Origin of the sequence: Conexibacter stalactiti, assembly GCF_033542075.1 — a bacterium.
In the GTDB taxonomy this organism is placed as follows: domain Bacteria; phylum Actinomycetota; class Thermoleophilia; order Solirubrobacterales; family Solirubrobacteraceae; genus Conexibacter; species Conexibacter stalactiti.
In genome coordinates this window covers 1-56098 of record NZ_JAWSTH010000027.1, presented here as the reverse complement: position 1 = coordinate 56098, position 56098 = coordinate 1, and the positions used below count along the sequence as shown (strand labels likewise).

Here is a 56098-nt window from a genome sequence, read left to right as displayed (position 1 = left end):
CGGTCTGCCCGCGAGGTAGACGTAGTTGTCGTTGCTGTCGGGCGCGAGGAAGCCGTCGAGCGTGCTGACGCCGGCGCCTCCGGGGACGCCGAACGTCTGCCACGCCGAGCCGGCGGGCGAGCCCGGCACGCCGACCCACGTCATCTGGCCGTCGATCAGCGGGTCCGGGGCGTAGAAGAGCGGGAACTGCGCGGAGCCGATCTCACCCGGCCCTTCGCCTCTGGCCGTGAGCCCCACGCCCGGGTGGCCGATCGCCGCCCAGCCGGGATCGGCCCAGGTGGTGATGATCGCGAGCTGCGCGTCGTCGTAGCCGCTCACCTGCTGGGCGAGCGTCGTCATCGAGGCGGTGTTCGCCGGGCCGCCCCAGGTCGCGACCGGCTGCAGCGTGCTGCGGTCGAGCACGACGAGCTGGAGCGCGTTGCCGTTGCGCGGGTAGAACGCCTGGCTCGGGCCGGAGGGCGCTCTGTTGCCGTTGAGCGCCGGGTGCTAGCCGATCGCGACGCCGCGTCTGCCGGCGACCGTCGCCGCCGTGTCGATCGGGACCAGCGGCGTGTCGAGCGTCGCCGTCACGGTGACGGTGTCGACGAGCGAGGCGGTGCTGCCCTCGACGACCTTCAGCGCGACCGTGTATCTGCCGGGCGTGTCGGTCAGGAGCGTCGGCGTCGCCGGCTGCAGCCTCAGCGGCTGCACCGTTGCCGGCTGCAGCGCCAGCGGGGCGAGCTTCAGCATCGCGCTGCTGCCCTTCGGCTTCGACACGAGGCTCCAGCGGAAGCCGAGACCGGCCGGCGTCCCCGGCTGCCCGCCGTTGCCGACGCCGCCGATGAAGGCGACCGCGCGACCCGGTGCGGCGGGCGGGGTCCGCGGGCGCGAGGCGGACCGTCGAGCTTGACCGCGCGCCCCGCGACGACGCGTCTGTCACGGCCGGCGCCGACGAGGGGGCGGGCGCGCGTGATGGTGAAGGCGGTGCGCGCGCGGCGCACGGACCCGGCTCTGCCGACGCGGACGGCGAGCACGTTGCGGCCGTAGCGGATGGCGTCGTTCGCGGAGGCGCGCAGCGTGCGCCGGCCGCGGCGGTCGGGCGCCGAGAAGCGGTCGGTGATCGCGACGCCGTTGAGCGTGACGCGCAGCGCGGCCGCGGAGGCCGGGGCTCTGATCGTCACCGTCAGCGGCGTGCGCGTCACTTCGGCGCCGGCGCGCGGCGTCACGACGAGGCGCGAGGTCGCTGCCGACGCCGTCGCGGCGAGGGCGCCGGAGGCGAGCAGGACGAGGGCGACGAGGGCGGCACGAAGCCGGCCCGAACTGCGCGGCGACCAGAGCATGCGCGGCATCGTACGCGGCGGTCGAACCGCGCGGTGAGCTACTACGACGGCGGCTGCGCGAGCGTCCGCATCGCGGGATCCTGCGCCGGCGTCGCGGCGACGGTGGCGGGGTACTCGTCACCGGTTGGGAGGTCGTCGTGATCGACCGTGATCGAATCGACCGAACTGCGCTGCATGTTCGACCTCCGCAGCGAGCACGACTTCACAGCCGACCCGGTCGCGCTCGCGATCGGCGGCCCGCAGAGCCTGCTCGCCGCACTCACCGCCGAGCGCGAGCAGCTCGACACGTAGGGAGTCCTCCCGGACGTGACCTACCCGGCCGGCGGGCCGAGCAGGTGGTCGGCGAGCGAGGTCAGCAGCTCGTCCGGCAGCCCGGGCCGGGCGATCACGGTGACGGGAAGGAGGAGGGGCGGGTCCAGCGGCAGGGCGGCGAGCGCGGCGGTGTCCGCTGGCTCGAGGCCGCGGGAGAGCACGACGGCGGCCGCGCCGTGGAGGCGCGCGGCGTGGATGAGGCCCGCGCGGATCGTGCCGATGCGGGGCGCGAGCAGATAGGGCAGGTCGGCGTCTCCATGCAGCAGCTCGACGGCCGCGCGGTGGTGGTCGACGCTCGCGACGTCGGTGACGACGACCGGCAGGTCGCGCAGTTCGCCGACTCGGACCGCCTGCTGGCCGGCGGCGGGATGCATGTCAGGGAAGACGACGACGGTCGGCTCGTGCCCGACGAGCACGCTGTGCGGTTCGTCCTCGCCGACGCCGACTATCACGACGACGTCCAGCCGCCCGGCACGGACGAGCCGCAGCGCGTCGTCGGGCATGCGACGCTCCAGCTCCGCCGCTTCGGCGCGCTCTCGGATCCACGCGTCGACGCGGACGTCCCAGTCGTTCATCAGGTCGGTGCTGATGCCGATCGACAGCCGTCCGCGGGCGACGGCGCGCTGCACGTGACGCACCGCGTCGTCCATCGCTTCGAGGACGGGACCGGCGCGCTCGCGCAGCTCGACGCCCGCCGGCGTCAGCTCGATGCGGCGGGTCGTGCGCGTGAACAGCGGCGCGGCGAGCTGCTCCTCCAGCAGCCTGATCCGCTTGGCGAGCGTCTGCCGCGACAAGCCCAGCCGTCTCGCTGCGGAACCGAGGTGCAGCTCATCGGCGAGGACGAGGAAGCTCGGCACGTGCTGCCACGACAGCGACGCGATCACCTGTGCTCGGCGACTCCGGAGGCCCAGCGCATTCGGCGGACGCTACGCCATCGAGTGTTGGCGCGTAGGCGGTTTCACCGTCTTAACACAACCTCTGACGACTTGCATCCGCGATGTTGCCAATCGGGTGAGAAGTTGAACAAATCAGTCACTGACTGGTGACAGGTCTGCCCCTCCCAAAGCTGACGATTCCTCAGTTCCCCGTTCCGAGCAAGGACCGTCACGTGTCACCACGCCCCGCCCGATTGCTTCCAGCGGTCGATCCGTATTCCTCCCGGCCGTTCCCTGCGGCGCCGTCCCGGAGGCTCATGCGCCACGGCCGCCGGCCGGCCGTGGCCGCGCTCTCGGCGCTCGGCCTGCTCGGCCTGACCAGCTCGGTGTCCGTCGCATCCACCGCCTACGTCGGCACGACCAGCTCTGGCCTCTACGCCGTGAACCTCGAGACGGGGCAGCCGGTCGCGCTGCCCGCGCTCAGCCCGACGAACACCAAGCGCATCGAGGTCACGGCGGATGACAGAACCGCCTACGTCCTGCACGGCGGTACGACCGGCGTCGTCACGCCGATCGACGTCGCGACGAACACGCTGGGAACGCCGGTCGCGTCCCCGGACCTGGCCCAGCCGGCGACGGCCCGGCTCGCGCCGGACGGCAGAACGCTCTACGTCGCCGCCGGCCCGCGCGTCGTGCCGATCGACGTCTCCGGCGCGACCCCGGTGGTCGGCACGCCGATCACGCTGACGGGAACCGTCACCACGCTGGCGTTCGCCCCCGACGGCCGGCTGTTCGTCGCGGTCAACCAGCGCGACGTCGCCGAGCTCGACCTCGCGACCGGGCTGCTGAAGCCGGGGCTGAGAATCGCCGAGGGCGCGAACCAGCTGCTCGTCAGCCCCGACGGCGCGACGCTCTACGCCAACACGCTCAACGGCTCCCGCTCCTTCGTGCAGGTCGTCGACCTCGCGACGATGACCGAGAAGCCGTCGATCCCGCTGCTCGTCAACACGATCGCGGGCACGTTCACCGTCAGCGGCGACGGCCGCGATCTGCTGGTGACGCACTACACGAGCGCCCACGACTCGTACGTGTCGCGGTTCGACCTCGCGACGCACGCCGAGCTCGAGCGCGTGAAGCTCGGGACGACCAACCAGGGCGGGCGCGCCGCGGCGCTCGGCCCGCGCGGCTCGCGGCTGTACGTCACGGGCTTCCTGACCCGGAAGGTGATCCCGGTCGGCCTCACCGGCGGCCCCCTCTCCGTCGTGCCGGATGCCGAGTTCACCCAGCTCCCCGGCAGCACCAGCAACTCGCCGAGCGCCATCGCCGTCGCCGAGACAGAGCCCGCCCCCGCGGACCTCGCCGCCCCGGCGATCACCGCCCCGTACGACCTCGAGCTGATCGAGGGCTTCACCGGGGTCGTCGGCGACCCGACGAACCCGACGCTGCCCGTCTCGGTGAAGCAGGAGTTCGTCGCCGGCGGCAGCGTCCCGGCCAACGAGCTGCGGATCACCGACGTCCAGAGCGACACCCCGGCGGTCGTCGCGAGTGACAAGGTCACGGTGACGGGCCACGGGGCCGACCGGCGCGTCGCGTTCGAGCCGGTCGGCCACGGCAAGGCGCGGATCACGCTGACGGTGACCGGGCTGGCCGGCAAGACCGGCACGTTGTCGTTCGACTACTGGGCGACGAAGCCGACGACGCCGACGAGCCGCGTGCTGCAGAGCACGTCGGACCTCTCGACGGCGCAGGACGTCGGTGACGGGCACCTGCTGGTCGCCGACGACGAGAAGAACGACATCCGCCTGTACGACTCGCGGATCTCGGGCCTGCCGGTCGCGTCGTTCCAGGTCGGTCCGCTCCAGAGCGGCGTCGAGAACGAGGTCGACTTCGAGTCGTCCGCGCGCGCCGGCGACACGATCTACTGGCTCGGCTCGCAGCTCAACGAGGACAACCGCTACGACATCTACAAGACCCGGCTCGTCGGCCGGGGGGCCGCCGCGCGGGTCGTTCCCGTCGGGACGCCCTACCAGGACCTGATGCCGGACCTGCAGCGCTGGGACGCCGCCCACGGCAGCCCGCTCGGCATGTCGGCCGCGTCGGCGGAGCTGAACACCGAGGGCGCCGAGTTCGCGCCCGGCTCGACCTCCACGCTGTACCTCGGCGTGCGAAACCAGCGCTCGGGGACGAGGGCCATCATCGTGCCGGTGACGAACTTCGACAAGCTCCACGGCGGCGACGGCGAGAGAGCGGAGTTCGACGAGCCGATCCTCCTGGACCTCGGGGGCGGGACGATCCGCGAGATCCGCAAGAACAAGAACGACCAGTACCTGATCATCGCCCAGGGCCCGATCGTGGGTGACAGCTCCTACGGGCTGTGGAGCTGGACGGGCGAGCGGGCGGACCAGCCGGTGCTCGTCCGGTCGCTGCCCGAGAGCGCCGAGTCCTGGGCCGACAACGAAGACGGGTGGGAGGCGATCGGCGCGATGCCCGACCTGCTGGTTCCCGGTGGCAAGGTCCAGACGGCGCTCGACCAGGGCGAGTCCCGGCAGTACACGCCGTACAACAGCAGCACGGTGAAGAACAAGCGCCTGCACGGGCGGCCGTTCAAGCAGAAGTCGCGCATCGACTGGTTCGCGCTCGACAACCCGAACATCGGCGCGGTCGCGCAGGCCACGGCGCCGACGTTCGCCGCACAGGCCGCCGGGACGACCGGGGCCGGCCAGTGGGTCACGGTCACGAACCCGGGCGCGCAGCTGCTGAAGGTCAGCGACGTGCGCTACAAGGGCGACGACGACGCGTCGGAGGGTGAGTTTCTGATCGCGGCCGACGAGTGCGAGGGCGAGACGATCCGGCCCGGCGGGAGCTGCCGCGTGCAGGTGCGCTTCGCTCCGGCGCGCGAGGGCGCCACGACGGCCGGGCAGCTCGTCATCAAGGCGAACGTCGCCGGCAGTCAGACGCTTGTCCCGCTGACGGGCACGAGCACCACGCTGCCCGCCGGGACGCCTGGTGAGGATGGCGCTCCGGGTGCCCCCGGCGCGCCGGGTGACAAGGGCGACGCCGGTTCGAACGGTGCCAACGGCGCGAACGGCAGGGACGGCCTGAACGGCGTCGGCCTCCTGGGCCCGATCGGTCCGCAGGGTCCGATCGGCCCGAAGGGCGATGCCGGCGCGGCCGGTCGCGACGGGACGTTCGCGTTCGCGGCGACCCGGTCGAAGGTCTCGGTCCGCCGCGGCCAGACGGCCCGCGTGTCGTTCCGGATCAGCAACCGCACGGCCACGACGCTGCGAAGCGCCTCGGCGACGACGAAGGCGCCGAAGGCGCTGCGCGTCTCGGGCCGCACGTCGCTGAAGATCGCCTCGTTGAAGGGCGGCCAGGCGCGCACGATCACGGTGCAACTCAAGGTCGGCCGCACCGCGAAGGTCGCGTCGCACGCCGTGCGGGTGTCGCTGAAGATCGGCAGCCAGACCGTGACCCGCACCGTCACGGTGCAGGTCCGGCGCTAGCGGCAGCTCGCCTCCAGCAGAGCAGACCGGGCCCCGGGCGCGTCACGCGCCCGGGGCCCGGCGCTCGCCGATCGGACAATGCACCACCGCTGCGTCAACCTTGCGCCGAACGAGCGCGTCATCGGCGCCTTTCGAATCCGAGGTCGTTGGCGACCTCCCGCGCTTCGGCGGGGATGTGGGGGAAGTCCTCGGCGAGGATCTCGTCCGGCTCGCCGGCGGCGATGCGCCGGACGACGATCGCCGGTTGCAGCCCCAGTTCGTCGGCACGACTCTCTGATCGACGAGCCACTTCGTCCGCCGAAAGGGTGCCTTCGTCAGCGTGTGATGGGCGTGAGTGCGGGGAGGGTCCAGGTGCCGTCGAAGAAGGCTGGGCGTGGGCGGTAGAAGCGCACGAGGTAGTTCCAGCCGGCGGGGACGGGGATGTCGTTGGGTCCGGTCGGGGCGCCGTGGACGAAGCGCACGGTGTGGGAGCCGTCCTCGTTCGGTGTGGCGGTCACGCTGTTGATCGTGTAGCGGTCGTACTCGTTCGGCTCGAAGAAGCCTTTGGCGTCGTAGACGGAGATCGACCAGAAGGCGTCGACCGGCACGTCTCGGAGCACGAGCTCTCCGTCTTGTTCCGGTGTCTGCGGTTCGACGCCGATGTACGCGGCTTCGGAGGTGGGGAGCCCGCCCCAGCCCGCGGCGCTGCCGATGAGGTGGCGGACCTGGGTGACCTCGTCAGCGCGGCCGAACATGCGATCGAAGCTGAGCATGCGCGTCGCGAGCGCGAGCAGCGCGTCGCGGGTGGCGTCGAGACTCTCGGTGTCGTACTCGGGGGAGACGAATTCCTCGCCGCCGTTCGCGTCGAGGAACATGCGGTCCTGCAATGCGACCACGGCGGCGACGTCCGCGGGGTTTGAGGGGTCGACGAGGGTCCGCACACCGACGAGCGCGTAACGCGTACCGACGCGCGTCTCGTCGAGCGCGTGCGTGCCTGAGTCGTGCAGGACTTCGCTTACGAAGTGGTCGTTGTTGACGATCATCGCCGACATGTACCGGCCGTCGGTCTCTGGGAGCGTGAGCGTCACGCCCGACTGGAGATCCACGATCGCGAAGCTGTAGAGGGTGTCGCGGTTCAGGCGGATCACCGTCTGCTCGTCGATCGGCGCGGGAGTCCGTTTGTGCTGGAAGGCGTTGACGCCCCCGGCCTCGCGTTGGATGTCGCGGAACATACGGTCGGTTTCCGCGCGCACGAAGTTGTCGACATTCACAAGGAGGCTCACCACCTCATTCTCCCCGATGACGAGTCGCCCCGACAAGGCCGCATCATGCAGTTCAACGGCGCACTTCTGCACGCATCACCGGCGCACGACAGGCCTGGCTGCTGACCCTCGCCGAGCTGCCGTAGGGCGGCGGTTGGCTAGTCCGCGCTCGGCTGCTCGCGCTCGCGCGCGGCGTCGGCTCGCGCGCGGGCAGCTACAGCGCGCCGCCGAGGTCGCCGGAGCCACTGACGGCCCGCAGCGTCTGGCGGACCTTCTCCAAACGGGATAGCGAGAGGCCGTCAGGCCCAGAACTCGTCGCTGTAGGCGGGCTCGGCCTCGACCATCCAGATCTCGGTAATGCGCGCGTCGGCGACGCGCGTGAGGAAGGCCGCGAAGTTCTGGAGCTCCCTGTCGTTGCGGTGGGCGCGCACGCGCACGGCGGTCAGAGCGAGGTCGTCAGCGACCTCGGCGACCTGCGTCACCTCGACCTTCCACTCGGCCGAGTCGAGGTCGGGGATCCGAGCGACGTACGCGTCCCGGCCGCGCAGCACATCGACGCCGCCGTCGGCCCCGGTGACGCGGCCCACGACGTCCGGGGCGAGGTGCGCCGCGAAGGCTGCCAGGTCGCCGTCGCTGAAGGCGGTGAAGCAGTCGCGCGCGACAGCGGCAGCGTCTCGAGACACGCCGCGAGGCTATCGCTCTGACAGCGGAGAGGCAATGCCGTCGTCTGCGAGCTGAGCGGGTGGTCGTGATCGTGCGGCAGTGCTCAGTCGCAGTCCAGGCGGACGACTCGCTTGCCCGATCGGTGGCCGACTGCCAGCTCGTCGTGTACCGGGCTGACGGCGGCGAGCCCGGGCAGCTCGCGTGGCTCGATCGCGATCCGGCCCGCGCTCAGGTCCCCGACCACTGGACAGTTCGCCTCCTCGATGGCGATCTCCCGACCGTACCCGCAACCCGAGGCCGAGCCCGGCACCCTACACCTCCAAAACGACGAAACCCCCGCATCCGCGAGGGTTTCGTTGGTATGGAGCTAGCCGGGCTCGAACCGGCGACCTCCTGGGTGCGATTCACCCGTGCTCACAGCCAAAAAGTCGCCTATTAGCAGGCTTTTCGGTCATACTACAGCGCCGCTGCGGGGATCGGATAGTGGCGGATATGCACCGATTCGGGGCGATCCTGCCACTCTCGGCCCCGGAGTGGCAGGAATCGCGGCGGCCGACGTCGCTTCTCAGCGGATGCGGATCGTCGCCCGGGTGGTGACGTGGCGGCGGCCGTCGCGGTAGTGGAGGGTGAGCCGATAGCGCCCGCTGGGGACCGTGCGGGTGGCGTGGAGGCGCAGGCCGCGGGTGCGGCTGGCGCTGCCGGTCGCGTAGACGCGGCCGTTGCGTGCGAGCGATGCGCGCGCGGTCGGCGCGGTCGTGAAGGTGGCGTTGCCGGCGATCGTTCTCGTGGTGCAGCGTCTGGTCGTTCTTCTGCCTCTCGCCGGCTTGCCGGTCGTACACGTGACGAGGCGGATCTGGCCGGCGCTGCCGGCGGGACCTTGCGGACCGGCCGGGCCGTCCGGGCCGGCGGGTCCCTGCGGGCCGGTGGCGCCGGCCGCACCGGTGCCGTCGGCGCCGCGCTCGCCGGTCGCCCCGGCCGCGCCCGGGGCGCCGGTGTCGCCTCTGGCGCCGTCCTGGCCGGCGACGCCCTGCGGGCCCTGGTCGCCCTCCTGCCCCTGGTCGCCCTGCGGCCCCTGCGGCTGCGGCCCGGCCGTCCCCGTCAACGCGATCGCCGTGTCGCCTTCGCGCGCGTCAGAGAGGACCATCAGCGTGCCGCTGCGCTCGCCCTGCGCCTGCGGCGCGAAGCGGACGCTGATCGTGCAGCTTGCACCCGGCGCGACCGGGCGGCGGCAGGTGTCGGTGCCGATGACGAAGTCGTCCGGGTTCGCACCGCCGAAGACGAATCCGCCGATCGACAGCGGCACGGCGCCGTTGTTGACGATCGCCGTCGTCTGCGACGGGCTCAGCGTCCCCTGCGGAACCGGCGCCGACTGCGATCCGAACGTCAGCGACGCCGGCGACGGATCGGCCGTCGGCGTGTTCAGCCAGAGCGCGGGCGTCCGGGAGACACCCTCGAGCAGCGCGAGGTCCGCGGCGCCGTCGCCGTCGAAGTCGCCGGCGACGGGCGTCCCCGGCATCATCGGGCTGGCGGGAATCTGACCGGATGCGAACGCGCCATCGCCGGGGTTGTCCAGCACCGCCATCGATCCGTCCAACGAGTTGACGACGACGAGATCCTGATCGCCGTCGCGATCGAAGTCCGCCGCGTCGAGCCAGTCCGGCCCGTCACCGAGGGAGGAGGTCGTGGCGGGCGGGCCGAACGTGCCGTCCCCGTTGCTGCGCAGCACCAGCACGGTGTCGCTGTCGGTGTCGGCCGCCGCGACGTCGGGGATCCCGTCGCCGTCGAAGTCACGCACGACGGCGTCGAGGACCCGCACGCCGGGCTGGTACGACGTGGGCTCCGCGAAGGTCCCGTCGCCGTTGCCGAGCGCGACGCGCAGCGTGCCGATTCCGTCGTTCGCGCGGGCGAGCAGGTCGAGGTCGCCGTCGTCGTCGAAGTCGGCGAGATCGAGCGCGATGGTGGCCCCGCCGATCGTGGCGGACTCGATCGCCGTGTCGAACCCGCCCGTGCCGTCGCCGAGCGAGACCAGGACCTTCTGGGAGCCGAGCGACGGGGCCGTCACGAGGTCGAGGTGACCGTCGCCGTCGACGTCGCCGATGGTGATCGCGCCCGGCGGCTCGTTGTCGGGGACCGCAGACGCCGCTGTGAAGGTCCCGTCGCCGTCGCTCATCAGCAGCGAGAGCGCGGTCGCCGTGTAGCTCCCGACGACGACGTCGTCGTTGCCGTCCTCGTCGAGGTCGCCGCTCGCCATCGTCCCCGGCGTGATGCCGAGCGGCGACGAGCTCGACGCCGCGAACGTCCCGTTGCCGTTGCCGAGCGCGACGGAGACGTCTCTTCGGCCGAAGTTGTTGCCGGCGAGGTCGAGCACGCCGTCGCCGTCGAAGTCGGCGGCGATGAGATCGTTCTCGCTCGGCAAGCCGGTTGCGGGCGCGGGCCCGAAGACGACGTCGGCAGCGGCGCCCGCGGGTGTCAGCGCGGCCAGCGCGCAGGTCGACGACAGGCACAACAGGGCACGGCGTGCGGTGATGCGCGGCATCTTCTGTTCGTCCCGGTTCGGAGGGTCGGCGAGCGGCGGCGGCCGTTCGCCGCGGGACCCTACCGTCCGGCCGCGAACCGCCTCAGGCGGGTTGTCGGACGGCAGGTGGCGCGCTTGAGCGGTCGTGGACGCCTTCGCCGTCCTCGAACTCAAACGATGAACACGGATAGCCGTGCGGCAGCAGCACCACCGGCGCGTCCGTCGGCCCACACTCGCCGCGGCGCGTGCCGCGACATCCGGCGCCAATCGCACGATCACGCCGGGCTGGGTCGCCCCGTCCAGCGCGGAGCCGAGCACTGCGGCAGCTCGCCGACTCGATGGTGCTGCTCGATCATCGCGTCAAGGTCCCGCATGTCGGCGAACTCGCTGCGGGCCTGCTCAAGGTCGTTGACCGCGTCGAGGAGCATGTCCAGCAGGGCGGCCTCGAAGATGGCGCGGTCGACCCGGACCGGCCGATCGGCGTCATCGACCAGCTCGCCGTCGCAGACGAGCTGGTCGAGCACATGCTCGATGATCGTCAACTCCTCGCGGTGGGCGGCGGTGGTGCCGGGCGTGGTCGGGTGCTTCGGCGGCGGCCGCAACCGCGCCGCCACGATCGCCGGATCGTCGTCGAGAGCGATGGACGACATCGCCTCGGTCCGGACGGAGTAGAGCGTCTGCAATGACGAGACCACGGCCGCCACCTCGGCGGCCGGGACGGTGATCGTCGCGTCAGTCATTGCCGCGCTCCAGCATCCGTCCCGTCTGAACGCAGCTGCTCCTCGAGGCGCCATACCCGCCACACGAGCCGGTGCAGCAGTGCGTCGAAGTGCTCGCGCACGAGCCGCTCGATCACGACGCCGGCAAGCTGCTCAACCGTCTCGATCCTGGCCGCCGCAACGATCTCCGACAACGGCAGCCCGAGCCCCGCCGCGACCGCAAGCAGCGTCTGAAACGTCGGGTTGATCTCGCCACGCTCGATCGCGCCGACATAGTTGCGATGCAACCCGCTGTGGAACCCCAGCCGCTCCTGCGAGAAGCCACGGCGCGCGCGGGTCTCACGAACCGCAGCCCGAGGATCACATGCTCCGGACCGCTCTTCGGCGCCGTCGCGGACTTGGACTTCGAGCGTTTGGACCTGGGGCGCTTGGATCTGGAGGTCGCCATCACTGACCCCCGCCCGCGGTCGTCCCGTCCGGCGGGTTCGAGACCGGGAGGAGGATGTCTTCCAGATCCACGAGGCTGGCTATCGCCTCGTCGCGCAACGCGTCGCGTTGCTCGCGGATGATCAGTGCACTGCATGTGCGTCGCCTCCTAGAAAGGATCGACGGCACCGTCAGCGAGGCGACTCAGAGCGGGCGAACGTGCGCGCGCCTCAACGGAGTGCGCGACAATCGACCTGTACCGAGGGCCTAGAACCTTCGGTGCCAGGCCCCGGCGTGTTCGTAGCACGGCCGGGGCCACCAGTTGACAGGGCGGTCACCATAGCTCGCGTCCACGGCAGCAGCCACCTTGAATCCGGCGAATCTAGCCCCATCGCAGGCAATCGGACGAATTTCTGCCACTAGTGGCAGAAAGTGGCGGCGATTCGGGCCGATTTCGGGCGATCCCCGAAACGACGAAACCCCCGCATCCGCGAGGGTTTCGTTGGTATGGAGAGAACCGGGCGGCGTACAAACCGCGTGGTGGTCTCTCCCAGCGCCGTTTCTGTGTGGTGACGCGCTGCGACGCTGGGCCGGTTCGGCCGGTGCGCCCGGCGCGGCGGGGGCGGCTGGCGTCGCCGGGCCGATCGGCCCGGCGAGTCTGGTCGGCCCAGTTGGCCCGATCGGACCTCGGGGCATGGAGGGGCCGCAGGGCGCGCCGGGCCCGCAGGGGTCTCAGGGCGTGCCGGGCGCGCGTGGCGCCGATGGCGCTCATTTCTGGCCTCTGGGCCTGGCGCGATCGTGATGAACGGCAACGGCGCACCGGGCATCGGGACGGCGCTGCCGCTCAGCGGCATCCCCGGAACGGCGCGTCAGCATCTGGGACGACGTCACCCAGAAGCACGGCCTCCACGGAAACGATCTGTTCACGGCACAGGTCGTCCCGACCACGACCGACATCCGACGAGATCAGCGACATCTATGCGTCGAGACACGCCGAAACTGGCTGCACCATTCCGACCGCGTTGAGAGGCGCCGTCGCCGAGGGCACGCTCCTCATCGGCGACTGTGTCATCGATGCGACGATCGATGCGGGCGACTTCGGAGCCACTTCGATCCTGGCGTCCTCGACCGGCACCTCGTACCCAAGATTGGAAATCGAGGCCTCGGTCGCCTCGGCTGACGGGGCTCGGGCCGCTCTATGGGGAGGCAGGCAGCCTGTGGACGTTGCGCGGGCTGACGACCTTTCTGATCGCCTCGCCGATCGCGGTGCTCGGAGCGACGCCTCCGCGCGCTATGTCGGTGTTGATCAGCGCCACGATCGTCGTTCTCGTCCGCGGGTGGTGCAGGGCGACCGTCTGGTAGCCGGGCAGCGAGCCGTTGTGGCCGATCCACCCGCCGACGGCGAACATGCCGAGCCCGTAGGTGCCCGTGTTGGGACCCGCGAGGGACCGCAGGCGGGCGCGCTGGGTCGCCGCCGACAGCAGCCCGCGGCCGGTGGCGAGGCGGGGCACCCAGATGCGCAGGTCGTGCAGCGTCGAGACCATCTGCCCGGCCGCCCACGTCCAGCTGGAGTTCCAGTCCGTCGCGTCGGCGACCGTCCTGTCCGGCGTCGCGTTGGCGTAGCCTCGAGCGTGGGGCGAGGGGAACGCGGTGCCGGTGGGGAAGCTCGTCTGCCGCATCCCGAGCGGCGCCGTGATGTGCCTCCTGATGTAGGCGCCGAGTCTCTCGCCCGAGACCTGCTCGACGACGAGGCCGAGCAGGATCGCGTTCGTGTTCGAGTAGGCGAACGAGGTCCCCGGCGCGAACAGCAGCGGCGCGCCGATCGCGTACGAAAGCAGCTGCTGCGGCCTCAGCGACTGGTACGGATCGTCCGTCATCGACCTGTCGAGCGCCGGGACGATCGAGTAGTCGACCAAGCCGCTGCGCATCGACGCGAGCTGCCGCAGCGTGATCGTGTCGCCGCTGACGACGCCCGGGACGTACTTGGAGATCGGGTCGTCGAGCGCGACCTTCCTCTGGTCGACGAGCTGCAGCAGGGCCGTCACCGTGAACGTCTTGGTGACGCTGCCGATGCGCATGAACAGGTCGCTGCGCATCGGCTGGCGCGTCGTCGTGTTCCGGACGCCGAAGCTGCGCACGTAGGCCCGCCTGCCCGGCTGCCAGACGCCGACGATCGCGCCCGGCGCGGCGGTGGTGGCGAGCGCCTGGCGGATCGACCGCGTCAGCGTGGCATCGCGTCTGCACGGCGCAGGGCACTGCGCCGTCCGCGCCGCGACCGCCGTGCCCAGCGGTTCCGCCGCACTTGCGCCGGCCGGCGCGGCGAACACGGCGGCGCCGGCAGCGGCCAGGGCCGCAGCGATCACCCGACTCCCGCGCCGCCCCGCCGTTCCTCTACATGCGTGCTGCATCTTCACCCTGTCCACGTTCGATTGGCCGGTTCAGCGTTGCGCATGGCAACCGGCGTCGAAAGGGACCTGGGTCCCTGGTGCAGGTCGTCCTCGCTCCTACAATCAGGGCGTGAGACCAGCAGTCACGCGCCGCACGGCGATCACGTACGGAGCGGGCGCGCTGGCGGCTGCGCTCGCCGCCCCCGAGCTGCTGCGTGCGGCGCGCGCGGGAGCGACCCCCGGGCCGGGGACGGCTCCCGCGGCTCGCGCCGCCCAGGCGCTCGGCCCCGAGCTGCGGCGCCCGCGGGTGCTGCGCAGCCGCCGCGGCAGGCTCGACGTCAAGCTCGTCTGCAAGCCCGCCGTCGTCGACATGGGCGCCCCGGCGCCGGTCCGGACCTGGACCTACGACGGACTGGTCCCCGGCAACACCTGGGAGCTGCGCGGCGGCGACGTGCTGCGGGTCGACCTGCGCAACCGCCTGCCGGAGCTCAGAGGCGAGGGCGACCACGACCACGCGACGATGGACCGCCCGCACGAGTGGACGACGACCAACCTCCACACCCACGGCCTCCACGTCTCGCCGCGCGGCAACTCCGACAACGTCTTCCTCGCGGTGCCGCCCGGCGAACGCCAGCGCTACGAGATCGAGTTGCCCGAGGACCACCCGGCGGGGCTCTTCTGGTACCACCCGCACCGCCACGGCGGCGTGTGCCAGCAGGTGCGCGCGGGCATGGCGGGGCTGCTGATCGTGCGCGGCGACCTCGACGACGTCCCCGAGGTGCGCGCCGCCAAGGAGCGGATCCTCGTCATGCAGGCGATCGAGGTCGGGCCCGACTACGCCCTGATGGACCCGATCCCGAACCCCACCAAGGAGCAGGCGTTCTTCCCGCGCACGAACCTGATGTACACGGTCAACGGCAGGATGAAGCCGACGATCACGATGTACCCGGGCGAGGTCCAGCGCTGGCGCCTGCTCAACGCCGCCGAGGGCAAGTTCATGTCGCTGGCGTTGGAGGGCCACGACCTCCACGTGCTCGGCTGGGACGGTCTGACGCTGGCCGAGCCCGAGGGCGAGGAGCTGCTGATGATGTCGGCCGGCAACCGCGTCGACGCGCTCGTGCAGGCCGGCAGACCGGGCGTCTATGAGCTGATGCTGACTCCCGGCTCCAGCCAGAGACCGAACATCCCGGGCATGCCGCGCTCGGCCGACCAGGACGAGGTCGCCGCGACGGCGTCGCGGCGCGCGCAGTCGCTGCTGTGCGACCTGTCGGCGAGCGCCGCGAGTCCGCGCGCCGGCGCGGCGCAGTCGCCCGACGCCCAGCCGCCCGAGCTGCAGCCGCGCTCGATCGCGACGGTCGTCGTGCGCGGCAGCGGGCCGCGCATGCGGCTGCCGCACGACCTGCCGGCGTTCCGCCCGCCAAGGCTGAAGGTCGTGCGCAGACGGCGCTTCGAATTCACCGTCGAGCGCGACCCCGACAACGAGTTCCTCTCGTTCGGCGTCGACGGTCGCCCGTTCGTGATGGGCAACAAGCCCTACCGGGCGCGACTCGGCACCGCCGAGGAGTGGACGCTGGTCAACGGCACCGACAACAAGCTCGCTGACCACGCCCACGTCTACCACGTGCACGTCAACCCGTTCAAGATCACGGCGATCAACGGGCGCAGGCTCTCACGGCCGCAGTGGCGCGACACGCAGGCGCTCACCGGGCGCACCGGCGACTCGCTCACCTTCGAGGTCGGGTTCACCGACTTCACCGGCAGATTCGTCGAGCACTGCCACGTCCTCTCCCACGAGGACCTCGGAATGATGAACGCGATCGAGGTGGTCAGAAGATGAGCCGGTTGACGCGACGCGACCTGCTGCGCTCCGGCGCCGCCGGCTCGCTCGGGCTGTTCCTGCCGTTCGCCGCCGAGGCGCGCTCGCCCGCCTGGCACGCGCGCGCCGCCAACGGCCGCGTCGACAGACGCGCTCTGGCGCAGCTGCGCCGGGCGCTGCGCGGCAGGCTGCTGCTTCCGGGCGATCCCACCTACGACGCCGCCATCACGCCCGCCAACGCCCGCTACGACGGGACCAAGCCCGTCGCGGTCGCGCAGTGCGCCGGCGAGCGCGACGTGCTCGCGTGCGTCGAGTGGTCCCAGGAGCACGGCGTCGACCCGGTCGCCCGCGGCGGCGGTCACAGCTACGCCGGCTTCTCGACGACGCGCGGCCTGCTGGTCGACGTCGGCGCGCTCACCCGCGTGCAGCTCGACAAGGCGACCGGCGTCGTGACGATGGGCGGCGCGGCGCGCAACCAGAACGTCTTCGACGCGACCGTCGGCGGCGACTGGATCCTGCCGGGCGGCACCTGCCTCGGCGTCGGCGTCGGCGGCCTCGTGCTCGGCGGCGGCATCGGCTACAACACCCACTGGGCGGGGCTGACCGCCGACCACCTCGTGAGCTCGCGGATCGTCACCGCCGAGCGCCGCGTGCGGCGGATCGACGCCGACACGAACCGTGACCTCTTCTGGGCCTGCCGCGGCGGCGCCGGGGGCAGCTTCGGCATCAACACGCAGTGGACGTTTCAGCTGCCGCGCGTGCCCCGCCGAGAGGTCGCGTTCTACCGCTTCGACTGGCGCGGCGCCGACGCCGCGACCGCCGTCCTGCGCGCCTTCGACCACCTGCTGACCAGAGCGCCCGCCGCGCTCAACGCGGTCGCCTCCGCGCAGGCGTCGCCCGTCGGCCCGGGCGGCCCGCGCGAGGCGATCGACGTCTTCTCGCGCGGCCAGTACATCGGGCCGCTGGAGGAGCTCAGAGAGCTGGTCAAGCCGCTGATCGATGCGGCCGGCACGCCGGTCAGGACGCAGCTGGTCACGATGCCCTACTGGGACATGCAGGCGACGTTCGCCAGCAGAGAGCTGGAGCGCCACGCCTTCGGCGACGTCTCGCGCTACGCCGCCAGGCCGCTGCCCGACGCCGTCTACGCGAAGGTCGTCGACCTGCTGGCCGAGTGCCCGTCGCGCACGGCCGAGGCGAACGGGTCGATGTGGTCGCTCGGCTGGGTCGGCGGTCCGATCGTCGGCAGGGTCGGGCGCCGCGACACCGCCTACGTCCACCGCGACGCGCTCACGCTGCTGCGCGCCACGCCGGTCTGGCCGATCGACGCGCCGCGCTCGGTGCGCGCGGGCCTGGTCGACTGGACCAACCGGATGATCGGCCTCGTCGAGCCGCACACGCCCGACGAGAGCTACCAGAACTTTCCCAACCGCGGGATCGCCGACTGGGAGAAGCAGTACTACGGCGAGAACTATCCGCGGCTGCAGCGGGTCAAGGCGAGATACGACCCGGGGAACCTCTTCCGCAACGCGCAGAGCATCAGACCCCGCCGCGCCCGGCGGGGCGTCTAGGCGAGCACGGCGCCGCCGCCGCGGCGCGGGTCGCCGGCGCCCAGCACGCGCCCGCTGACGGGATCGCGCTCGACCGCCTGCACGCCGCTGCCGGGTTCGGCGTAGACGATCCCGTCCCACTTCGAAGACACACTGAAGGCCGCGAGACCGGAGGAGACGAAGGCGCTCTTGCGCCTGCTGATCGAGGACCTCCAGGTCAACAGCCGGGCGGAGATCCTCCCCAAATACAAAGTCGCCGCGCAAATGGTTTGCGCGGCGACTTGTGAAGTGGAGCTAGCCGGGCTCGAACCGGCGACCTCCTGGGTGCGATCCAGGTATGAGCCGTATGGAACGCTCTGGTACGGGCGGTTCGATCTCGTGGGATAGCCGGTTCTAGAGCCGATATTGGCTAGTTCGGTACCCGCATTGGTACCCGCTCATTGGTTGGTACCCGCACTGGATCTACTGGTACCCTCGGCGTGTGGCCGCTACTCCGACACCCGCCGTCGTCATTCGCCTCGCGAAGGACGGGACGCCCTTCTTCGAGGCGAAGTGGCGCGCCGCCGGCGGCAGGCAGATCAAGCGCCGGCTTGGCCCGGCTTGGATCGAGTCGGATGGCGCCGGCGGCTGGACTCGCAGAAGAGGGCGGCCGAAGGACGGTTGGCTGGACGAGCGTTCCGCGCACGCCGCCGCGGCCGAGATGGTCGTCGCCGTCGAGCAGGAGCACCAGGCCGCCGCAGACGCTGCCGCGCGAGCCGGCATCCCGACCTTCCGCAGAGTCGCGCGCGAGTGGCTGGAGTGGAAGCGGGACGTGAAGGGCGGCGCGCCGTCGACGCTGGCCAACGACGCGCTGCTTCTGCGCGAGCCCGGCGAGCCGTACAAGCGCGGCAGAGGCAGAATCAAAGGCCGCGTGATGGCTCGCTTCGGCGATCGACACCACGACGAGATCACGCCACGCGAGGTCGCACAGTTCCTCCGCGACCTCGACACCGAGGGCCTGTCGGCGCGCAACGTCAACGAACACCGCTCGATCCTCCACGCCGTCTTCACGTACGCGATGAAGCCCGACACGTACTCGCTCGCCACCAATCCCGCCGCCGGCACGGACAAGCGCTACCAGCCGCCGCCACCGCCCCTTGACCACTACGAGGTCGAGGAGGTCGAGGCGCTCGCGCGAGTGTGCGAGCGCGGCGCCCACCGCACCGCCGCGCCGAACTACAAGGGCCGCCCCATGGCGCTCAGCGACGAAGAGCAGGCCGCTCGTCATGTCGAGGATCGCCAGGACGCCGACCTCTTCCGCGTGAAGTTCTACAGCGGCATGCGCCTCGGCGAGGTCATCGCGCTGAAATGGCGTCACGTCCAGTTCCTGCCAGATCTCTCAGGGGCCGTGCTTGATGTCGAGAGAGCGGTGAGCGCTGGCGTCGAGAAGCTGCCAAAGGGCAGACGCGGCCGACAGGTCCCGATCCCCCGCCAAGGTGCTGAGGCGCTCGCGCGCCTTGGCCAGCGTCCCGATTTCAGCGACCCCAACGACTACGTGTTCTGCAACCGCTTCGGCGAACGCCTCGACCCATCGGCGATCCGCCGTCGCTACAAGCGCGCGACCGCCGCCGCCGGCCTGCGCCCCATCAAGCTCCACGGCCTTCGTCACGCCGCCGGGTCGGTGCTCGCCCGCACCCTTCCCCTCGTGACCGTCCGCGACGTGCTCGGCCACGCTGAGCTGCGGACGACGAACCGCTACCTGCACAGCAAGATCGACCCAGCGGCGATCGTGGCGGTGAATGCGGCGTTCGATGCGGCTGCAACACGAAGTAGCGAAGACGAGGCGGAGGGCGCTGAGTCGGAGGTTCCTCCGTACTCTTAGGAGGCGTTGAGGGTGTGCAGTATGGTGTGCACTGTGGCTGATCTCGGTTTCGTCAAAAGACAACCCGTCCTCCGTGCCGCGCCCTTGGAGCTGGCCATCTGCCAGGTGCGTTTCCCAAGGCAGATCGGGCTTTCGGATTCCGATATTCGCCCGATCCAGCTCGCGCTCGCCAAGAGTTTTCCGCAGGTGCAAGTAGGACGCTCCGCGAACTTTGAGCTCGGGCCAGAAGGCGTGCGCGAGCAAGACTCACCGCAGGCTATCTACCAGTTCTTGTCGGTCGACCGGGCATGGACGGTCACGGTCACGGCCGAATCGTTTTCGCTTGAAACCACTGCGTATCACGATTTCAGCGATTTCCTTGCTCGGTGGATCGCAGCTTCCGGAGTAGTCGTTGACGCGATCGGGATTGCGAGCCAGACCAGGATCGGGTTGCGCTATGTCAACCGGTTGGCCTGTCCTGAAAGGCCGACTCCCGCCGACCTCGCGAAAATAGTGCGGCCAGAGCTTGTTGGTGTCGTGGGCGCGAATGAGCTGCTGTCGAGACTGCGTATGTCCATGCAGGAACTTCGGTTTGAGCAGGACCGAGGCACCTGCACGCTGCGACATGGGCTTGTGCCGGATTCCGATGCGGCAGACCGCTATATTCTGGACCTCGACTTCTACGACGATACGTCAGCGGTCTTCGACGTCGACGCCCAGAGCAGGTTGCTCGCAGACTTCAACCACTCCACCTTCGAGCTGTTCAAGTGGTGCGTACAGAAGGACCACTTCTTGACCTTCCGACCAGAGGAGCCCTCGGATGCCTGAGCTTTCAGTGTTGGCCCCGATGGGCAGTGGGGGTACCGCGTCGGCGAAGATTTCTCGAATCGGTCATTGGGGAAACCTGCCGCTGGAAGACCTGCAGAGCGCCTCACTTGTCATATCGGACGGCCCAACTGGTGCGAGCCGGTATTGGCCTGAGTGGTTTTCCTGCGTGCATCCGGACTTCGCGACGACGGATGTGGGCTACAACCGGGTTGACGAGGTGTGGATCCCTCGCGCCAGTATTCGCGTCTCGGTAGTTGTCCAGCCCTGGACATCTCCCCTGGAGCCTCTTTCGGATGTCCTCCGCGCCATGCGGGTGCACAGCGGCATGTCAGCTGCTGACGTGGCAGCGATGGTTGGCTTGAGACGGCGCCAGCTCTACAATCTGCTCGACGGTCTGCACGACAGCCCGCATCGAGAAGCGTGGATTCGTCGCGTCGCTGCGGCCGTCGTCACGCTTCATCATGCCGCAACGGGTAGCGCTCAACTGGTTCGTGCTGCGCTGTTGCACCCTGTCAGAGACGGGCAGAGCCCCTTCGACCTGGCCTGCGCTCAACGGGACGATGATTTCGCGGCAGCGTGTGATGTTCTTGCAGAGCAGTTGAAGGAAAACAGAATCTCTGCGCGGTTGCAGCGGCCGTCTCCATCCTTGCGGAGACGAGGAACGAGCAGAAGCGCAAGCGAGTTCCTCGCCGGTTACCGCGAACCGGACGAGGACGGTTGACCTGTCTTTGCCGGAACAATTCGATGCGATCCTTAGCGCTGAAGCCACGCAGGAGTTGGAGGTCCTTCACCAGATCCTCGAAGAAGGTATCGACCAAGGATGGTTCTTTCGGGCCAATGAGACCGAGCTTCTGATCCCGTCGCCCTCAATGCAAGAGGAGTTCTGCGGACTGATCGGGACGCGTGAGGCCGTCAAGCTGCAGAATGACGATCCATGGAGTGAGAACGATCCAGAGGTCATTCCGATTGAGGGCGAGCAGGCTGGTTGGTCGGTTCTGACCCAGCGCTGTGATCTGCTGCGTTCCTATTGCATCGAGCCTCTGGTAGAGGTAGCGCGTACCTACGTAGTGGAAGGGGACGCCGCTCGTGCGGCCAAAACAAACTCGCCTCGTCTCATCGCGCTTGCGGAGGCTGAGTCTGGGCTCTGGGTTGTAGATCTCCGTCAACGAGCTTGGCTGCCGAAACACAACCTGCTCACGCAGTCGGATCTCCGTCCGGCCATCTCTGGGAAGGCCAGAAAGCGCTTTCGGCTGCGCCTGGGACAGCGCTACTGGCGAGATCCGGTTCCTGACGATGTAGCCGCCAAGCTGCAAGGTCCGCTGAGGAACATTGTCAAAGCCTCAACCGCCCGTGTGAGAAAGCTGAGTTCCTTCTCGATGTGGCTCGGGCAGCGCGCGGACGACGGAAGAACCATCGTCATCGCAGTCGCAGAGGATGAGCGACTCGATGAGGCCGAAGAGGATTGGAACGGCATTGTCGCACTGCTCGGTGAACGGCAGCCTGACGCTCATGCAACTATTGAGCCTGAGCAGTCTGGAGTCTTTTCACCCGAGGATATTTCGTTGGGAATTGGCTGGAGTCGTTCAAGTTTGACTTTGACGAGATCACGTATAGCCGACGTGCAAGAGGGGATCATGCCGAGCCCACTGTCTAGCCCTTCCGGCGAAGACTGAATTCGATGTCCTCTCGCAAAAAGCGAACTGCGCGTCCGAGCCTTGAACACGGCAGCACATCCCGCCGAGCCAGCTCATAGACGGTCGAGACGGGCAGGCTGAGCATTTCGGCGACTTCTCTGGCCGTCATTACGTCGGCGCGGGTGAGGCGGCGGCGGGGTGGTTCGTTGGCGGTGCGGTTGGGCGACATCGGTTCCGTCCTCTGTGCGGGTTAGCGGTGGCGGCGGGCGTTGGTTTGGAGCCAGTTGGCGAAGGTGCGCAGTTCGTGTGAAAAGGCGAGTTCCATGCGTGGGTCGGCGTGGTTGCCGTTGTCGATTTGTTCGCGCCAGAGCGAGAGCGCGGCGGCTTGTTCGGCGATGTGCGTGTCGGCGAGTGGGTCGCCGCGGAGGTGTTTGAGTTCGTGCGGGTAGCGGTCGCGCAGCGCCTCGATCGCGACGGCCCGGCGGCTGGGCGGCAGCCACGCTGCGCCGCTGCCCGCGTCGGCTTCGGCGACGGCTGGCGGCGCGTTGCGTTGGCGTACGGCGGCATCGAGGGCGGCGCCGTGGTCGATGAGGGCGGCGCGCAGGAGCCGGGCGGCGGTGGTGGCCTCAGGTTCGCGGGCGCGGTGCGCGAGCGCTGCGAGCGCGTCTCTCTCGCTTGGCTTGAGCGTGATCGCGACGCGGCGGGGTCGTCTGCCGGCGGCGGTCATCGGTCCAGCTCCAGCCCGCGGTCGGCGCCACGGTCGAGGTCGGGTGCGGCGGCTGGCGAGTGCAGTCGCGCGACGTGGAGCGCCTGGTGCGGGTCGTCGGGGAGCCGGGCGGGGTCGTGCAGTTCGACGTTCAGGGACGGTTCTTGGGCGCGGCTGGCGCTCATGCGGTCGGCGAGTTGGTCGAGGCGGTCGGTGTCGTGGTGGCCGTCGAGGTCGTCTCGGGCGATGTGCCACTCGACGCCGTGGGTCGCGCGGGTGCTTTCGACGTAGGCGGTTTCGCGGGAGGTCTGCCAGCTGCCGGTCACCACGACCGAGCGTCTGACGGTTGCGCCCTGCTCGCGCACGACGTGCGTGGCGTAGCCGAGTCTGAGCGCGTCGAGGCGGTCGGCGTCGACTGTGACGGTGCGGTCGCCGCCGTCGAGCTGGACGGCGAGCCGGTCGCCGTCGAGCCTGGTGATCTCGCCGCGTTGGCCGTTTTCGACGCGGGCGCCGTCGCGGGTCGGCATCGGGCGGGTCCAGATGACGCGGTCGCCGGCATGGAAATGGTGGCCGTCGGGATGCGCGAGACGCTCGGGTGACAGCTCTTCGCGGGAGCGGCGCAGGGCTTGGATGCGGAGGTTGAGGTGGTCGATCTCGACGTTGCTGGCGTCGCTCATCAACGCGATCTGGCCGTGGCCGTGCTCGCTGGCGAGCTGGTCGTAGGAGTGGGCGGCGTGCTCGATCGCCTGATCGCGGGTGTCGCTGAGGTGGACGTGGCCGCGCTCTTGGTAGAACGCCAGCGCCGCACGTGCGTCTCCGGTGCGGAGTGCGTGCCAGGCGTCGCGCTCGGCGGGATCGCTGGCGCGGTGGACGGTCTGCAGCTCGGCGCTCGGCAGCTCGGCGGCGAGGCGGTCGAACATGCCGCCCGCGCCGATGGCCGAGAGCTGGCGGCCGTCGCCGATCGCCACCAGCGCGCCGCCGCGTTCGGCGACGAGTTCGGTCAGGCGGTGCAGGCGATCGGTGTCGCCCATGCCGGCTTCGTCGACGTAGACCGTCGTGCGGGTGTCGAGCGGGAGCCGGCCGTGCTCGACGGAGGCGATGAAGCCGTCGATCGTCTTCACCCGCCCTTCCAAGGATGGGGCGCTTTCGCCGAGACGCTGCGCGGTGCGGCCGGCGACGGCGACGCCGTAGACCTCGCGGCCGGCGGCCTGCTCGGCGTGCGCGGCGGCGTCGATCACTACGCCCTTGCCGGTCCCGGCCGGACCGATCAACACGGCGGCGCGGCCGGGCGCGGTGATGGTATCGATCGCCGCGCGCTGCTCTGCGGACAGCTCGGCACCGATCCGCTGCTCAACGGCGGCGATGGCGGCCGCGCGAGCGTGCGCGTCGATCGCGCGAGCGGAGTCGGCAGCCATCGCCTGCAAGCTGGTCGAGATCGTCGTCTCAGCCTCACGCACTGAGGCGGTCGTCATCCGCCCGTCCGCGAGATCGAGCACGCGGCCGGTGCCGCGCAGGTGGTCGGCGCCGGCGAGCGCGTCGGCGGGGGCGAGGCCGTGGCCGGCGGCTTGTTCGAGCGCGACCGTCCGCAGCTCCCTGGCGTCGAAGACAGCACGGCTCGCCGTCGCTTCGCGCTCGACCGCTTCGGCCCAGCGGTCGGCGACCGGCAACGTTGCCGGTCGGCCCGGTGCCCGCAGCTCGGCCGCCTGCGCCCGGTCGAAACCGTGCGGCGCGGCGGTCGCCTGCCAGCTCGCATCGAGTTCGGGGCGCGTGTGCGGGACCTTCTCGCTACGCGTCTGGATCGCAAGCGCGCGCAGCTCGCCGCGCTCGGGTGCGCGACCGTGCTCAGCGCGAAAAGCTCGAGCCGCCCGTTGGACCTCGACGGAACGCTTGGAGAACGCCGCTTCGAGATCGGGTGTGATCCCGTCGATGCGGAAGTAGCGGCCGTCCTCGCCGGCCGACTCGATCCCGTAGCCGCGCTGGCGCAGCTCGTGCGCGAGCTGCGCGCGGTAGAGGGCGCCGCCCTCGCGGGCGGAGCGGAGCACCGGCCGCGACCGCACCGCCGCGATGCGGCCGTCGGTGCGCTCGACGCTGGTGATCACGACATGGCTGTGAAGCTGCGGATCCGGCGCGCCGTCGCCGACGCCGCGCGCGGTCGTGTGGACGAACTCGGCCGCGTGCACGTGCGCGGCCGGCGCCGGCACCGAGGCGCCCTGCGCGGGATTCCAGCGAGTCGTCAGCTCGACCGTCCGACCGAGGTAGCCGACCGCCTGCTCGACGGCGGCGCGGTGCGCGGCTTCGATCTCGGCGCGCTGCGCCTGGTCGCCGAGCGCCCACGCGATGCTGACCGACTTCGGCGCCGAGAACGTCACGTCGATCCCGGCCGCACGCGACCCGTCCGGCCCGGCCGCCCGCAGGAACTCGTCGGGCTGGCCGGGGCGGTGTCCGGCCATCAGCGCGCGGAGGTCGTCGGCGTGGGCGGGACCGGGGGTGATGCCGACGCGCGTGAGCGCGTCGGCATTCCCGATCCAGCGTCCCGGCGCCTCGGCCGGGAGCCCGTCCCGGCCGAGGTAGTAGTCGCCCTGCTCCGGCACCATCGTCTTGCCGTCGAGGTAGCCGGCGTAGTCGCCGCCCGTGGCGGCAGGGATGCTGGCGGCCGTCATCACCGCTGCTCGCCCTCCTCCCAGTCGAGCGCGTCCTCCGGCGAGCGTGCGCCGGTCCACTCCCACCAAAACGGCAGCCGGACGATCGCGGGCACGTCACGGCCGTGGATCAGCACGGCTTCGCCCTCGCCCAGCCGGGCGAGGTCATCGGCGGAGAGCTTCGGTCGCTGCTCCTGCGCCTGGGTGATCGACCGGTCTCCGCCCCAGGCGCGCGTCGTGTGCGACGTGCGAGTGATCGGCTCGTCGCCGAGCAGCGCCATCAGCTCCTCCCGCGTCGCGCGATCGTGGATCGGCCCGAGGAGCAGCTTCGCTCCGGTGTTCGCCAGGATGGTGTCGGCCTGCACGCCGTACCGCGCGCGCAACTGTGCCAGCGACTGGTAGATCAGCATCCAGCGCACGCCCCAGCCGCGGCTGACGGCGAGGTACGTCGGCAGCTCAGCCAACGGAGCGAGGTGCGCGGCCTCGTCGGCGACGATCTTCACCAACGGCAGTCGCCGCATGTCGTGTGAGCGCGACGCGCGGTCCTCGCAGAACCGCACGACTTCGCCAAGGATCCCGCCAAGGAGCGGCGCCAGCTCGTCCTGCATGCTCTCCGGCGCGATCAGGAACAACGTCCCGCCCTTGGCGAGCAACTGCTCGACGTCGAAGCCGTCGCGGTCGATCGCCTGGACCTCCGGGAAGCGGTAGACGGCGACGAGCTGCGCGGCGGTCGCCAGCGAGTACGAGCGCGCACGCTCGTCCTGCTGCTGAATCCCCGCGACGATCAGCGCCGCGTGCTCGGCACCGTGCTCCTCAAGCAGTTCGCGCGGCTCATCCAGCGCGGCCAGGCCACCTTGCAGCCAACCGAGTACGTCGCTCATCGACCGACCCGCCAGCGCCGCCGCGTGCAGCAGCGGCGGCAGCACCTTGTTCTTCGCCTCGCTCGCGTAGAAGTGCGCGCCGTCGGAGCCGGCCGAGGACTTCGCCGCGTTCGGGTCCGCGTCGAACAGCGCGCGGCTCGTCCGCAACGCGGTGCCCCAATCCTCGCACCCGAACAGCGGCGTCCAGCAGCAGCCGTTCAAGCCGAGGCGGGTGAGGTCCGTCATCGGCGCGAAGATCCACACCGGCCCTCGCCGCGCGCACGCCGCGAGCGTGTGCAGCATCACGTCGGTCTTGTTCAGCAGCACGATCATCGGACCGAGGTGCTCCCGGATCGCGGTCGCGACCAGACGCATCGTCTTGCCCGCACCCGTCGGGGCCAGGCCGATCACGTTCACCTCGCGGCCAGACCGCAGCTCGGCGCCGTGGAGCCTGCCGAGGTTCCAGCTGTCGCCGCCGATCGGCGCCGGCGCCGATCTCACCCACAGCAGCACGCGCATCAACGCATTGGACGCGCGCCGGACGGCGCCCGAGCGCGAACCGACGAGTGGCTGGAGATGCAGCAGATCGCGCGGCTTGGCCCACACCCGCTTCTCGACCTTCCGCTTCGGGCTGCCGGAGATCGTCCCGAGCTGTGACCGGCTGCGCCAGCGGTCGACCCGGAACCACCCGCCGACCACCAGCAGCACGACCCCGGACAGCACCATCGCGTTGATCACGATCGCCACCCACAGCGGCGGCAGCTCGTCCGGCGACACGCCGAACGCCGCCGGCGGATCGAACGGTCTTCTCGTCGCGACCGCGACCAACAATTGGATCAAGCCCGCGATGACCGTCAACGGGTTGGCCAGGAACAGCTCGCCGCGCAGCAGCGCCCAGACACCCAACGGGATCTCGACCAGCACCAGCCCGACAGCCGCCATGACCGCGAGCCCGCCCACGACCGCCGTGACCATCTCCGGGTCAGGTCCGTCATGACTTCGATGTTGCGTAGACATTTCGTCTCCTTGACCAGACGCACGTCGCGCCTGTCCTCAACTCGCTCCCGCAGAGGTCCCGCGCGAGCCCGGTTCGCCTGAGTGCTCCGTCGCAAACGCTGCGAAATCCACCCCCGCGAGTTGCAGAGGCCGACCTACGAGCGCTGCGTCGCCGACACGTGGCGGGCCGCGAGCGAGTTGATCCGGGTCCATGTGGGGAGGTCGCGGAGATCGCGCTAGACACCCACCTCCCCAACGCGAGAAGGGCGGACCAAAGCTGCACAGATGGGTGCTCATGGACGGTCTCCCGTGCACCGGCCAGAAAGCCCCAAAGAAGTTTGCGGTGCTCCCGTGGCCGGCCCACGTATCGGGGCTGCCGGTCGTCACCGACGAGGCGCAGCTTCTCGGGAGCGGGGGAGTCGAGCGGGGGCTCACACTCCCTACAGCGGAATCTCGACGAAAAGTGGTCCTGGTGGCGATCGCAGGCGCCACCAGCACGCTGGCATCGACGTACCCGAATGCCCTCATGCCACGTTAAGCGGACGGCGCGACAACCACCCGCGCAGAACTTCAGCGCGAGCTTCGCTCGCAGCTCAACGACCCACGCCTACGGCGTCGAGTCGACCGCAGCGATAGCGCTCAGCGCGAGATGACGCGCATCACGAGATGGACGCCGAAGAGGACGGACAGACTAGATGCACGGTGTTCGATGGTCACCACGCGGGCGTCGCGTCGAGACGCCGCTTGCCCTAAGCCATCAGACCGCCCCGGGGTCTCGATTGGCGGCTCTGCGCTGCGCGCACCACAAGGAGACCGCGACCAACGCGGTCGACCCGAGCGGCCAGCTCGCCGAGCTGGCCGCTCGCCTCGGCGCGCACGATTTCGGCGCGTGCGGCGTCCCGGATGAACGCTGCGCGGGAGAGGCCGACGCGCTCGGCCTTGGCGCCGATCCGCGACCACGAGTCGGCGTCGAAGCGCACCGTCGTCTGTTGCAGCCTCGATGCGGGTCTACGACTCGTCACGGCTCGCAAGCGCCTCGCACACGGCGAGCAGTTCGGAGAGCGGGATTCCAAGGCCGTTGGCGAGCTTCATCAAGACGCGGAACGTCGGATTGATCTCGCCTCGCTCGATCGCGCCGACATAGTTGCGGTGCAGCCTGCCATTGAGGCCCACACGCTCCTGAGACAGCCCGAACTCGGCGCGCACGACGCGCACAGCCCGACCGAGCTGAACATGCTCGCGGCTCTGCTTCGTCTCCATCGCTCCCCCTCATATCTACTCGGATGTCATTGAGTTGGGCATAGGTCGAGGGAAGGCTGCCCGTTCGTGCCCACCGATCCCGCTCAGCTCGCACTCGGCCGTGCCGTCGCCGAGCGGCGTGCCGCCCTCGACCTCACCCAGGAGCAGCTCGCCCTGCGGGCGGGCCTCCATCAACGCTGGATCTCCAACGTCGAGAACGGCCACCGCAACCCGAGCTACTCCAGCCTCCGCCGCCTCGCCGCCGGGCTGGAACTGACGACCTCAGAGCTGGTTCGGCTCGCTGAGCGCAACGGCTCGACGTAGCGACCAGGCCCGTCGACCGACAGCCCTAGCGGCGGCCTGGCGCGCAGACCATGCGCCATGACTCTACGCAAATGTCATATCGATGTCTACTCGGATGTCATTGTGCTTGGGCGCCTTCGCGTGGAGGCTCAGGCGCGTGAACGCTGCGCTCACGCCTCAGCAAGCCCTCGGCCGCGCCGTGGCGGAACGCCGCAGAACGCTGGGCCTGACTCAGGAAGAACTGGCGCTCCGCGCTGAGCTGCACCAGCGGTGGATCTCGAACGTCGAGACCGGTCGTCGGAACCCGAGCTACTCCAGTCTTCGCCGGCTCGCTCGCGGCTTGACCATGAGGACCTCTGAGTTGGTCAGGCTGGCGGAGGAGTCGGATACCACGTCGGGCGACGGCTGATGGACGAGATCGGAGACGACCAGCCAACGGCCGACGATGGGCCGTTGACCCGCGTGGGGAATGAAGTTCAAGAGTTTGAGGCTGCTTTGCGCCTTCGCGATTGGGTCAAGGATCTGGTGGACGGGTCTGCTCGAACCGAGTGGACCATGACACCCGGGTCGCTGAACAACGTCTTCGTCGGGACGTTCGGTAAAGGGACGAAGACCTACCGAGCGGGACTCTTGCTGTGCGATCGGGGATACGGACCGCAGGCCGGCATGCTCGGGCGCTCGCTGTTCGAGCACATGGTCGTCGCCTGGTGGTTGCTGCTCTGCGTCACCGACGAATCAGCGCCGATGGAAGCCCTCCGGGCTCATCAGCAGCATTCGGCTGTACTTTTCGCCCGGGCGGGCGAGCACCATCCGGAGTTTCTCGGCGACGAGAAGATCCCTACGGTCAGCGACGCTGAGGCTGCGCAGCTCGATACTCGCTTCGGCAGATACGGGGCGCGCGCGTGGCACGGGAAGGATCTCGCCGGGTTGGTGCGCGAAGTCGAGGCCGTAGTTCGCGCTGAGTATCGGGGGCGCTTTTGGTCGCTGTTCCGCTTTGTCAACGCGCAGAACAACTACATCCTGCATCACAGCGCCATTGGGCTTCTCGACACCGTTCAGTGGACCGATAGCGAGAGCGCACCGGATGTCAGCGTCGGACCGAACCGCATCTGGCGCCGGGCGATGTTGTGGTCCCTGGTCCAGATATACGGTCTGTTGGTAACGGCATCCCTGGAGCGACTGTCTCCTGGACGGGTCTCGGACTTCGAGTTGTTCTATGACGAGATCCAAGTTGCCTTTTTCGTCGTCACCGAAGCGAGAGCCCGCGGTTTGGGCCGGAACGATCCGTGTCTCTGCGGTAGTGGCAGAAAGTTCAAGGTGTGCCACCTCTCCCGCGTCGAGAGAGCCGGCACGTTCTAGGGAACCTCGCCGCTCCGGGCGCCTGAGCGGACCTAAGCGCGCTTGGCGTCAAGTCGGTCCGCGGGGACCTGGATGGTGTCGATGGTCTTGCCGTCGGGGTCGGTGATCTCGACAAGCCCGGTGCTGCCGTAGGCGCGAATGACAGTGCCGACTGTGCCGGCCGGCCACGTGCCGATCGGCACGCGCAGCGTGACGACGTTGTGCTCGGCGACGACGGTTCGGGTCACGGTACGGGCCAGGCTCGATAGTGCTCTGCGAGGAGCCGCTCGATCTCAGGAGTGTCCAGGCCGATCTCGCGCATCAGACACGCCTGTAACAGCGCATGCAGTCGGCGGGTCGACTGAAACGTCTGGTCGCTGATCTCTTCCGCAGAGAAACGGTTTCCGACGTCCAGATGGGCGTGGTAGTTGCGAGCTGCGCCCATGAGGGCGAGCGCCTCAGGGGTGGCGCCCGTGAGTCTCGCCGCCACGCCTCCGCGGTCTGCCAGCGCTCTTAGGCTCCACCTGGCTCTGGGCGTCTTGGTGTTCTTCCAATAGCTCTCCGCCGCGGTGTAGAGCGTCAAGAACCGCGGGACTGAGTAGATCCTGCCCAGACGGATGGTTTCGCAGAGGAGTGCCAGCGACCGAGACGTCTTCCGCCAGAGTGCGAACCAGCTTTCGAGAGACGCGGTGACGTCCGTAAGATCGCCAGACCCGAACAGGAAATGCCCCGTCGTCGCGCGCCAGTCCGTCGCCAGCGAGACGTGCTCGGGGCGCAGAATGGTGATGCTGCGCCGATCGGCTCTGTCTGCGTAGACCTCGTGCGCGAGTTCGTCTGGCCGATCAGTCGCGAAGATCACGAATGCGAGCAACGGGTTGCGGAACCGGTGGCGGAACTCGTGAATCGTCAGGGGTTCTGTCGGCTCGGCCACGAACGACATCGACGTTTCGATACTCCAACTTGGCGAGTAGCTCCACGCGTAGCTCGCGCTTGGCACGAAGTCGACCTGTCCGTCTGGAAGGGTCACGGTTCGGTGCTCAGGGGCTCGCCACCGCAGAGTCGTGCCTCGCAGATCCTCATCAGAGTCGATGGAAAGACCTGTCTCGGGCATCCATTCATGAAGGCGCCCAGGCCAGAAGCGTGCATGAGACCATCGGTCGTCCGGGAGCACGTGCTGCCCCAAGGCGACGACCCCACTCGCGACATGGGAGACACGCATGAGGTCGGTCGTCCTTCGGACCTGGGCCTGCAGGAGCGTGAGCGCCTCGCCGTCGTGAGGCTGACCGTGAACGGTGAAGATGTCGCCGAAGTCGCTGGGCCACGGGTCCGATCGATCGGCGAGTTCGAGGTCAGCGCCGCGTTCTGCCGACCAACTCAGAACGCCCGGCGTCTCAAGCTCGGAGTCGGCGGGGCTGAATGTGCCCGTGATCTGGTCACCCGCGAGAAGTCGTCTATGCAGCGTCGTTTGGCGCACCTTGCGTTCGATCCTACGGGCCAGGCCACCCGCGACGACGCTCGTTCGGTACCCGCACCCGGTACCCGCAGCCCCAGCCCGAATCCAGCGCCAAGGTCCCTAAACGACGAAACCCCCGCTAGTGCGAGGGTTTCGTTGGTATGGAGCTAGCCGGGCTCGAACCGGCGACCTCCTGGGTGCGATCCAGGCGCTCTCCCAGCTGAGCTATAGCCCCATGTATGCGCGCCCAGCTGGGGTGCGGGCGCACTGGTCCGCGTAGTGTAGCCGGAAGGGGGCGGGGTGGCGTTGCGGGTTGGCGTCGCGCTGACGGCATCGGGCGGGTAGCCTCGCTCCAACGGGCGGTGCAAAGGGGTCGGATGAGCTTTCGGACGCGGCTGACGCTGTTCTTCATGCTGATCGTGGTCGTGCCGATGGTCGCGCTGGGCGTGGCGGTCTCGCGGCTGGTGACCGACAGCGAGGAGGGGAAGGCGAACGCGCGGGCGGGGGCGCACGTGACCTCGGCCATGCGGATCTTCGAGCGCTCGGCCGAGCGGGCCGCGCTGTCGGCCCGCGCGCTCGGCGGCGACCGGGCGCTGACAGCGGCGATCCGGGACGGCGATCGGGCCGCCGCGACCCGGCGGGCGCGGGCGCTCGCGGCGCAGAAGGGGCTCGAACGCGTCGTGATCACCACCCCGGGCCGCGCCACCCCCTTCGTCGACGTCGGCGACCCGGACGCGCTCGCGGCCGGCTCGGCGCGCGTGCGCGGCAACGGCAGCAACGACCAGCTCGCGACGGTCCAGGCATCCACCCTCGGCGCCGAGGCCTTCGTGCAGCTCGTCGCGTCGCCGGACGTCGAAGTCATCGTGCGTCGCGGCGACCGCATCCTCGCCAGCTCGCTCCCGCCCGCCGGCCGCGCCGGTGCCACCGGCACCGCCCGCGCCACCGGCACGGCCGGCGCCACCACCGGCGCAACCCCCCTCCCTGAGCGCGGCACGACCACCATCGGCGACGTCGACTACGTCGTCGCCGGCTTCCGCGCCGACGACTTCGACGGCGCGCAGGACGCGATCTCCGTCCTCACCGACTCCAGCAGCACCGCCACCGCCGTCGCGCGCAACCGGCGGCTCGCGCTCGGCCTGCTCGGCGCGTTCCTCGTGCTCGCCTTCGTCGGCGCGATCCTCGTCTCGCGCCAGCTGCAGGGGCAGATCGGCCGCTTCCTTTCCGCCGCCAAGCGGATCGGCGGCGGTGACTTCTCCACGGCGGTCCCGACCGAGGGCCGCGACGAGTTCGCCCAGCTCGGCGACGAGTTCAACAAGATGTCGCACGAGCTGGAGCGGCGGATCGGCGAGCTGGACCGCGAACGCGGCCGGCTGCGCGCCTCGATCCAGCGGGTCGGCGAGACCTTCGCCTCCAACCTCGATCGCCGCGCGCTGCTGGAGATCGGCACCGAGACGATCGCCGAGGCGGTCGAGGCGACCGCCGGCCGCGCCGGCGCGGGCACCGACGAGGTCCGGGTCGGCGAGATCGAGCCGTTCGGCGCCGTGCTCGACGCCGCCGAGCGCCGCGCCCGCGCGACCAACGCGCCCGCCGAGCACAGCGACGGCGACCTGCACGCGCTCGCCAGCCCGATACCTCGCGCGCGCGAGGACGCCGGCCCGCTCGGCTACGTCGTCGTCGCCCGCGCCGGCCGCCCGTTCGGCGACGAGGAGCATGCGCTGCTCGGCTCGCTGGCCGCGCAGACCGGGATCTCGCTGGAGAACGTCGACCTGCACGACCAGGTCGCCCGCCAGGCCGTCACCGACGAGCTGACCGGCCTCTTCAACCACCGCCGCTTCCAGGAGGTGATGACCGCGGAGGTCCTGACCGCCCAGCGGTTCGGGCAGCCGGTCGGTCTGCTGCTGCTCGACATCGACAACTTCAAGCGCGTCAACGACACCTACGGCCACCAGCAGGGCGACGTCGTCCTCAGAGAGGTCGCGCGGGTGCTGCGCGAGTCCTCGCGCGAGATCGACGAGCCGGCCCGCTACGGCGGCGAGGAGATGGCCGTCGCGCTCCCGCAGACCGACCTCGAGGGCGCCTTCACGATCGCCGAGCGGGTCCGCACCGCCGTCGAGGCGCTCGCGGTCGCCCGCCTCGACGGCGAGGGCCTGCTGCAGGTCACCGTCAGCATCGGCGTCGCCGCCTCCGCCACCGCGGAGAAGGACGAGCTCGTCGCCGCCGCCGACGCCGCCCTCTACACCGCCAAGCGCAGCGGGAAGAACCGCACCGTGCGCGCGCCGGCTGCGACCGTCGCGTCGGTCGAGGCCGAGTAGGCGTGCGCCTGCACCGGCCACGTCCGCCCGCTCCATGGGTAGGATGAAGTCCTCATGGGTCTGCTGGACGACGCGATCCGCGAGCATCTGGAGCTGAAGCGCCGACGTGGGGCCGATCCCACGGAGGTCGCCCGCGCCGAGCAGGAGGCGCTCGGCCCAGTGCGCCGCGAACCCGAGCCCGCGCCGGTGCAGGATTCCGTGCACGAGGAGCCGCACGACGCCCTCCCGCACGAGCCCGCCGAAGCGCCGTACGCCGACGTGTCGCACGCCGACGCGCCGCTGACCGCCGACCACGGCCTCGACGACGCCCACGAGCCGGCGCCGCCCGCGCACGAGCCCGCCGCCGCGCACGACGACGACGACCACGAGCTCGCACCGGAGGAGCAGACCCGCATCCTGCCTCCCGAGCAGCGCGCCGCCCCGGCCGAGCAGCCGGAGGCGCCCTTCGCCGACGAGCACGCCCAGCCCGAGCCGCCGCCGCACGCCGAGCCGGCCGTGCACGAGCAGCCGGCCGCCGAGACGGCGACCCCGCCGCACGGCGATCCGGCCCATGACGAGCCGGCGGTCGACCCGCGCCACAGCGACATCGTCCACCAGCCGACGACCGAGTGGCGGATCGAGGACGAGGACGAGCCGTTCGCCGACGAGCGCCCCGAAGGCGAAGCCGCCTCCGACGAGGACGTGCTGGAGGAGACGCCTGACTTCCTCCAGGAGACGCCCGAGCACGACCGTCTCTGGTTCGAGCAGAGACCGCCGCGCGACTTCGACTTCGACGACTGAGCGGCGGCCGCGCGCCGTGGCCGCCCGTCGCTACACGCTGCTCGACGTCTTCACCGCCACGCCGCTGGAGGGCAACGGACTCGCCGTCGTCCACGACGCCGACGGGCTCGACGACGCGACGATGCTCGCCTTCGCGCGCGAGACCCGGCTGTCGGAGACGACCTTCATCCAGACCCCGTCGGACGAGGCGGCGAGCGCCGGCGCCGACTACCGCAACCGCATCTGGACGGTCGCGCGCGAGCTGCCCTTCGCCGGCCACCCGTCGCTCGGCACCGCCGTCGCCGTCGCCCGCGCCGCCGGCGCCAGCGGCACCGTCCGCTACGTCCAGCAGACCGGCGCGGGCTTGCAGCCGGTCGAGGTCACGCTCGACCTCGACGGCGACCGCGCCTACGCCTCGATGCTGCAGGAGCCGGCCGACTTCGGCCCCGAGGTCGAGCGCGCCGCCGCGCTCGCCGCGATCGGCCTGACCGCCGCCGACGGCGACCCCGAGCTGCCGCCGCAGGTCGTCTCGACCGGCGTCCCGCAGCTGATCGTGCCGTTGCGCGACGGCGACGCCGCCGTCCGCGCGACGCCCGACTACGCGGCCCTCGCCGCGCTGCTGAACCCGCTTGGCGCCGTCACGCTCTACGCCGCCTCCTGCGCGCCGGATCCCGAGCACGGCCGCGTCCACGCGCGCTCATTCGCCTTCGACGCGGGAATCGGCGAGGACCCCGCGACCGGCTCCGCCGCCGGCCCGCTCTGCGCCTACCTGCACGCCCGCACCGGCACGCCGCGCGTGACGATCTCCCAAGGGGTCGAGATGGGTCGCCCGAGCCGGCTGGAGGCCGCCGTCGAGGGCGATCGCGTCCGCGTCGGCGGCGACGTCGTCGTGGTCGTCGACGGGACGCTGCGGCTCTAGAAGTTCCCGCGCAGCCGCGCCGCCTCGACGACGCGCTCGATCCCCAGCTCGAACGCCGCCACCCGCAGCGACCCGTCACCAGGGCGCTTGGCCGCCCGCGCCGCGACCTCGCGGTAGGCGCGCCGCATGATCGTGCCGAGCTTGTCGTTGACTTCGCGCTCGTCCCAGCGGAAGTGCTGCAGGTTCTGGACCCACTCGAAGTAGGAGACGACGACGCCGCCGGCGTTGGCCATCACGTCGGGGACGATGAAGACGCCCTTCTCACGCAGCAGCTCGTCGGCCTGCGGGGTCGTCGGCGCGTTCGCGCCCTCGACGACCATCCGGCAGCGCAGCAGGTCGGCATTGCCGGCGTGGATCGCGCCGCCGAGCGCCGCCGGCACGAAGACGTCGCAGTCGGTCGCGAGGAACTCCTCGCCGCTGACCGGCTCGACGCCGTCGGCGACGTAGTCGGCGACCCGTCCGCCGTCGCGCACGTGCGCGGCGAGCGCGTCGGTGTCGAGGCCGCGCTCGGCGCGGACCGCCCCGCTCTCGTCGGCGACCGCGACGACGCGCGCGCCGAGCCTGCTCAGCAGCCGCCCGGCCCACGAGCCGACGTTGCCGTAGCCCTGGATCGCGACCGTCGCCTCCTGCGGCACCAGGTTGACCGCCGGCGCCGCCTCCCTGAAGAGGTAGACGAGCCCGCGCGCGGTCGCCGCCTCACGCCCGAACGAGCCCTCCAGCGCGATCGGCTTGCCGGTCACGATCCCGGGCGTGTAGCCGTGGCCCTTGCCGTACTCGTCCATCATCCACGCCATCACCTGCGCGTTGGTGTTGACGTCGGGCGCCGGGATGTCGCGCGTCGGCCCGAGCACCTTGTCGATCCGCTGGGTGAAGGCGCGCGTCAGCTTCTCCAGCTCGTGCGGCTGCAGCAGCGACGGATCGCAGTCGACCCCGCCCTTCGCGCCGCCGAACGGCACGCCGACGATCGCCGTCTTCCACGTCATCAGCGCCGCCAGCGCGCGGAACTCGTCGAGGTCGACCTGGGGGTGGAAGCGGATCCCGCCCTTGAACGGCCCGCGCGCGCCGTTGTGCTGCACGCGGTAGCCGTGGAACGTCGTGATCCTGCCGTCGGAGAGCCTGACCGGGATCGCCACCTGCACCTCGCGGTACGCCGTCAGCAGCACCTCGCGCAGGTCGTCGGGCAGCGCCAGGCGATCGGCGGCGAGGTCGAAGTAGTGGCGGACGAGCTCGAAGCTCGAAAGCTCCGCCTTGGCGGTCGGCTGCAGCATCCTCTCGCGACAAGTATCCGCTTTCCGGGCGGCGGAATCGCGCCGTGGCGCGCACCGGCGCGCCGCGCCGCCGAAGCGGCGCTACGCCGCCGACGCGCGCGCGGCGAACGCTCGCAGCGCGGCGACGCTGTCGCCGTCGTACGCCGGCGCGGCGGGAGCCGGCCTCGGCGCCGCCGTCAGCAGCGCGTCGACACCGGCCGGCAGGCGCTCGCGCACCGCCGCGTCGATCGGGCCGAGCACCGCCATCACGTGGGCGCCGCCGCTGCCGTCGAGCCCGTGCTCGTGCACGAGCCGGCTCAGCTGCAGCTCCGCGGCGGCCGGCGTCAGCGTGCTGGCGTCGATCGCGAGCGTCGCGTCGGCGTGACCGTCGAAGTGGCGCACGTAGGCGCGCAGCAGGTCGCAGTCGCGCAGCAGCTCGTCGGCGAAGGCGAGCGTCACGAACCGCCGCGCGCCGGCGAGCGGGTCGGTCGCGGCGCGCCGCGGCCGTGCCGCGATCGCCTCGGCCAGCAGCCCGCGGGCCGGCTCGCACCACGGGTCGGTCGCGGCCGCGCGGACGGCGAGCGCTATCCCCGGACGCGTGTCGCCGCGCTCCAGCGCCTCGCGCGCGTCGGCGAGGATGCGGCGGGCGTCGGCGCGGTCGGCGTCGCTGACCGCGACCAGCTCGGCGAACGGGTCGTCGGCGGTCAGCAGCAGCTTGCGCGCGCCACCGGAGAAGGCGCGCCAGATCTCGGGCAGGTCGTCGACGAACGGCGACTCGGAGGTCGTGCGGCGCAGGAACCAGCGCTGGAAGGCGAGCTGCTCGCGCAGCCGCGCGACGCGGCAGGCGGGGCGGGGGACGCCGGCCGGCGTGCCGGGAGCGGCCGGGGCGGCCGGCGACTCCGGCAGCCACTCGACGTCGGTGACGGCGGCGGCACGCACGGTCAGCCACCAGCCTGGACGCGGCAGCTCGTGCGGGATCGGCGCCAGCTGGTCGCGCAGCGAGGCGCGCACCAGCAGCGACGACGGCGCGATCGACTCCTCGCGCAGCAGCCGCCCGGCGGGGCGCCCGCGCGGCGGGTCGATCTCCAGCTCGGCCGGCCACAGCGCCGGCGCGGTCGGATCCTCGCCGCCGCGCGGCAGCAGCTGCGAGTAGACGAGGCCGACCTCGGGACGGCGCTCCAGCAGCGCGACCTGGGCGCGCAGGCGGCCGCGCGGCCAGCGGTCGCCGGCGGCGAGCGGCGCGAGCAGCTCCCCGTGCGCCTCCGCCAGCGCGCGTTCGAGCGCGGCGGCCGGGCCGGCCTGCGACTGGCGCAGCACGCGCAGCCGCTGCGGGAAGCACTGGCGGTACTCCTCCAGCACCTCGGGAGTCTCGTCGCGCGAGCCGTCGTCGACGACGATCAGCTCGATCGCGTGCTGTGGGTAGTCCTGCGCGAGCACGTCGTCGAGCGTCGCGGCGAGCCGCGTGGCATCGTCGTGCGCGGTGACGAGGACGCTGACGAGTGGCAGGTTCATGCTCGCGATGATCGTCTCGCCGGGGAAGGACTTGAGCAGTTCGTCGCGACGGCGCGCACCGCAGGTCAGCGCAGCGGTACGCTCCCGAAGATGGAGCGCCATTCCCAGGCCGTGCGGGCCGAGCGGTTCCACGCCCTCCATCGCGAGCCGACCGTCCTGGCGCTGCTGAACGCGTGGGACGCCGGCAGCGCGCGCGTCTTCGAGCAGGCCGGCTGCATGGCGATCGGCACGACCAGCGCCGGGATCGCCTACGCGCTCGGCCGTCCCGACGGCGAACGGCTCACGCGCGCCGAGCTGGTCGAGGCGACCGCGCGGATGGCGGCGGCCGTCGACGTGCCGCTCAGCGCCGACGCCGAGGCCGGCTACGGCGCGACCCCCGCCGACGTCGCCGACACGGTCGCGGAGCTGCTGGCGGCCGGCGCCGTCGGCGTCAACCTCGAGGACGCGGCGCCCGAGGGCGGCGCGAGGCTGCGCGACGCCGTCGACCAGGCCGAGCGGCTGCGGGCGGCGCGCGCGGCCGGCGAGGAGGCCGGCCTGCGGCTGTTCCTCAACGCCCGCACCGACGTCTACTGGCTCGCGCTCGGGCCGCCGGAGGATCGCTTCGAGCTGGCGCTCAGTCGCGCGCTCGACTACGTCGAGGCCGGCGCTGACGGGATCTTCGTCCCCGGGGTCAGCGACGCGGAGGAGATCGCCGCGCTCGTGCGGGCGCTGCCGGTGCCGGTCAACGTGCTCGCCTCGCCGCAGACGCCGCCGCTCGACGCGCTCGAACGGATCGGCGTGAAGCGGCTCAGCGTCGGCTCGGGGCCGGTGCGCGCGGTGCTCGACCTCGCCGGGCGGATCGCGCTGGAGGTGCTGGAGACCGGCGGCTCGGAGCTGATGGTCGCCGGCACGCTCACCTATCGCGAGGCGAACGAGCTGTTCCGCTAGGCGCGCAGGACACGGCAGGAGGGAAGCGGCGCGCGGGGCATGCGAGACCGGTTAGGGTCGCACCGTCGTCCAGTGTGTTAGGAAGCGATGAGCGTCCTCCCCGCCAACATGACACCGCGCGCGATCGCGCCGCGCCTCCGCGAGCCGTTCGAGGAGGTTGGCGACCTCGTCATCCTCACCGGCAAGACGATCGTCGCGGCCGTCCGGCCGCCGTATCCGTACGGCGACGAGTTCGTCTCGCAGTTCATGTTCGCGCTGAAGGCGTGCTTCCTGCCGCTCGTCGTCACGATGGCCTGCGTCGCCTACGCGGTGCCGGGCCTGCAGGCCGCGAACTTCCTCACGCTCTTCGGCGCGCTCGACCGCATGGGCGGCCTCTTCATGCTCGCCGTCGTGCGCGAGTTCGCGCCGTTCATCTGCGCGATCGTCGTCGCCGGCGCGGCCGGCACCGCGATCACGGCCGACCTCGGCGCGCGCAAGATCCGCGAGGAGCTCGACGCGCTGCAGGTGCTCGGCGTCGACCCGGTCAAGAACCTCGTCGTCCCGCGCTTCCTCGCGCTGATCTCGATCACGGCGCTGTTCGACGTCTTCGCGATCGTCTTCGGCGTCACCGGCGGCATGGTCGCGACGTGGGTCAACGGCGCCCGCGTCGAGCCGTTCTTCGCGACCTTCTGGACCAGCTCGTCGACGACCGACCTGTGGGGATCGCTCGTCAAGTGCACGATCTTCGGCGGCGTGACGGCGATCATATGCTGCTACAAGGGCATGACCGTCAGCGGCGGCGCGGCCGGCGTCGGGCGCGCGGTCAACCAGGCGATCGTGATGGTCTTCCTCTCGATAGGCGTCGTCAACTACGTCTTCACGCAGACACTGCTGGCGACCCACCCCGAGATCAACCTGATCCGCTGAGCGCCGCGCTCAGATCGGGCCGGCGGGCACCGCCAGCACCGGCCGGTCGGCGAGGTGCAGCAGGCGGTGCGGGGTCGAGCCGACGAGCGCGCCCTTGAAGGGATGTTCGCGCGCGGAGCCGATGACGATCATGCGCGCGTCGCGGACGCGCGCCTGCGACAGCAGCGCGTCGACCGGCCGCTGCTCGACGAGCACGACCTCGGCCGGCACACGCTCGACCTCGGCACGCGCGAGCGCATGGCGCGTGACGCGCTCGCCCAGTTCGCGCGCGGCGGCGACGGCGGCGCCGTGCTCCTCGCCGGCACGGCCCGGCGGCTCGTAGCCGAAGACGATCACGAGCCGGTCGCCGAGCTCGCGCGCCAGCTCGATCGCGGCGTGCAGCGCGGCGCGGGCGCCGTCGGAGTCGTCGAAGCCGACGACGAGCGCGCGCGGCTCGCTCACGCCGTCCCCGCCCCCGCCGTGTCCTCCTCCAGCACGACCCGCCCGGCCGCCACGTCGGGATCGACCGCCTCGAAGCTCGGGCGGCCGAAGAAGTCGCGGTGGCCGCCGAGCCGCCACAGCGCCATGAAGACGACGCCGAGCAGCAGGAAGCCGATCCCGATCACCGTCGGCAGCCCGATCCCGAAGATCGCCGAGCCGGTGTAGGAGGTCTCCGGGTCGGCGTAGTCGATCGTCGCCTTCACCCACAGGTAGCCGAGCACGAGCGCGCCGATCGCCGGGGCGACGCCGATGAAGAGGAACGCTCTGACCGATCTCGTCAGCTCGCGGCGGTAGTGGATCACGCAGGCGATGCCGGTCAGCGCGTAGTAGAAGGCGATCATCAGCGCCAGCGCCGTCAGCGTGTCGAAGAGGAAGTTCTCCGAGAAGGCGCTGACGCCGACGTACCAGACGGTCGCGACGACGCCGATCACGATCGTCGAGACGTGCGGCGTCAGGTAGCGCGGGTGGATCCGGCCGAAGGCGGCCGGCATCGCGTCGGCGCGCGCCATCGACAGCGTCGTGCGCGACGCCGGCAGGATCGTCGTCTGCGTCGAGGCCAGCGCCGAGGTGAGGATCGCCAGCACGACCAGCTTGTCGAGCGGCGAGCCGAGCACGTCGGCGGCGAGCGTCGAGAAGATCCCCTCGTCGTCGGCGAACTCGGTCAGCAGTCTCGGGCCGGCGTAGGCGACGCAGGCGACCGTCGTGACGATGTAGGTGACGAGCAGGATCACCGTGCTCAGGACGCCGGCGAGGCCCGAGGCGGCGCCGTCGCCCCTCGTCTCCTCGGTCAGGTTGACGGCCGACTCCCAGCCCCAGTAGATGAAGACGCCGGTGAGCATGCCGACGGTCAGCACGCTGAGCGAGTCGACCGCGAACGGCGACAGCCACGACAGCTGCGGGTCGACCGAGGTCGCGGGCGCGCCGCCGAAGAAGACCTTGCCGAGCGCGACGACGGCGAACAGCAGCAGCCCCGCGACCTGGCCGAAGATCAGCACCCGCTGCAACGTCGCCGACGCCTCCGTGCCGATCACGCAGACCCACGTCATGATCGCTATGAGGCAGACGGCAAAGGCGATCACGGCCCACTTCGACTCGGCCGCGGCGTCCCAGCCGACGAGCAGGAAGGCGTAGCGCGCGGCGACGTCGGCGAGCGAGCCGACGACGAGCACGCCGGTCATCGTGATCGCCCAGCCGCCCATCCAGCCGACGTACGGCCCGAGCGTGCGCGTCACCCACGAGAAGGTCGTGCCGCAGTCGGGGTCGGCGCGGTCCATGTAGTAGAAGGCCGCGGCGATGAAGAACATCGGCACGAACGAGGCGATCAGCACCGCCGGCGCCTGCACGCCGGCGTCGAGCACGATCAGCCCGATCACGGCCGCCAGCGAGTAAGCCGGCGCGGTCGAGGCGAGCCCGATCACGAGCGCGTCGACGAAGCCGATCGCGTCCTTCTTCAGTCCCTTGGACTCCACCGTCCTCGGCGCCATGGGCGGCCAGCCTACCCGAGCGCGGCATGGCAGACTCTCGGGACCCCCGGCACTGATCCCAGCGACTGCAGCGAGGAGACCCATGAGCGAGCAGCAGCCTTACGTGCGACCCGAGACCGTCGCGCTTCACACGGGCCAGCAGCCGGATCCGACGACCAACGCGCGCGCCGTCCCGATCTACCAGACGACGTCGTACGTCTTCGACGACGCGCAGCACGCGCAGGACCTCTTCGCGCTGGCCGTGCCGGGCAACATCTACACGCGCATCATGAACCCGACCTGGTCGGTGCTGGAGGAGCGCGTCGCGGCGCTCGAGGGCGGCGTCGCGGCGCTGGCGCTCGCCTCCGGCCAGGCGGCGGTGACCTACTCGGTCCTCAACATCGCGCGCTCGGGCGACAACATCGTCGCGCTCTCGACGCTCTACGGCGGCACGTACAACCTCTTCGCGCACACGCTGCCGCAGTACGGCGTCGAGGTCCGCTTCGTCGATCCTGACCAGCCGGAGGCGCTCGCCGATCTCGTCGACGAGCGCACGCGGCTGGTCTTCGGCGAGACGGTCGGCAACCCGCGCCTGAACGTCGTCGACGTCAGAGCGTGGGCCGACGCCGCGCACGCGCAGGGGCTGCCGCTGATCATCGACAACACCGTCCCGACGCCGGTGCTGAGCCGCGTCTTCGACCACGGCGCCGACGTCGCGGTGCACTCGGCGACGAAGTTCATCGGCGGTCACGGCACGACGATCGGCGGCGTGATCGTCGACTCCGGCAGATTCGACTGGGTCGCGCACGGCGAGCGCTTCCCGGGCCTGACGCAGCCCGACCCGTCTTACCACGGCGTCGTCTGGTCCGACGCGCTCGGCCCGGCCGCCTACATCGGCCGCGTCCGCACCGTGCTGCTGCGCAACACCGGCGCGGCGCTGTCGCCGTTCAACGCCTTCCTGCTGCTGCAGGGGCTGGAGACGCTGCCGCTGCGGATCGAGCGCCACAGCGAGAACGCGCTCGCCGTCGCGAGGCACCTGCAGTCGCACGCCGGCGTCACCTGGGTCAACTACCCGGGGCTGGAGAGCAGCGACTACTACGAGGTCGGCCAGCGGATCCTGTCGGGCGGCTCCGGCGCGCTCGTGACGTTCGGGATCGAAGGCGGCCGCGAAGCCGGGCGCGACTTCATCGGCGCGCTGCAGCTGTTCTCGCACCTCGCCAACATCGGCGACGCGAAGTCGCTCGCGATCCACCCGGCGACGACGACGCACTCGCAGCTCGACGACGGCGAGCTCGACGCGGCCGGCGTGCCGCAGGACCTCGTCCGCCTGTCGGTCGGGATCGAGCACATCGACGACATCGTCGCCGACATCGACCAAGCTCTCGCGAAGGTTCGCGCGAGCGCGGCGGCGTAGCGCGGCGCACAGGTCTGGGGACCGTGTCCGACGGGATCGGACGGGTCGAGACGCAGCGGGCGGTCGTCTTCGACGACGACCGTCCGCTGGTGCTCGAATCCGGGGCGCGGCTGACGCACGTCGAGGTCGCCTACGAGACGTACGGCACGCTCGCTGAGGACGGCGGCAACGCGGTCTTCGTCTGCCATGCGCTGTCGGGCGACGCGCACGCGGCCGGCTACCACGACGGCGACCGCCGGCCCGGCTGGTGGGACAACATCGTCGGCCCCGGCCGTCCGCTCGACACCGACCGCTTCTTCGTCGTCTGCGCCAACGTGCTCGGCGGCTGCAAGGGCACGACCGGGCCGGGCTCGACCGACCTCGCGACCGGCAGACCGTACGGCCTGCGCTTCCCGCTGCTGGCGGTGCGCGATCTCGTCGAGACGCACCGCGCGCTGCTGCGGCAGCTCGGCGTCAGCAGGCTGCTGGCGGCGATCGGCGGCTCGCTCGGCGGGATGCAGGCGCTGCAGTGGTCGCTCGACCATCCCGGCGAGGTCGGCGGTGCGCTCGTGGTCGCCTCCTCAGCGCGGCTCTCAGCGCAGAACATCGCCTTCAGCGCGGTCGCGCGCGAGGCGATCATGCGCGATCCCGACTTCGCCGGCGGCGACTACTACGAGGCCGGCAGAGCGGGCCGGCCCGATCGCGGGCTCGCGCTGGCGCGGATGATCGGCCACATCACGTACCTCTCGGAGGAGTCGATGCGGCAGAAGTTCGGCCGCCGCATCCAGGACGCCGTCGAGCCCCGCTTCGGCTTCGACGTCGACTTCGAGGTCGAGTCGTACCTCGCCCACCAGGGGCAGTCGTTCGTCGAGCGCTTCGACGCGAACACCTACCTCTACATGACGCGCGTGATGGACTACTTCGACCCGTTCGCCGACCCCGCCTACGTCGGCCGGCAGGTCGCCGCCGGGCGCGCCGCGGAGGGCGGCGGCACGAGCTATCTGGTGCTGTCGTTCGACTCCGACTGGCGCTTCTCGACCGAGCACGCGCGCGAGATCGCCGACGTGCTGCGCGGCGCCGGCGCGCGCGTCACCTTCCGCGAGCTGAGCGCGCCGCACGGCCACGACTCGTTCCTCTTCCCGGTGCCCGAGTACCACCGCACGGTGGCGGGCTTCCTCGACCGGCTGGCGGCCGCTCGTGCGCGCTGACCTCGACGTCGTCGCGCGGCTCGTCGGCCGCGGCGTGCGGGTCGTCGACCTCGGCTGCGGCGACGGCGCGCTGCTGGAGGCGCTGATCACGCGGCAGCAGTGCGAGGGCGTCGGCGTCGAGCGCGACGACGAGCGCTTCCACGCCTGCGTCGCGCGCGGCGTCCCCGTCACCCACGGCGACCTCGAGGCGGAGCTGCCGCGGCTGGACTCCGGCGCCTTCGACTGCGCGGTGCTGTCGCTGACGCTGCAGGCGACGCGGCGGCCGATCGAGGTGCTGCGCGAAATGCGCCGCGTCGCGCCCCGGCGCGTCGTCTCGCTGCCGAACTTCGCGCACTGGCGGGTCCGCTTCGACCTCGCCCGCTCCGGCCGCATGCCGATCAGCCCGGCGCTGCCGTACCAGTGGCACGACACGCCGAACATCCACCTCTGCACGCTGCGCGACTTCGAGGCGACCGTCGCCGAGATCGGCATGCGCGTCGGTCGCCGCGTGCTGCTCGACGCCGCCGGCCGCCCGGCCGCGCGCGGCGCCCGCCTGGCGCCCAACGCGCTCGCGGTGCGGGCGGTCTACGTGCTGGAGGGCTGAGCGGCCGGCGTGATTGGCGCCCGCCTGATGCACCGATAAGCGATATTTCGCTCTGACCAGGGTGAAATGGACCGAGGTGCTGCGATGGGCATCAGGCGCAGACTGTCGGACGAGGAGCGCCACGCGCGCACGCCGACGAAGTCATGGCGCGAGGTGGCGCTGGCGCACATCGACGAGCTGCGCACGCTCGCCGCGTGGCTGGCCACGCGGCAGGGCCCGCCGGAGGCCTCCGCGGAGAGCACCCGCCTGCTGCTCGACGGCATCGGCAGACATCTCGACGAGGCCGAGTTGGCGGCGACGCGGGACGCGCGCCGGACCCGGCGCCAGCGCTGGATGGCCGGGATCGACGGGGTCGACGTCGAACGCGCCTACAACCACATCGAGGCGACTGAGACGCTGATCCTGCGGCTCGCGCCGCTCAGCTACGAGCAGGCGATCATGCCGACGCTGGTGGCGATCGTCCGCCGTCACCTGCCGGCCGGCGACGAGCGCCTGCAGCAGATGGAGGAGCTGGCGCGATCGAGAGCGCCGTTCACGCAGGCCGACGGCGACATGGTCGCGGCGGCCGTCCGTGACGCCGGCCGCCAGGCGCGGCGCGAGATCGCGCGCGTGCGCAGCTTCCGCAACGTGATCGGCGTGACGACGTTCGTGCTGACGGTGCTGGCGCTCGGCGTGATGGCCGTCGGCCTGAGCGCCGACGACGCGATACCGCTCTGCTTCGTGCCCGACGACATCGCGGTCGTCTGCCCGATCCGGGAGGTCACGATCCCGGGTGGCAGCTCGTCGACGGCGGCCGCTCAGGAGATCGTGCTGCGCAAGGCGACCAAGCCCGGCGACATCCCGCTCGTGCAGCTGATCGGCCTGATCGCGGCGGCGGTCGCGGCCGCTGTGTCGCTGCGCAGAATCGACGGCACCGCGACGCCGTTCGCGCTGCCCGTCGCGCTTGCGGTGCTGAAGCTGCCGACCGGGATGCTGACGGCGGTGCTGGGGATCCTGCTGCTGCGCGGCGGCTTCGTGCCCGGCCTCAGCGCGCTCGACTCACCGGCGCAGATCCTCGCGTGGGCGCTCGTCTTCGGCTATGCGCAGCAGCTCTTCACGCAGTTCGTCGACCAGCAGGCGAAGAGCGTGCTCGCGGACGTGCGCGGGGCGGCGGAGACGCCGCGGGCGTGAGCGGCGGGGCTCCGGTGCGCGGCGCGGGCGCCGGGCGGCGCGTCTCAGACCCGCGCGGCGCGGCCGACCGCGTCCTGCACGCTGCTCAGGCCGGCGGCGCGGACGCGCGCGGCGAGGCCGCGGTTGATCGCGCGCGGCCACAGCGGGCCGCCATAGATGAAGCCCGTGTACGCCTGCACGAGCGTCGCGCCGGCCTCGATCCGCGCCCACGCGTCGTCGGCGCTCTCGATCCCGCCGACGGAGATCAGCGTCAGCTCGTCGCCGGTGCGGGCGCGCAGGCGCCGCAGCACTTCCAGTGAGCGCTGTTTGAGCGGCGCGCCGGAGAGGCCGCCGAAGCCGATCTGCTCGACCTCGTGAGCGGGCGTGGCGAGGCCGTCGCGGCCGATCGTCGTGTTCGTCGCGATCAGGCCGTCGAGCTGACGCGCGAGCGCGAGGTCGGCGATCGCGTCGATGTCCTCGTCGGCGAGGTCGGGGGCGATCTTGACCAGGAGCGGCAGCCTGATCGCATGTGCGCTCAGCTCGTCCTGGACCGCCTCGATCAGCGTCTGGAGGCGCTCGGTCGACTGCAGGTCGCGCAGGCCGGGCGTGTTCGGCGAGCTGACGTTGAGGACGAGGAAGTCCGCCAGCGGTGCCAGTGCGCGCACCGAGGCGCGGTAGTCGGCGTCGATCTGCTCGTCGCCGATCGCTCTCGTCTTGCCGACGTTGATCGCGACGACGTCGCCGTCGCCGCGGCGGCGACGTTGCAGGCGCGGGCGGACGGCGGCGGCGCCGGGGTTCGGGAAGCCCATCCGGTTGACCATCGCGCGGTCGCGCGGGAGGCGGAAGATCCGCGGGCGCTCGTTGCCGGGCTGGCCCTGCGCGGTGACGGTGCCGACCTCGACGAAGCCGAAGCCGAGCGCGGCGAGCCCGTCGAAGGTGCGGCCGTCCTTGTCGAAGCCGGCGGCGACGCCGAGCGGGCTGGGGAAGGTGAGGCCGAGCGCATGCGTGCGCAGGGCGGGATCGGCCGGCCGCAGCAGTCGGCGCGTCAGCGCTCGCAGCGGGGCGATCGCGCTCAGCAGCACCAGCACGCGCGCGCCGAGGTGGTGGGCGCGCTCGGCGTCGAGCCGCGTCAGCAGGTGCTTGAAGAGGAGGCGGTACAGCACGCCGGCGGCAGGCTACCGGGGCGCGCGGCTGGTCGCCGCGCGCCCCGGTGTGTCGCCAGCCGGGCGCGCGGCGTGGCCGCGCGCCCGGATGCGTCAGCGCTTCAGTCGCGTCAGCGGATCGAGCCGCTGATCGGGTCGATGCCGAACGTCTGCGCCGAGCCGGCGCCGCGCGAGAAGGTCGCGTTGGCGGCGTTGAGGACCCACGGCCGCGGCAGCGCCTCCGCGTCGAGGAAGGCGTCGAACTGTCTCGTCGCGGCGGTGCAGCTCATCGCCGAGCCGACCGGCAGGGTGATCTCGTAGGTGCCCTTCGGCACGTAGAGGCTGCCGATGTGGTCGTTGTGCATCACTCTGAACGTGCCGCAGACGTAGGCCGAGCGCCCGCCGCCACCGGTGTTCGAGCTGTTCCGGGTCGCCGTGAAGGCGAAGCCGCCCATGTTGTCCTGGAAGCTGGCCTTGCCGGTCGAGCCGGTGATCGTCCACGGCGCCGGGACGCCGCGGGGCATGTCGAGGAACTGCGCGAACTGGGCCGACGCCTGCGCGCAGGTGAGGCCGCGCTGGATCGCGATCGTGTACTGGCCCCGCGGCAGCGAGACCGAACCGATGCGGTCGTTGTGCAGGACGCTGAAGCTGCCGCCGCAGGTCGTCGAGCCGCCGTTCGGCGGCGTCGGGGGCGCCGGCGGGGAGGGGGCGGCGAGCTTGACGGAGAAACTGCTGCTGCCGTTGGTGAAGCTCTTCGCCGAGGCGTTGAGGCGCCACGGGTAGGGCAGGTCGCCGTCGTAGTCCTGCAGGAAGTCGGCGAACAGGGTCGAGGCCTGCGCGCAGGTGAGCTTGTTGACCGTCACGTAGTAGGCGCCGGCCGGCAGCGACATCGCGCCGATCCGGTCGTTGTGCAGCACCTGGAAGGTGGCCGGACATCTGGTCGCCGCCGAGGCGGTCGCGGCGGGCAGCGCGAACACGGCCATCAGGCTCGCGACGAGCGCGACGCGAATGATTCCCTTCAACACGAGGCAGTTCCTCCAACCGGGGTTCGTTCGGTGGGCGTGGCCTGGTTGCCACCCCCTCCATGCGCATCGGTTGCGACGCGCGAAGCTTGAGGGTCCTGGTTCGCCGTCTGCCGCGCTGGTCCTGTGCGGCTGGTCAGGGTGCGCGGACGTCGAGGAGGTCGGCGATCACGGCGAAGTCACGCGTGTTGTGGGTCAGCAGCGGGACCTTGTGCACGTTCGCCGTCGCGGCGATCGCGAGGTCGATCGCGCGCCGTCGCGGCTGGGCGCCGCGGGCGACGACCGCTGCCGAGAGCCGCCCCCATTCGCGCGCGACCGCGGCATCGATCGGGAACGGGTCGAACGTCGCCTCGACGACGCCGAGGCGCTGGGCGCGACGGGCCCGCTCGTCTTCGTCGCGCGTGGCGAGCACGCCGAAGTGCAGCTCGGCGAGGGATGCGGCGCTGATCCCGCCCTCGAGTCCGTCCGGGCCGTTCGCGGCGATCAGCACTGAGGTATCGAAGAGGACGCGCATGACGTTGCGCTCAGGCGAACGGATCCGTCAGCTCGGCCGGGAACCGCTCCAGGTCCTCGGCCAGCGTCGTGGGAGCGGGGGTCTCCCAGATCTGCTGGAGCTGCGGCCCAGCGACCCAGCGCCGACGGGGAGCCGGGCCGAGCTGGGCGGCCGGCCGGCCGGCGACGGTGATCGTGAACTGCTCACCGGCCTCGGCCCGTCGCAGCACCTCGCCGATGCTGTTGCGCAGTTCTCTCTGCGGGATCGTCTCCATGGACAGAGCGTAGCGCTCAGGTAGCACTATTGCTACCACAACTATCGGTCGTTCTGCAGCGATTGATCTGGCAGGCCGCTCGCGCGGGCGCCTAGACTCGTCCCGTGGCCATCCACCGCAGCAGCGACGGCTCGGATCCGCTCCGCGCCGATCGCGTCGCGCACGTCGCCGGAGACGAGGAGAGACGGCTCGCCCGCTCCTCCCGCCTCGGCGAGGGCACGCTCGCCTGCCCTGAGTGCGACGCGCCGGTCGCCCTGCCCGGCGGGCGCTCGCTCGGCCCCGCCGACGCGCTCGCCTGCCCCTACTGCGCCCGCGCCGGCGCGGTGCGCGACTTCCTCTCGCTCGCCGCGCCCACCCGCCCCGCGCGCGTCGTCGTGCGGATCGTGCTGCGCGGCGCGCCGGCTACGGCGCCCTGACGACCAGCGGCGACTGGGTCGGGTGCAGCGTGGCGATCGCGTCGCGCAGCGCTTCGAAGTCGCGCACGTTGTCGGTCACCACGTCGCAGCCGTGGCGCCACGCACAGGCCGCGATCTGGATGTCGAGCAGCCAACCGGCGCGCTGCTCGGGCTTTGTGCCCGACCGTCTGCGCGCGGTGGCCGGCGGGGTGGGATGGAGTGCGCGCAGGCGCCCCGCCAGCAGCGCCGACTGACGATCGAGCGGAAGCGTCGTGAAGAGCCCGCTCGCGGCCATTCCGGCGAACCAGCGCAGCGCGGCGCGCCAGCGCTCGTCGCCGTCGCCTGTGCGCGATGCGAGCCCGCGCGTGACCTCCATGATCGTCGGTGCCGTGACCGCGATGTGGTCGTCGTCGCGCGCTCGCTCCAGCAAGGTCCGCTCCAACTCTCCGCCGGGGCGGACACGCGAGAGGCGCGTCGTGTCCCAGACGACGGTCATGCGGACTCGTCGCGGCGGCCGGCCAGCATTGCGTCGCGCAGGTCGTCGGGCGACGGGAAGGCGGCGGCGTCGCCGATGCCGCCGACCTCGTCGATCGCGGCGGCGCGCTCGGCGGCGATCTCGGCGATCCGCGCGCGGCGCTCGCGCGCGGCGGCGCCCTCGCCGGCGAGTCGGATCAACGCGTCGTTGGTCGTCGTGCCCAGCTCAGCTGCCAGCCGCTCAGCTTCGGTGTGGATCTCCGGCGGGACCGTCAACGTCGTGCGCCGGCCGGCTCGATGGGGTGCGCGGCGACGTTGGGCCATCGGCGCATCATAGGACATCAAACGCCTTCGCCGTGATGAAAGCCGCCCTCGCGCGTAGCTTGTGGGACAGCGTCATCCGCTACGGAAGGCAGGCACCCAGATGATCAGAGAGCGTCGTTTCCGACCCGCCGCCGTGGCCGGGCTGTGCGCTGCGTTCGTCGCGGCGGCCGTGGTCGCCATGTTCGCCGTCGCCCCCGCGACCGCGATCACGCCGGTCAGCCCCGGCCCGGCCGATCCGTCGATCAGAGATGGCAGCGCCCAGCGCAGGCTGGATGCGGCGCGTGAGCGATGGGCCGCCCTCGGCGCGCGCTCCTACAGCTTCCGCGTGCGCGTCAGCTGCTTCTGTCCCGACACGATTCGCAGACCGCGCACGATCGTCGTCCGCCGCGGCAAGCCGGTCGGCTCGATCCCGACGCACCTGCGCCGCTACGCGACCGTCCCGCGCCTCTTCACCCGCGTGCAGGACGCGATCGACGGCGACGTCGCGCGCCTCACCGCGACGTACGGCGCCAGGGGCGTGCCGAAGACGATCTACGTCGACCAGAGCTTCCAGATCGCCGACGAGGAGCAGGGCGTGACGGTCGACCGTGTGAGCGTGCCGGCACGGCGCTGAGCGCGCGAAGGCCGCGGCCGCGCCGTCCTCCGGCCGCGACACCCGCCGGCGCGCCGCTGGTCAAGCCTCGGCACCGCGAGGCCGATGACGGGAGCGATGCCCGCCACCTTCGCCGCCGTCCCCACGACCCGCCTCCGTCGCAGCGCCGCGCGTCGCCTCCCGCGCAGCGCCTGCGCGCTCGTCGCCGCCCTCGCCCTGCTTGCCGCGCTGCTCGTCGCGCCCGCTGCCCGCGCCGACGAGGCTGGCGCCGCACGGGCGCTGGAGCGCTTCCGCGACCAGCCCGCGCGCCTGGGGCCGTTCCTGCGCGCGCTGCCGAAGGGCGGCGATCTGCACATGCACCTCTCCGGCGCCGTCTACGCCGAGACGCTGCTGCGGCTCGGCGCCCGCGCCGGCGGCTGCGCCGACACCGTCACCTTCGTCGCCAGCCCCGCCCCGTGCCTGCCGGGCCAGCGGCCGCTGCTCGACGCGCTCGCCGACAACGGCTTCCAGAGCGACCTGATCGGCGCCTGGTCGATGAAGGGCTTCCCGGCCGGCGAGGACGGGCACGACCACTTCTTCGCGACCTTCGGCAAGTTCGGCGCGACGCTCGGTGACCGGGTCGGCGAGGCGCTGGCGACTGTCACCCGTCGCGCTCGCTCGCAGAACGTCCAGTACCTCGAGGTGCTGGTGACGCCGCGCTCCTCCGACACGCGCGCGCTGTCGCAGGCGGTCCCGTTCACGCGCGACTTCGCCGCGCTGCGCCAGTCGATGCTCGACGCCGGTCTGCGCGCGATCCTGCCGAGAGCGCGCACCGAGCTCGACCAGCTGGTCGTGCAGGAGCGCGCCGCCGACCCGTCCGCGGACCCGGCCGTGCGCTACTCGGTCCAGGTCTCGCGCGCGACGCCGCCGGCGCGCGTCTTCGCGCAACTGCTGCTCGCCTTCGAGCTGATGCGCGACGATCCGCGCTGGGTCAGCGTCAACCTCGTGCAGCCCGAGGACGACGTCGTCGCGCTGCGCGACTACCGCCTGCAGATGCGCATGCTCCAGTACCTGCGCGGCCTCTACCCACAGGGCCACGTCACGCTTCACGCCGGCGAGCTGGCGCCGGGGATCGCGCCGCCGGCCGACCTGCGCTTCCACATCCGCGCTGCGGTCGAGGTCGGGCAGGCCGAGCGGATCGGCCATGGCGTCGACATCCGCTGGGAGCGCGACCCGGTCGGACTCGCGCGCGAGCTGGCCAGACGCGACGTGCTGGTCGAGGTGCCGCTGACCTCCAACCGCCAGATCCTCGGCGTCTTCGGCCGCCGGCACCCGCTGCGCTTCTACCTCCGCCACGGCGTGCCGGTCGCGTTGGCGACCGACGACGAGGGCGTCTCGCGCACCGATCTGACCGAGCAGTACGAGCAGGCGGTGCTCGACCACGATCTCGGCTACCGGCAGCTGAAGCGGATCGCGATCGACTCGCTGCGCCATTCGTTCGCCGACGCGGGCACGAAGCGCCGGCTGCTGCGCGAGCAGGCACGGCGCTTCACGCGGTTCGAGGCGCGCTGGCCGGCGCGCTGATGCCGAACATGACCTCGGATACGCGAAGACCCCCTGGGCGGGGGCCTTCGGACGCGTCGATCTGATGCCGATGGAGGCGGGGGGAATCGAACCCCCAACTCCGCCTTGCAAAGGCGGCGTGTTCCCGTTAGCACTACGCCCCCGGGATCGCTGAATCCTAGCCCTGCGAGCGCGGTCGCGTGGCGTGGGGCGTCAGAGGATGCCGAAGGCGAGTGCCAGCGCGACCGCGAGCGTGGCCGTCACGGCGATCGCGCTCGTCCAGGTGGTGGCGTCGGCGGCGAGGCGCAGGTTGAGGCCGGTCTGATGGGCGACGAGAACCGTGTTGACGCCCGACGGCATCGCCGCCAGCAGCGGATAGGTCGCCGGCAGTCTCACGATGAAGAGCGAGACGGCCAGCACGATCAGCGGCATCAGCGCCATCCGCAGCGCGATCACGGCGGCGACGGCGCGCGTCAGCGGCGGCGGGACGCGCAGCGCACCCTCGTCGGCCTCGTTGGCGAGCGTTATGCCGACGACGATGAAGCCGAGCGGCAGCAGCAGGTAGACGGCCAGCTTCGAGGGGAAGACGAGCGCATCCGGCGCCCACGACTCCGGTACCGCCAGCGCGATCGCGAGCGCGTAGAGGACGGGGTTCTTCAGCAGCGTGGTGAGCGTGTGACGACCGAGGTGCTTGTCCTCGCCCGCCGTCCCGAGCAGCGCGCCGATCGTGTAGCTGCCGAACACGAACACGAACGCGGGGGCGGAGACGAGCACGTCGTAGGCGACCGCCTGCGAGAACTCGGCCTCCGAGAACAGCGCGGCGCACAGCGGCAGGCCGAAGAAGCCCGTGTTCGCCTGGATCGTGCAGACCATCGCGGCGCCGGTCGACGGCTTGTCGAGCCCGAGCGGGCCGCGCGCGAGCAGAAACATCAGCGCCGTCATCACGCACAGCAGCACGAGCGCCAGCGCGATCCCTATGCCGACGTTCGCCGTCAGGTGCAGCCGTGCGATCGAGACGTACGAGACGAACGGCATCAGCACGAACAGCATCAGCTGCACGATCCGCCCTCGCAGCCTCTGCGCCGACGCTCCGCCGAGCCGCCGCTCGATCACGACGCCCGCCGTGACGGCGAGCACGACGGTCACGACGACGAGGAGCACGGCGCCGATGCTGTCACGAACGGTTCGACGAGCGTCGTGCGGTCCGACCAATCCGGCGTACGCGAGGGCTACTCTCACGGCACCGTGCTGTCCCGGACCTCATCGCTGCTGCTGCGCGACAGTCGCCCGTCGGCTGCCACCGGCGTCGCCGCCGGGGCGTTCGCCGTCGTCGTCACGACGGCGCTGATCTTCCCGCTGCGGGAGATCGTCCCCGCCGTCTCGACCGGCGTCATCTACCTGCTCGCGGTGCTGCTCGTGGCGACCTGGTTCGGGCTCTGGGTCGGCCTCGGCACCGCCGTCGCCAGCGCGCTCGCGTTCAACTGGTTCCACATCCCGCCGACCGGCCGCTTCACCGTCAGCGACCCGCAGAACTGGGTCGCGCTGGCCGTCTTCCTCGTCGCCGCCGCGATCGCCTCGACGCTCGCCGAGGTCGCCCGCGCGCGCACCCGCGAGGCGGTCCTGCGCCGCCGCGAGGCCGACCTCGCGGCCGAGCTGGCACGGCTGCTGCTCGGCGGCAGCGATGTGCGCGCCGCGCTGCCCGCCGCCGCCGAGCGTCTGACGCGTGCGCTCGACCTCGCGCCGGGCGCGACGATCGAGTTGGAAGGTGCGGCGGCCGCGGCGAGCAGCGGAGAGTTTTCGTCGCTCAGCGACCAAAACTCTCCGCTCCTCCCGCTGCACGCCGCCGACGGCAGCCCGCTCGGCGCGCTGCGCCTCGCCGAGCCGCCCCCCGCCGACGCCGACGAGCGCCTGCGCGAGCGGGTCGTGCCGAGCCTCGAGACGCTGCTCGGCGTCGCGCTCGACCGCGAGGCGCTCCAGCATGAGGTCGTCGAGTCGCAGGCGCTGCGACGCGGCGACGACCTCAAGACTGCGCTGCTGCGCGCCGTCTCGCACGACCTGCGCTCGCCGCTGACCGCGATCGCGACGGCCGGCGAAGCGCTCTCCTCGCCATCGCTGACCGACGCCGAGCGGGACGAGCTGGCCGCCGCCGTCACCGGCGAGGCGCAGCGGCTCTCGCGCCTGGTCGACAAGCTGCTCGACCTCTCCCGCCTCCAGGGCGGCGCGGCCGCCCCGCGACCGGACTGGGTCTCGGTCGAGGAGGTGCTGCGCGTCGCGATCGACGAGACCCCGCACGCGGCCGGCTTCAACGTCGGAATCGACCGCGACCTGCCGCTCGTGCGCGCCGACGCCGCGCAGCTCGAACGGGCCTTCGCCAACCTGCTGGAGAACGCCGCCCGCTACGGCGGCGACCATCCGGTCGCGGTGCGCGCGCGGGCGGTCGGCCATCGCCTGCTGATCCGCATCGTCGATCGCGGCCCCGGGATCCACGGGCGCGAGCTGGAGCGGGTCTTCGAGCCGTTCTACCGCGCCCCGGACGTGCGCGGCGACGGCCACGTCGGCTCCGGGCTCGGGCTGGCGGTCGTGCGCGGCTTCGTCGAGGCCAACGGCGGGCGCGTGTGGGCCGAGTCGCTGCCGGGGCAGGGGACGACGTTCGTGGTCGAGCTCCCACTCGGTGACGCGCCGGCTGAACGCGGCGCGCCGGCGCTGGAGCCGACCGGAGCCGGGCGATGAGCGGCCGCATCCTCGTCGTCGACGACGAGCTGCAGATCCTGCGCGCGCTGCGCGTGATCCTGCGCGACGCCGGCTACGAGCCGATCACCGTCGCCACGGCGGAGGAGGCGCTCGACGCCGCCGCGACGCGGCCGCCCGACGCCGCGATCGTCGACCTCGTGCTGCCCGACGGCGACGGGATCGAGGTGACGCGGCAGCTGCGCTCGTGGAGCGAGATGCCGATCCTCGTGCTGTCGGCGGTCGGCGAGGAGGAGCAGAAGGTGCGCGCGCTCGAGGCCGGCGCCGACGACTACGTGACGAAGCCGTTCGGCGCGCGCGAGCTGGTCGCGCGGCTGGCGGCGGCGCTGCGCCGCGCCGGCCGCAACGCCGACGAGCCGACGATCGCCGTCGACGGCCTCGAGCTGGACCTCGCGCGCCGCGTCGTCCGGCGCGACGGCGACGAGGTTCACCTGACGCCGATCGAGTACGACCTGCTGCGCGTGCTGGCGCGCAATCGCGGCCGGCTGCTGACCCACCGCGCGCTGCTGACCGAGGTGTGGGGACCGGCCTACGGCGACGACATCCGCACGCTGCGGACCCACATCGCCAACCTGCGCCACAAGATCGAGCCGGCCGGCAGACCGCGCTACATCCGCACCGATCCGGGCGTCGGCTACCGCTTCGCGGGGTAGGGCGGGCGGGGTCGGGCGCCGCGCGGGGCGTGGGCGCGCGCCTTCGTCGCTTGCGGCCGGCGCCGCCCGCTGCTGTGATGTCGCCCGCAATGCTCGCCTCGGTCGCCAATGCTCTGCTCGCGCTCGTCCTGCTCGCGAGCGCCGGGGCGAAGCTCGCCCATCCGGCCGCCGCGCAGGCGGCGCTCGCCACCCACGGCCTCGCGACGTCACGCGCTCGCACGCTCGCGTGGGCGGCGGCGATCGTCGTCGAGGCCGCGCTCGCTGTCGCTGTCGCGCTCGGCAGCGCGCCCGCCGCGTACGCCGCCGCGGCGCTGATGGCGGCCTTCGCGCTGCTGCTCGTGCGGGCGCTGCGACGCGGACGGGCCGGTCAGCCGTGCGGCTGCCTCGGCGCGCGCGGCCGCGTCGGCGCGCCGGCCGTCGCG

57 protein-coding genes and 3 tRNA genes (1 of these 60 cut by a window edge) are annotated in these 56098 nt (G+C 71.5%); 25 read left to right on the top strand and 35 right to left on the bottom strand.

The features are described 5' to 3' along the window. The 5 genes from R7226_RS12320 to R7226_RS12300 all read right to left on the bottom strand — a co-directional run. Positions 1-402: the beginning of a hypothetical protein gene (locus R7226_RS12320; protein WP_318597461.1), read on the bottom strand. The gene continues 1875 nt to the left of window position 1, outside the view; 402 of the gene's 2277 nt are visible here — the first part of the coding sequence; it begins with the start codon at positions 400-402; its stop codon lies beyond the left edge, outside the window. 84 nt (positions 403-486) lie between these two features. Then, a complete protein-coding gene (locus tag R7226_RS12315) occupies positions 487-756 on the bottom strand; it encodes a hypothetical protein (RefSeq protein WP_318597460.1) in 270 nt (89 codons plus the stop codon). Continuing rightward, on the bottom strand, positions 723-1319 hold the full coding sequence (locus R7226_RS12310; protein ID WP_318597459.1) for a hypothetical protein: 597 nt from the start codon (positions 1317-1319) through the stop codon (positions 723-725). The genes R7226_RS12315 and R7226_RS12310 overlap by 34 nt, the downstream gene beginning before the upstream one ends. A gap of 41 nt (positions 1320-1360) precedes the next feature. After that, positions 1361-1495 carry a hypothetical protein gene (locus tag R7226_RS12305; RefSeq protein ID WP_318597458.1) on the bottom strand — a complete coding sequence of 45 codons (135 nt, stop codon included), beginning with the start codon at positions 1493-1495 and terminating at the stop codon, positions 1361-1363. A 135-nt stretch (positions 1496-1630) separates the two neighbouring features. Next, positions 1631-2515 (bottom strand): LysR family transcriptional regulator, encoded by an 885-nt coding sequence (locus R7226_RS12300; RefSeq protein WP_318597457.1) that lies wholly within the window; start codon positions 2513-2515, stop codon positions 1631-1633. 308 nt (positions 2516-2823) lie between these two features. Here R7226_RS12300 and R7226_RS12295 point away from each other — a divergent pair, with 308 nt between their 5' ends. After that, positions 2824-6009 (top strand): hypothetical protein, encoded by a 3186-nt coding sequence (locus R7226_RS12295; protein WP_318597456.1) that lies wholly within the window; start codon positions 2824-2826, stop codon positions 6007-6009. Positions 6010-6127: 118 nt separating this feature from the next. Here the strand turns inward: R7226_RS12295 and R7226_RS12290 are convergent, their stop codons facing one another. The 7 genes from R7226_RS12290 to R7226_RS12260 all read right to left on the bottom strand — a co-directional run bounded on the left by R7226_RS12290 (position 6128) and on the right by R7226_RS12260 (position 13936). Continuing rightward, positions 6128-6298, bottom strand: coding sequence for a hypothetical protein (locus tag R7226_RS12290; RefSeq protein WP_318597455.1), 171 nt, complete (start codon positions 6296-6298; stop codon positions 6128-6130). Between the two features lie 25 nt (positions 6299-6323). After that, positions 6324-7271: a DUF1214 domain-containing protein gene (locus tag R7226_RS12285; RefSeq protein WP_318597454.1), complete on the bottom strand. Its 948-nt coding sequence runs from the start codon at positions 7269-7271 to the stop codon at positions 6324-6326. 278 nt (positions 7272-7549) lie between these two features. Beyond that, the gene (locus tag R7226_RS12280; protein ID WP_318597453.1) at positions 7550-7933 is read right to left on the bottom strand and encodes a nuclear transport factor 2 family protein; all 384 of its coding nucleotides are present in this window, start codon (positions 7931-7933) and stop codon (positions 7550-7552) included. Positions 7934-8478: 545 nt separating this feature from the next. Further along, the gene (locus tag R7226_RS12275) at positions 8479-10449 is read right to left on the bottom strand and encodes an FG-GAP-like repeat-containing protein (protein ID WP_318597452.1); all 1971 of its coding nucleotides are present in this window, start codon (positions 10447-10449) and stop codon (positions 8479-8481) included. A gap of 254 nt (positions 10450-10703) precedes the next feature. Further along, entirely contained in the window at positions 10704-11168 is a 465-nt protein-coding gene (locus tag R7226_RS12270; RefSeq protein ID WP_318597451.1) for a hypothetical protein, read from the bottom strand. Then, positions 11165-11434 carry a helix-turn-helix domain-containing protein gene (locus R7226_RS12265; RefSeq protein ID WP_318597450.1) on the bottom strand — a complete coding sequence of 90 codons (270 nt, stop codon included), beginning with the start codon at positions 11432-11434 and terminating at the stop codon, positions 11165-11167. Before R7226_RS12265 ends, R7226_RS12270 begins: the two co-directional genes overlap by 4 nt. A 1335-nt stretch (positions 11435-12769) precedes the next feature. Beyond that, a complete protein-coding gene (locus R7226_RS12260) occupies positions 12770-13936 on the bottom strand; it encodes a serine hydrolase domain-containing protein (RefSeq protein ID WP_318597449.1) in 1167 nt (388 codons plus the stop codon). A 154-nt stretch (positions 13937-14090) separates the two neighbouring features. On the opposite strand from R7226_RS12260, the gene R7226_RS12255 reads away from it, so the two are divergent. Then, on the top strand, positions 14091-15797 hold the full coding sequence (locus tag R7226_RS12255) for a multicopper oxidase family protein (protein ID WP_318597448.1): 1707 nt from the start codon (positions 14091-14093) through the stop codon (positions 15795-15797). Continuing rightward, complete coding sequence (locus R7226_RS12250) at positions 15794-17344, top strand: FAD-binding oxidoreductase (protein WP_318597447.1); 1551 nt, start codon at positions 15794-15796, stop codon at positions 17342-17344. Before R7226_RS12255 ends, R7226_RS12250 begins: the two co-directional genes overlap by 4 nt. Here the strand turns inward: R7226_RS12250 and R7226_RS12245 are convergent. Both R7226_RS12245 and R7226_RS12240 read right to left on the bottom strand, forming a co-directional pair. Beyond that, positions 17341-17544 carry a hypothetical protein gene (locus R7226_RS12245; protein ID WP_318597446.1) on the bottom strand — a complete coding sequence of 68 codons (204 nt, stop codon included), beginning with the start codon at positions 17542-17544 and terminating at the stop codon, positions 17341-17343. The genes R7226_RS12250 and R7226_RS12245 overlap by 4 nt on opposite strands. Positions 17545-17612: 68 nt before the next feature. Then, a tRNA-OTHER gene (locus R7226_RS12240) sits at positions 17613-17671 on the bottom strand. A 463-nt stretch (positions 17672-18134) separates the two neighbouring features. On the opposite strand from R7226_RS12240, the gene R7226_RS12235 reads away from it, so the two are divergent. From R7226_RS12235 to R7226_RS12220, 4 genes are read left to right on the top strand one after another with little or no spacing between them, the layout of a single operon-like run. Further along, entirely contained in the window at positions 18135-19184 is a 1050-nt protein-coding gene (locus R7226_RS12235; protein ID WP_318597445.1) for a site-specific integrase, read from the top strand. 33 nt (positions 19185-19217) lie between these two features. Further along, positions 19218-19991: a TIGR04255 family protein gene (locus R7226_RS12230; protein WP_318597444.1), complete on the top strand. Its 774-nt coding sequence runs from the start codon at positions 19218-19220 to the stop codon at positions 19989-19991. Continuing rightward, complete coding sequence (locus R7226_RS12225) at positions 19984-20712, top strand: helix-turn-helix domain-containing protein (protein ID WP_318597443.1); 729 nt, start codon at positions 19984-19986, stop codon at positions 20710-20712. The genes R7226_RS12230 and R7226_RS12225 overlap by 8 nt, the downstream gene beginning before the upstream one ends. Positions 20713-20719: 7 nt before the next feature. Then, positions 20720-21664: a hypothetical protein gene (locus tag R7226_RS12220; RefSeq protein WP_318597442.1), complete on the top strand. Its 945-nt coding sequence runs from the start codon at positions 20720-20722 to the stop codon at positions 21662-21664. Here the strand turns inward: R7226_RS12220 and R7226_RS31715 are convergent. The 6 genes from R7226_RS31715 to R7226_RS12195 all read right to left on the bottom strand — a co-directional run bounded on the left by R7226_RS31715 (position 21642) and on the right by R7226_RS12195 (position 28086). Continuing rightward, entirely contained in the window at positions 21642-21794 is a 153-nt protein-coding gene (locus tag R7226_RS31715; RefSeq protein WP_404827822.1) for a helix-turn-helix domain-containing protein, read from the bottom strand. The genes R7226_RS12220 and R7226_RS31715 overlap by 23 nt on opposite strands. An 81-nt stretch (positions 21795-21875) precedes the next feature. After that, on the bottom strand, positions 21876-22352 hold the full coding sequence (locus R7226_RS12215) for a hypothetical protein (RefSeq protein WP_318597441.1): 477 nt from the start codon (positions 22350-22352) through the stop codon (positions 21876-21878). Continuing rightward, a complete protein-coding gene (gene mobF, locus R7226_RS12210; protein WP_318597440.1) occupies positions 22349-24991 on the bottom strand; it encodes a MobF family relaxase in 2643 nt (880 codons plus the stop codon). The genes R7226_RS12215 and mobF overlap by 4 nt, the downstream gene beginning before the upstream one ends. Then, complete coding sequence (locus R7226_RS12205; RefSeq protein ID WP_318597439.1) at positions 24991-26790, bottom strand: type IV secretory system conjugative DNA transfer family protein; 1800 nt, start codon at positions 26788-26790, stop codon at positions 24991-24993. The genes mobF and R7226_RS12205 overlap by 1 nt, the downstream gene beginning before the upstream one ends. A gap of 785 nt (positions 26791-27575) precedes the next feature. Beyond that, positions 27576-27806 carry a hypothetical protein gene (locus R7226_RS12200; protein ID WP_318597438.1) on the bottom strand — a complete coding sequence of 77 codons (231 nt, stop codon included), beginning with the start codon at positions 27804-27806 and terminating at the stop codon, positions 27576-27578. Between the two features lie 28 nt (positions 27807-27834). Further along, entirely contained in the window at positions 27835-28086 is a 252-nt protein-coding gene (locus R7226_RS12195; RefSeq protein WP_318597437.1) for a helix-turn-helix domain-containing protein, read from the bottom strand. A gap of 66 nt (positions 28087-28152) precedes the next feature. On the opposite strand from R7226_RS12195, the gene R7226_RS12190 reads away from it, so the two are divergent. The 3 genes from R7226_RS12190 to R7226_RS12180 all read left to right on the top strand — a co-directional run bounded on the left by R7226_RS12190 (position 28153) and on the right by R7226_RS12180 (position 29727). Continuing rightward, positions 28153-28389, top strand: a complete 237-nt coding sequence (locus R7226_RS12190) for a helix-turn-helix domain-containing protein (RefSeq protein ID WP_318597436.1) — start codon at positions 28153-28155, stop codon at positions 28387-28389. Between the two features lie 136 nt (positions 28390-28525). Beyond that, on the top strand, positions 28526-28777 hold the full coding sequence (locus R7226_RS12185) for a helix-turn-helix domain-containing protein (RefSeq protein WP_318597435.1): 252 nt from the start codon (positions 28526-28528) through the stop codon (positions 28775-28777). After that, the gene (locus R7226_RS12180; RefSeq protein ID WP_318597434.1) at positions 28777-29727 is read left to right on the top strand and encodes a DUF5677 domain-containing protein; all 951 of its coding nucleotides are present in this window, start codon (positions 28777-28779) and stop codon (positions 29725-29727) included. The genes R7226_RS12185 and R7226_RS12180 overlap by 1 nt, the downstream gene beginning before the upstream one ends. A gap of 32 nt (positions 29728-29759) precedes the next feature. On the opposite strand, the gene R7226_RS12175 is transcribed toward R7226_RS12180, so the two are convergent. From R7226_RS12175 to R7226_RS12165, 3 genes are all read right to left on the bottom strand, one after another. Next, on the bottom strand, positions 29760-29954 hold the full coding sequence (locus tag R7226_RS12175) for a DUF4926 domain-containing protein (RefSeq protein ID WP_318597433.1): 195 nt from the start codon (positions 29952-29954) through the stop codon (positions 29760-29762). Beyond that, a complete protein-coding gene (locus tag R7226_RS12170) occupies positions 29951-31180 on the bottom strand; it encodes an ApeA N-terminal domain 1-containing protein (protein WP_318597432.1) in 1230 nt (409 codons plus the stop codon). Before R7226_RS12170 ends, R7226_RS12175 begins: the two co-directional genes overlap by 4 nt. Positions 31181-31321: 141 nt before the next feature. Then, positions 31322-31394 (bottom strand) — tRNA-Ala (locus R7226_RS12165). 142 nt (positions 31395-31536) lie between these two features. Here R7226_RS12165 and R7226_RS12160 point away from each other — a divergent pair. Genes R7226_RS12160 through R7226_RS12150 form a run of 3 tightly spaced genes read left to right on the top strand, consistent with a single transcriptional unit; the run spans position 31537 to position 35149 of the window. Further along, positions 31537-33471, top strand: a complete 1935-nt coding sequence (locus R7226_RS12160; RefSeq protein ID WP_318597430.1) for a GGDEF domain-containing protein — start codon at positions 31537-31539, stop codon at positions 33469-33471. A gap of 54 nt (positions 33472-33525) precedes the next feature. Further along, positions 33526-34251, top strand: a complete 726-nt coding sequence (locus tag R7226_RS12155; RefSeq protein ID WP_318597429.1) for a hypothetical protein — start codon at positions 33526-33528, stop codon at positions 34249-34251. Between the two features lie 16 nt (positions 34252-34267). Beyond that, on the top strand, positions 34268-35149 hold the full coding sequence (locus R7226_RS12150) for a PhzF family phenazine biosynthesis protein (RefSeq protein WP_318597428.1): 882 nt from the start codon (positions 34268-34270) through the stop codon (positions 35147-35149). Here the strand turns inward: R7226_RS12150 and R7226_RS12145 are convergent. Continuing rightward, on the bottom strand, positions 35146-36417 hold the full coding sequence (locus R7226_RS12145) for a Glu/Leu/Phe/Val family dehydrogenase (protein WP_318597427.1): 1272 nt from the start codon (positions 36415-36417) through the stop codon (positions 35146-35148). The two genes, R7226_RS12150 and R7226_RS12145, sit on opposite strands and share 4 nt — an antisense overlap. A gap of 81 nt (positions 36418-36498) precedes the next feature. Next, entirely contained in the window at positions 36499-37908 is a 1410-nt protein-coding gene (locus tag R7226_RS12140) for a glycosyltransferase family A protein (protein ID WP_318597426.1), read from the bottom strand. 90 nt (positions 37909-37998) lie between these two features. On the opposite strand from R7226_RS12140, the gene R7226_RS12135 reads away from it, so the two are divergent. Next, positions 37999-38835, top strand: a complete 837-nt coding sequence (locus R7226_RS12135; protein WP_318597425.1) for an isocitrate lyase/PEP mutase family protein — start codon at positions 37999-38001, stop codon at positions 38833-38835. An 87-nt stretch (positions 38836-38922) separates the two neighbouring features. Then, a complete protein-coding gene (locus R7226_RS12130) occupies positions 38923-39741 on the top strand; it encodes an MlaE family ABC transporter permease (RefSeq protein WP_318597424.1) in 819 nt (272 codons plus the stop codon). A 9-nt stretch (positions 39742-39750) separates the two neighbouring features. Here the strand turns inward: R7226_RS12130 and R7226_RS12125 are convergent, their stop codons facing one another. Next, positions 39751-40182: a universal stress protein gene (locus R7226_RS12125; RefSeq protein WP_318597423.1), complete on the bottom strand. Its 432-nt coding sequence runs from the start codon at positions 40180-40182 to the stop codon at positions 39751-39753. Then, positions 40179-41705, bottom strand: a complete 1527-nt coding sequence (locus tag R7226_RS12120; protein WP_318597422.1) for an APC family permease — start codon at positions 41703-41705, stop codon at positions 40179-40181. The genes R7226_RS12125 and R7226_RS12120 overlap by 4 nt, the downstream gene beginning before the upstream one ends. A gap of 82 nt (positions 41706-41787) precedes the next feature. Here R7226_RS12120 and R7226_RS12115 point away from each other — a divergent pair, with 82 nt between their 5' ends. The 4 genes from R7226_RS12115 to R7226_RS12100 all read left to right on the top strand — a co-directional run bounded on the left by R7226_RS12115 (position 41788) and on the right by R7226_RS12100 (position 46038). Then, on the top strand, positions 41788-43098 hold the full coding sequence (locus R7226_RS12115) for an O-acetylhomoserine aminocarboxypropyltransferase/cysteine synthase family protein (protein WP_318597421.1): 1311 nt from the start codon (positions 41788-41790) through the stop codon (positions 43096-43098). Positions 43099-43121: 23 nt separating this feature from the next. Beyond that, positions 43122-44285: a homoserine O-acetyltransferase MetX gene (gene metX / locus R7226_RS12110; RefSeq protein ID WP_318597420.1), complete on the top strand. Its 1164-nt coding sequence runs from the start codon at positions 43122-43124 to the stop codon at positions 44283-44285. After that, positions 44275-44868 (top strand): methionine biosynthesis protein MetW, encoded by a 594-nt coding sequence (gene metW, locus R7226_RS12105; protein ID WP_318597419.1) that lies wholly within the window; start codon positions 44275-44277, stop codon positions 44866-44868. The genes metX and metW overlap by 11 nt, the downstream gene beginning before the upstream one ends. 84 nt (positions 44869-44952) lie before the next feature. Then, entirely contained in the window at positions 44953-46038 is a 1086-nt protein-coding gene (locus tag R7226_RS12100) for a hypothetical protein (protein ID WP_318597418.1), read from the top strand. Between the two features lie 44 nt (positions 46039-46082). Here the strand turns inward: R7226_RS12100 and R7226_RS12095 are convergent, their stop codons facing one another. The 4 genes from R7226_RS12095 to R7226_RS12080 all read right to left on the bottom strand — a co-directional run bounded on the left by R7226_RS12095 (position 46083) and on the right by R7226_RS12080 (position 48948). Next, positions 46083-47180 carry a quinone-dependent dihydroorotate dehydrogenase gene (locus R7226_RS12095; protein WP_318597417.1) on the bottom strand — a complete coding sequence of 366 codons (1098 nt, stop codon included), beginning with the start codon at positions 47178-47180 and terminating at the stop codon, positions 46083-46085. A gap of 110 nt (positions 47181-47290) precedes the next feature. Then, the gene (locus R7226_RS12090; RefSeq protein WP_318597416.1) at positions 47291-48184 is read right to left on the bottom strand and encodes a hypothetical protein; all 894 of its coding nucleotides are present in this window, start codon (positions 48182-48184) and stop codon (positions 47291-47293) included. A gap of 133 nt (positions 48185-48317) precedes the next feature. Beyond that, on the bottom strand, positions 48318-48695 hold the full coding sequence (locus tag R7226_RS12085; protein WP_318597415.1) for a PIN domain-containing protein: 378 nt from the start codon (positions 48693-48695) through the stop codon (positions 48318-48320). A gap of 10 nt (positions 48696-48705) precedes the next feature. Then, positions 48706-48948, bottom strand: coding sequence for a type II toxin-antitoxin system Phd/YefM family antitoxin (locus tag R7226_RS12080; RefSeq protein WP_318597414.1), 243 nt, complete (start codon positions 48946-48948; stop codon positions 48706-48708). A 104-nt stretch (positions 48949-49052) separates the two neighbouring features. Between R7226_RS12080 and R7226_RS12075 the strand changes: the two genes are divergently transcribed. After that, a complete protein-coding gene (locus R7226_RS12075) occupies positions 49053-49364 on the top strand; it encodes a hypothetical protein (protein ID WP_318597413.1) in 312 nt (103 codons plus the stop codon). Here R7226_RS12075 and R7226_RS12070 read toward each other — a convergent pair. Together R7226_RS12070 and R7226_RS12065 are read right to left on the bottom strand one after the other, a co-directional pair. Next, on the bottom strand, positions 49351-49839 hold the full coding sequence (locus R7226_RS12070; RefSeq protein WP_318597412.1) for a type II toxin-antitoxin system VapC family toxin: 489 nt from the start codon (positions 49837-49839) through the stop codon (positions 49351-49353). The two genes, R7226_RS12075 and R7226_RS12070, sit on opposite strands and share 14 nt — an antisense overlap. Next, positions 49836-50141, bottom strand: a complete 306-nt coding sequence (locus tag R7226_RS12065) for a hypothetical protein (RefSeq protein WP_318597411.1) — start codon at positions 50139-50141, stop codon at positions 49836-49838. Before R7226_RS12065 ends, R7226_RS12070 begins: the two co-directional genes overlap by 4 nt. Positions 50142-50319: 178 nt before the next feature. On the opposite strand from R7226_RS12065, the gene R7226_RS12060 reads away from it, so the two are divergent. Continuing rightward, positions 50320-50754 (top strand): DUF6174 domain-containing protein, encoded by a 435-nt coding sequence (locus R7226_RS12060; RefSeq protein ID WP_318597410.1) that lies wholly within the window; start codon positions 50320-50322, stop codon positions 50752-50754. A 96-nt stretch (positions 50755-50850) separates the two neighbouring features. Continuing rightward, a complete protein-coding gene (locus R7226_RS12055) occupies positions 50851-52296 on the top strand; it encodes an adenosine deaminase family protein (RefSeq protein ID WP_318597409.1) in 1446 nt (481 codons plus the stop codon). A gap of 71 nt (positions 52297-52367) precedes the next feature. Here the strand turns inward: R7226_RS12055 and R7226_RS12050 are convergent. Both R7226_RS12050 and R7226_RS12045 read right to left on the bottom strand, forming a co-directional pair. After that, positions 52368-52439, bottom strand: a tRNA-Ala gene (locus R7226_RS12050). 49 nt (positions 52440-52488) lie between these two features. Beyond that, a complete protein-coding gene (locus R7226_RS12045; protein ID WP_318597408.1) occupies positions 52489-53436 on the bottom strand; it encodes an AEC family transporter in 948 nt (315 codons plus the stop codon). An 84-nt stretch (positions 53437-53520) separates the two neighbouring features. Here R7226_RS12045 and R7226_RS12040 point away from each other — a divergent pair, with 84 nt between their 5' ends. The 3 genes from R7226_RS12040 to R7226_RS12030 all read left to right on the top strand — a co-directional run. Then, positions 53521-55005 (top strand): sensor histidine kinase, encoded by a 1485-nt coding sequence (locus tag R7226_RS12040; protein ID WP_318597407.1) that lies wholly within the window; start codon positions 53521-53523, stop codon positions 55003-55005. Continuing rightward, positions 55002-55676, top strand: coding sequence for a response regulator transcription factor (locus tag R7226_RS12035; RefSeq protein WP_318597406.1), 675 nt, complete (start codon positions 55002-55004; stop codon positions 55674-55676). Before R7226_RS12040 ends, R7226_RS12035 begins: the two co-directional genes overlap by 4 nt. A gap of 89 nt (positions 55677-55765) precedes the next feature. After that, a partial coding sequence (locus R7226_RS12030; RefSeq protein WP_318597405.1) for a MauE/DoxX family redox-associated membrane protein occupies positions 55766-56098 on the top strand: 333 nt, incomplete at its 3' end.

Coding starts and splice junctions, on each gene's coding strand:
- R7226_RS12310 (WP_318597459.1), bottom strand. CDS start 1,319: ATGCTCTGGTCGCCGCGCAGTTCGGGCCGGCTTCGTGCCGCCCTCGTC.
- R7226_RS12305 (WP_318597458.1), bottom strand. CDS start 1,495: ATGCAGCGCAGTTCGGTCGATTCGATCACGGTCGATCACGACGACCTC.
- R7226_RS12295 (WP_318597456.1), top strand. CDS start 2,824: ATGCGCCACGGCCGCCGGCCGGCCGTGGCCGCGCTCTCGGCGCTCGGC.
- R7226_RS12275 (WP_318597452.1), bottom strand. CDS start 10,449: ATGCCGCGCATCACCGCACGCCGTGCCCTGTTGTGCCTGTCGTCGACC.
- R7226_RS12270 (WP_318597451.1), bottom strand. CDS start 11,168: ATGACTGACGCGACGATCACCGTCCCGGCCGCCGAGGTGGCGGCCGTG.
- R7226_RS12250 (WP_318597447.1), top strand. CDS start 15,794: ATGAGCCGGTTGACGCGACGCGACCTGCTGCGCTCCGGCGCCGCCGGC.
- R7226_RS12225 (WP_318597443.1), top strand. CDS start 19,984: ATGCCTGAGCTTTCAGTGTTGGCCCCGATGGGCAGTGGGGGTACCGCG.
- R7226_RS31715 (WP_404827822.1), bottom strand. CDS start 21,794: ATGACGGCCAGAGAAGTCGCCGAAATGCTCAGCCTGCCCGTCTCGACC.
- R7226_RS12215 (WP_318597441.1), bottom strand. CDS start 22,352: ATGACCGCCGCCGGCAGACGACCCCGCCGCGTCGCGATCACGCTCAAG.
- mobF (WP_318597440.1), bottom strand. CDS start 24,991: ATGACGGCCGCCAGCATCCCTGCCGCCACGGGCGGCGACTACGCCGGC.
- R7226_RS12195 (WP_318597437.1), bottom strand. CDS start 28,086: ATGGAGACGAAGCAGAGCCGCGAGCATGTTCAGCTCGGTCGGGCTGTG.
- R7226_RS12180 (WP_318597434.1), top strand. CDS start 28,777: ATGGACGAGATCGGAGACGACCAGCCAACGGCCGACGATGGGCCGTTG.
- R7226_RS12160 (WP_318597430.1), top strand. CDS start 31,537: ATGAGCTTTCGGACGCGGCTGACGCTGTTCTTCATGCTGATCGTGGTC.
- R7226_RS12155 (WP_318597429.1), top strand. CDS start 33,526: ATGGGTCTGCTGGACGACGCGATCCGCGAGCATCTGGAGCTGAAGCGC.
- R7226_RS12145 (WP_318597427.1), bottom strand. CDS start 36,417: ATGCTGCAGCCGACCGCCAAGGCGGAGCTTTCGAGCTTCGAGCTCGTC.
- R7226_RS12140 (WP_318597426.1), bottom strand. CDS start 37,908: ATGAACCTGCCACTCGTCAGCGTCCTCGTCACCGCGCACGACGATGCC.
- R7226_RS12135 (WP_318597425.1), top strand. CDS start 37,999: ATGGAGCGCCATTCCCAGGCCGTGCGGGCCGAGCGGTTCCACGCCCTC.
- R7226_RS12130 (WP_318597424.1), top strand. CDS start 38,923: ATGAGCGTCCTCCCCGCCAACATGACACCGCGCGCGATCGCGCCGCGC.
- R7226_RS12120 (WP_318597422.1), bottom strand. CDS start 41,705: ATGGCGCCGAGGACGGTGGAGTCCAAGGGACTGAAGAAGGACGCGATC.
- R7226_RS12115 (WP_318597421.1), top strand. CDS start 41,788: ATGAGCGAGCAGCAGCCTTACGTGCGACCCGAGACCGTCGCGCTTCAC.
- R7226_RS12100 (WP_318597418.1), top strand. CDS start 44,953: ATGGGCATCAGGCGCAGACTGTCGGACGAGGAGCGCCACGCGCGCACG.
- R7226_RS12085 (WP_318597415.1), bottom strand. CDS start 48,695: ATGCGCGTCCTCTTCGATACCTCAGTGCTGATCGCCGCGAACGGCCCG.
- R7226_RS12080 (WP_318597414.1), bottom strand. CDS start 48,948: ATGGAGACGATCCCGCAGAGAGAACTGCGCAACAGCATCGGCGAGGTG.
- R7226_RS12070 (WP_318597412.1), bottom strand. CDS start 49,839: ATGACCGTCGTCTGGGACACGACGCGCCTCTCGCGTGTCCGCCCCGGC.
- R7226_RS12065 (WP_318597411.1), bottom strand. CDS start 50,141: ATGGCCCAACGTCGCCGCGCACCCCATCGAGCCGGCCGGCGCACGACG.
- R7226_RS12060 (WP_318597410.1), top strand. CDS start 50,320: ATGTTCGCCGTCGCCCCCGCGACCGCGATCACGCCGGTCAGCCCCGGC.
- R7226_RS12055 (WP_318597409.1), top strand. CDS start 50,851: ATGCCCGCCACCTTCGCCGCCGTCCCCACGACCCGCCTCCGTCGCAGC.
- R7226_RS12035 (WP_318597406.1), top strand. CDS start 55,002: ATGAGCGGCCGCATCCTCGTCGTCGACGACGAGCTGCAGATCCTGCGC.